Origin of the sequence: Streptomyces sp. NPDC002680, from assembly GCF_042889145.1 — a bacterium.
Classification (GTDB): domain Bacteria; phylum Actinomycetota; class Actinomycetes; order Streptomycetales; family Streptomycetaceae; genus Streptomyces; species Streptomyces adonidis.
In genome coordinates this window covers 1-57,671 of sequence record NZ_JBIAQP010000001.1, presented here as the reverse complement: position 1 = coordinate 57,671, position 57,671 = coordinate 1, and the positions used below count along the sequence as shown (strand labels likewise).

Below are 57,671 nucleotides of genomic sequence, written 5' to 3'. Positions count from 1 at the left end.
CATCCGCGCGGGCCTTCTCGCTCAAGGCGGTGTACCCGGCCTGGGCGATCGCCCCCAGGAGGGCGAGCAGATCGCCCATCAGCGCCGCACCGCCCGCCTGAATGTCGACACCGGCGGCCGCGGCCGCACCCACCACGGACAGCGCGAGCCCTGCCCAGGTCCTGCGGGACGCCCGTACGCCCTGCCCCGCGGCGATGAGAGCCTGCCAGACGGGCTGGGTGGCCACCAGCGCCGTCGACATGGCGACCGAGGTCAGCCGGGTGCTCGTCATGAACGACGCGAAGTGCAGGGCGAGCGAGGTGGCCGCGAGGAAACCGAACACCAGGGGCCGCCACTGCTCCCGGCGCAGGATGCCGCGCTCACCACGTGCGACCCGTACCACCTCGCGGCGGCGCAGCAGGAGCAGGAACGGCCCGAGCACGGCGAAGCCCAGGCAGTTGCGCCAGAAGGCCATGGCTAGTGGTGAGGCGGTGGCGTAGGCGGTGAGCGGGGCCGTGGCCGAGATGGAGACGACGGTGACTGTCATGGCCGCTATGGACAGCGGGTCGAACCTGGGTTTCACGTGCTGATACCGCCGTTGCGCTGTGGGGGATTGGCCCCACTTCACCGGCCCGTACGGGAGCCGGGCAAGGCCTCAGCGGCTGAAGAGCCCCGCAGGACAGTGATCATGCCCGCCGGGACGGTGGCGGTGCCCCCGAGGACGGACCTGGAACAAGGACGAGTCCCCTTGCCGGTCGCCGCAGGGCCGCCCCTCGGTCCATGAAGTTGTCGACGGCGCCGACCACGGAGAGGCCGAGGGGAGCGGCGCCGCTCATCTTGCCGAGCACTCCGAACGCGGGCCGGATCCGGGCCGAGAGGACCCGGGGTGCATCGGGCTCCACGCCCAGCAGGTACCGCACGCTGTCGCTGACGATTGACGGCTGCCGGGGCAGAACGTCCGAGGCCCCAGAGGTGTCGAGGTGAGTGATCCACTGCCGTCCGGCGAGGCGGTCAGGACTTTCGCACGTACTCTCCTGGTTCCGCGTCCGCGTCCATGCTGAACAGCAGTAGATGGCCGTCGCGACCGACAGTGAAGGAGACCGAGTCGGGCTGGCGGCAGCCCTTGCCCGACTCCGTGGTGTACGCCGCCGGGCTGAGCGCCAGCACCGGGGAGACGGCGCCGATGACGAAGGTGCTGTCGCAGTACTGCTCCGTGCCGTCATCCATGGCCGCCGTGACCGACATCCGCACCAGGCGGCCACCGACCGGGCCCTGCGTGATCCGGATCAACTCCTTCTCGCGATAGGTCTCGTCAGCCGGCACCCAGACGCCGACGTACTGGTCCGGCACCGCGTCCCGTCCACCGGCCGACCGGTGGAAATCGGCGGTCAGCCCGCCGGACTTCCACACCAGTACGTCCTGCGACCGCACCTTGAGGATCTGCTGGGAGAGAGGCGTGCACCGTCCCTGCGGCACCTCCGCGGTCACCTGGCCCTTGCCGACGACCAGCGTGTCGGCATCGGCGGAGACCAGCTTGCCGCGTCCTGTGCACTGCAGATCGCCGCCGGTGTCGATGTACGCGGCGACTTTGTCACCCGGCCTGCCCGGTGAGATTTCCAGCCGCAGTACCCGTTTCGGCAGTGCGGGATCGCCGTCGAGTACGCCTTCCCAGGCGCCGACGAACTCGTCCGGAATGCCCGACTCGGCACTCGGCGACGCCGATTGAGAGGCCGAGCCGCCCGTCGAGGGACCTTTCTCACCGTCGTCGAGCAGCGTCAGGGCCGTGCCCGTGGCGACCGCGGCGAGTGCCACCACTCCGGCGAGGACCGGCCGCCACCGCCGCCTGGACCGCGTCGTCGCCGGCGAGCCCTGCGGCGGTGTCTCCGCGGTGAGCATCCGGGCGGCGAGCCTGCCGAGTTCAGCCAGCAGCTCCGCGGGCAGCCACGGGCCGTCCTCGTCGGTGCGGATGAGGACGGCGAGCTGCTCGGCCGTGGGCCGCCGCTGCGGGTCCTTGGCGAGGCAGGCGGTCACCAGACCGGTCAGCGTCTGTGGCACCCCGGTGAGGTCCGGCTCCTCCTCGGCTATACGGAACATCAGCGCGTGCGGCCCCAACTCGGCGGAGCCGAACGGCAGCCGCCCCGTCGCCGCGTACACCAGCACGGAGCCGAGGCTGAACACGTCCGCGGCAGGCGTCACCCGCTGTCCGCGCACCTGCTCCGGGGACATGAAACCGGGGGAGCCGAGCACGACCCCGGTGGAGGTACGCAGACTGCCCGCCACGGTGTCGAGCGCCCGGGCGATGCCGAAGTCGATCACGCGCGGGCCGTCGACGGTCAGCAGGATGTTCGACGGTTTCACGTCACGGTGCACCAGGCCCGCGCCGTGAATGGCGCGCAGCGCACGGGCGAGCCGCCCGGCCAGGGAATGCAGGGTGGCCTCGGGCAGCGGCCCGTAGCCCGACTCGACGACCTGCTGCAGTGAGGGCCCGGCCACGTACTCGGTGGCCACCCAGGGTGCCGCGGCCTCGGGGTCGGCGCCCAGCATCGGCGCCGTCCACTCACCGCCCACCCGGTGCAGCGCGGCGACCTCCTGCCGGAACCTGGCCCGGAACTCGGGGTCTTCGGCCAGCTCCGCCCTGACCACCTTCACCGCCGCGGCCCGCCCGCCCGCGGAACGTCCCAGGAAGACCTGGCCCATACCACCGGCACCCAGCCTGCCGACCAGCGTGAAGTCCCCCATCCGCCGCGGATCCCCCGGCTCCAGGACGTGCATCCGTGCCCCGATCTCCCCGTGTGCGTCAGCTCGCTCTGTGCGGCGGCGACATTACCGGTTCGAACAGAACCCGGCCCGCGGCGGCTGCGCCGCCCAAGGACCGGCGGCGGGAACTCGGGAGCGCCTGGTGCCGGGTCCCGGGACAATGATCGTCATGACGTCTCTGGACTCCAACCCACTTTTCGCTCGGCTTGCCGATGCCGGACGGATCCTCGTGGCGGGCGCGGGGGGCGGCTTCGACATCTACTCCGGCCTGCCGTTGGCTCTTGCGCTCTCGCACCAGGGCAAGCAGGTGTATCTCGCGAACCTCTCCTTCAGCGCCCTCGATGGTCTTCCGATCGATGACTGGGTCGCCCCCGACCTGGCCGCGATCACTCCCGAATCCGCCTTGCACCAGAGCTACTTCCCGGAGCGGACCCTTGCCCAGTGGCTGCGCCGGCATGACTACCCGTCCACTGTGTACGCCTTCCCCCAGACCGGGGTACGTCCGCTGCGCGCCGCCTACCAGGCACTGATCGATCTGCACCGCGTCGACGCCGTGGTGCTGGTCGACGGCGGTACGGACATTCTGATGCGCGGTGACGAAGCCGGGCTCGGCACTCCGGAAGAGGACCTGGCCAGCGTGGCGGCGCTGGCCGCGCTGGACGGCATACCGACCCGACTCGTCGTCTCGGTCGGCTTCGGTGTGGACGCGTACCACGGCGTGAACCATGTGCAGGTACTGGAGAACATCGCCGCGCTGGAGCGCGACGGTGCGTACCTCGGCGCCTTCTCGATACCCCGTGCCACTCGTGAGGGCGCTCTCTACCTCGACGCGGTGACACACGCTCAGCACCACACTCCGGAGCACCCCAGCATCGTGAACGGTTCCATCGCGGCAGCCGTGCGCGGCTCGTTCGGCGACGTCCGGTTCACTGACCGCACCCGGGGCAGCGAGTTGTTCGTGAATCCGCTGATGTCCCTGTACTTCGCCTTCGACCTGCCGGGTCTGGCAGCCCGCTGCCTCTACCTGGACCGGATCGAGGACACCCACCTGATGCGCCAAGTCCATTCGCGCATTGCCGAGTTCCGCGAAGCCATAGTCACTCGCCCACCGCGCCGCTTCCCGCACTAGGGACCAGGTCTGCGCGCTGCGCCATCTCGCCGGCCTCGCCTGTCCGTTGCTTGTTGAGGCCCTTGAAGAAGCGTCGGGTCCTACTCGCGTGGGGGCTCCAGTACGAAGACGGGGATGACGCGGTCGGTCTTCTCCTGGTACTCGGCGTAGGGCGGATACGCGGCGACCGCGCGCTCCCACCACTCGGCTTTCTCGTCCCCGGTGATCTGACGGGCCGTCATGTCCCGGCGTACGGCCCCGTCCTGGAGCTCCACGTGCGGATCGGAGATGACGTTGAAGTACCAGACCGGATGACGCGGGAAGCCGCCCTTCGAGGCCACGGCCGCGTACCGCCCCTCGTGCTCCACCCGCATCAGCGGGATCTTGCGGATCTTTCCGCTCTTCGCGCCGCGCGTCGTGAGAATGACGACGGGCAGGCCCGTGTCCCAGAGCGTCGTTCCCTGCGTGCCGCCCGAACTCTCGTACAACTCGACCTGATCGCGGATCCACTGCGCCGGACTCGGCCCGTACTCGCCCTCAAGAGGCATCGCATCCACCCCATCCGCACGTCATCAACAGTGGTGCCCGACGGGCGACCACCCAAACGAAAAGCGCTCCTCACCAGCAAGAACAAGGACCGTCGAGATCCTTGCTCCCGCTCCGGCCGGAGGCACTTCCCAGGCGAAGAAGCATATTGCGCGCCAGGTTCTGTCCGGCGGATCATGTGACTGGCGGGTCGCCGGCTCGTTGGTCTCGGCGTGGGGCGGGGTGATCCGACGAACGTGGAGTGGGTGCGGCTGGAGCCGTATCTGCGCGGGCCGGGACGGCGTGGCGGTCGGTGGAAGGCCCACCGCACGGTGCTCAACGGGATCCTGTTCCGGGTCCGCACGGGCATACCGTGGCGTGACCGGCCCGAGCGTTTCGACAGCTGGAGGCCGTCTACGAGCGCCACCGGCGGTGGTCGGCGGCCGGCACGTGGGACCGGATCCTCATGGCTGTCCAGACGGACGCCGGCCTGGTCGGCCGGATCGACTGGAGCATGGTCGGTGGACTCGACACAGATGATCGAGGTCCTCAGCCGCATCCGCGTTTCCCGCCCCCACAGCGGACACCCGCGCACCCGGCGCGACGACCTCAGTACAGTCACCACCGCAGCCATCAGGCTGTGGCTCGGTCATGGTCCGCCGGACAGAACCTAGGTGAGGGAGCCGAGGGTGAAGCCTCCGTCGGCGACGAATTCGGCGCCCGTGGCGGGGCCTGCTTTGTCGGAGGCGGTGAAGAGGATGAAGTTGGCGATTTCGTCGGGGGTGGCGTTGCGGGGGATGGCGAAGTCGTCGACGGGGACGATCGGGGTGCCGTCGGGGTGGCGGGCGAGGGGAGTTTCGATGATGCCGGGGTGGACGGCGTTGACACGGTTGTTGTCCCGGGCCAGGCCCTTGGCGGCTGCGCGCATGAGGCCGCGCAGGGCCCATTTGCTACTGCTGTAGGCGACGAGTTCGGGTGCGGCGGCGAGACCGGCGACGGAGTTGATGGTGACGATCGAGCCGCCGCCGGCTTTGCGCATGGAAGGGGCGGCGGCGCGGATGCCTAACAGAGCGCCGGTGACGTTGGTGTCGAACACGCGCTGGAACTCGTCGAGCGGGATGGTCTCCACGTTGCCGACGCGAGCCTGGACCTCGGCGTGTACATCTGCGCCCGCGCCAGCCTGGTGGCCGCGCTCGTCGCCGTACTCGCCCTGCACCACCGCACCGCAGCAGATGCGCCCGCAGGCCTGGACAGCGAGGACGGCATCACCGTCGCGCAGACGGACAACGCGGCCCCGAAGACCAAGGCCCTGCCCAGCCACTGACCGCTCGTCCCCCGATCCCCGGGGAGCGGGCGGAGCCGAGGCCGACTTCCTCTTTCCCGCGGCATGCCTGTTGGTCTTCGCGGCCAGCCCGGGTGTGCTGGCGGCCGACTCCTTGCTCGGACTGGAGAACCGAGCCGGACCCCCCGTGCGATCGGACGTACCCCTGATTGAAGCAGCAGGCCGACCACGACCGCCGGCCCACCGGAACGGGACATGATGACGCTTTTTGAACAACAGCACCTGGGCCGGCCGCATCTTCTCTCCAGGTCACCAGTGGCGGGGCGGAGGAGCGCCACGAGGGCGCAGTCCTCGTCGGGGTGCCCTACGGTGAGTTGCTGCGTTCGGGACAGGAGCGGCTGTCGTTCGCCCGCCGCAAATCCGTCGGAGCTGTCGGTGTCATCGCCCGGTTCGCCGTGTCGGTCACTCTGGCCATGCGGGCGGTCGCCCCGGCGCTCGCCCTCGGCAGCGGGGTCGTCTTCTAGCCCGGCCCCCGCACCGCGATCAGCGGTGTCGTCTTCGCCCGTGTCTTCGAGGAGGCGGGCCTGCCGCCCGGTGTGCTGCATGTCCTGGCCGGCGGCGCGCCTGTCGGTGCCGTGGTCGTCGAGCATCCGCAGGTTCTCGTCATCGTGTTCACCGGCTCCACCCGGGCCGGACGCGCCATCGGTTTCGCTGCCCGCCACCTCAAGCGCGTCCACCTGGAGCTGGGCGGGAACTCCGCGCTGGTCGTGGTGGACGACGTCGACCTGGACAAGGCCGCCTCGGTGGGGGCCTGGGGCTCCTTCGCGCACGCCGGCCGGATCTGCGTGGCCGGCGGCCGCCACCTCGACCGCACCACCGTCGTCGAAGGCCCCGACGGCGTGACCAGTCCCGGCGAACCGGTCTTCGTCACCCGTGAGAACGCCCGTGCCGAGGACGACGGCTGCCTCCTCACTCTGTGGTGGAACCGCGCCACCAACCTCAGCGAACTCCTCATACACGACGCAACCGACCTGCGCCGCGCCCCCTGGGCCGGGTCAAGCTCCCCAACCGCGTGCCCTTCGGTTTCCACGGCAGCTGGGCCGACCATCACACCCTGGACCGGGCCATCGCGACCCACGGGGGAGACGCCTGATAAGGCTGGGTGTCCGCCGGACTCTGCCTGACCGGCGGGACGGGGCTCGGGTGATCCGGCGCCGATGACCTGATCCGCCGGATAGGCGCCGGACTCGACTCGGCCGACGGGCGGGTTCGCCATCCGCACCTGCCCGCGTGCTGCCAGGCGGTGATCGCCGTGGTAGCCGCGCTGGCTCCATCAGTCGTGGATGGTGTTGAGGACGGTGGCGAGTTTTTCGGGCGCGCTGATCATGGCCATGTGGCCGGTGTCGAGGTCGATGATGTCGGGGTGGAGCAGTGCGATGGATCGTTGCTGGAGTTCCTCGACGTAGCACTGGTCCCGGGTGAGGTGCACGTAGGTTCGGGGGATCGGGCGTTGGTAGCCGCTCAGGTCCACGGTCTCGCTGAGGAGGGCGGCCGAGTCGTCGGCCAGTCGGTCCAGGGTGGAGGCGGTGGTCGTCTCGTCCATGTCGTTGCAGAGCATGGCGGCGGCGCCCTCGGGGTTCTGGTGGTAGACGCCGTCGGTGATGGACTGTTCCACCAGACCCCGTACTGCGGGGTCGATCTGGTCGAGTACCCGGGTTCTGTCCGGCGGTACCACGGCCGACACGAGGACGACGTGGCGGATCCGGTCGGGTATGAGGTCCAGGACTCGCGGGATCGTGACGCCCGCGAAGGAGTGGCCGACCAGTACGACGTCGTGCAGATCCTTCGCTTCGATGTCTTCGCGGACCGCGTCGGCGCAGTCCGCGAGGGTGACCGTGCCCAGGTCGGCTCCGGCCCGGCTCCCGCGCCCGGGAAGGTCGACCGCCAACGCTTCCGCACGGAGATGGGGGATCAGCTCGTCCCAGCAGTTCGCGCCGAAGCTTGCCCCATGGATGAGGACGAACGCCATGATTGACCTCCTCGTCAATGATGCCCCCCGAACCATAATTGAATTCAGTTCTGCTGTGGAGGGGCGCGGCAGACCAAGGGGGTATGTGCTGCCGAAGCCGGCCCGGACCTGCTGGCTGTCTTTGGGGTCAGTCCCGAATCCGCGGCCCGGCTCCTCGCCGCAGCCGGCGGCAATCCCGGACGACTGCGCTTCGACGCAGCCTCCGGTGCATACCGCCGCTCGTCTTCTCCGCGGCCTCGCCTTTCACGGCCTCGCCCTCGGCGACGGAGCCGAGGGCGGCGGTCCCGAGCCGGGCGGGGCGGTCCAGGTCATGGCAGTCGATCGGTGGTCACCTTGTAATGCCTCGGGGTCCGCACCTGCGTTTCGTTCGAAGGCGGCTGCGTGCTGTCCGTCGAGCAAGGGGATGCAGTCTGCTGGCTGCCGTCATGCCTCCAGGACCAGTTGGAGGAGTCCGCGCAGGCTCTCGCGCTGCTGCGTGGTGAGTCGGGCCAGGGGTTCGGCGGCGAAGGGCATGCGGGCGCGCAGGTCGTCGGCGACGGTGCGGCCGGCGTCGGTGGCGGCGACGCGTTTGACGCGGCGGTCGCCGGGGTCGGGGCTGCGTTCGACCATGCCCCGGGACTCCAGCCGGTCGATGATCGCGGTGACGTTGGACGGCTCCGCGTGCAGCCGGTCGGCGATGTGGCGTGTGGGGACCGGGTCTTCTGCGGCGAGCAGGGCTTTGGCCTGGAGTGGGGTGAGGTCGTGGGTCGCGGCGGCGGCCTCGGATTCCTGGGTGTAGCGGCGATGGACGGCTGCGAACAGCCCGACGATCTCCCTGGTGAGTTCATCCGACGGGTTGGACATGGCGTCCAGCGTACCGAGGTGCTTGACAGGCTGAAATGTCACGCCACATACTTATGACTCATATTAGTTATCTTGTATAAGCAAGTTGGAGTCACCACAGATGAGTACCAAGACCGTCCTGATCACCGGCACCTCCTCCGGCATCGGCCTGGCCACCGCCGTCGCCGCCGCGCGCGGCGGCTGGCGGGTGATTGCCACCATGCGGGACACGGCCAAGGCGGGCCTGCTCGTGGCGGCGGCGCAGGAAGCAGGAGTCACCGTCGACGTCCGCGCCCTGGACGTGACTGATCCGGCCTCCGTCGAGGCATGCCTGGCAGGCGTCGACCGGCTGGACGCGCTGGTCAACAACGCCGGCGCGGGCCACATCGGCACCCTGGAGCAGGAGAGCGTCGAGGACGTACGCGCCGTCATGGAGACCAACTTCTTCGGCGTGTTGCACGTGACGAAGGCCGCGTTGCCCCTGCTGCGGGCGGGCAGGGGGCGTGTGGTGACGGTGACCAGCGTCGGCGGGGTGATCGGCCAGCCCTTCAACGAGGCGTACTGCGCCGCCAAGTTCGCGGTCGAGGGTTTCATGGAGTCCCTCGCGCCGGTCGCGGCCATGGCGGGTGTGGCAGTGAGTGTGGTCGAGCCGGGCGCGGTGGCCAGCGAGTTCATCAGCAACGTGGGTCTTGCAGACACGGTGCTGGAGCAGGCCGGGCCGTACGCGCCGGCCCTGTCCGCCTATCTGGACCGCACTCGCGGTGCCTTCGCCGGTGCGCAGACGCCGCAGGACGTGGCAGGGCGGATCGTCGATCTGCTCGCGGCCGAGCGGCCCGCCTTCCGCGTGCTCACCTCCGACGCCGCGCGCGCCTTCGCCGCGACGAAGCTCAGGGATCTCGACGGCTCGGCCGTGCAGACGCTGACCACCGCGTGGGTGGGCTGAGCTCGCCCGGCCGGCCCTTTGCCCGCGCCCCGAGGCCGCCCCGGTGACCGTGTGCCGCATGCTGAGGCGACGGCCGGCTCCCGGCTGCTGCGCCTTCTCGGCGGGCAGACGGCAGGCGCGACACCTGTCGTGCGCGCCTGCCGCATTGCGGCCTTTCAGCCCCGTGGTGCGACGCGGATACGGTTCCCGTCGGGATCGGCTGCGAGGAAGGTCAGCCCGAACCCCGCATCCTGAGGCTCGCGCAGCATCGTGACCCCCTTGGACTTCCACTGCTCGAAGGTCGCGTTGACCTCGTCGGGTCCACCGTCGACGGCCAGGCACACCTCACTGGTGCGCGGGACGTCCGGTGACAGATCCTCGAACTGGCCGGACCACACACCGAGGTCGGCGCCCGGCCCGAGGTCGAAGGTGATGTATCCCGGAGTCTCGAACGAGGGGCTCATGCCGAGGAGGTCGCCGTAGAAACGGGCTGCGGCGGGAGCGTCGTTCACGTAGACGATGGACACGACGGATGCGGTCATGTGGGAAGTTCCTTCTCGCAGGTGGTAGGTACGCATCCGCCAGCCTGACCGGGATATGCGCCGCATCGTGTCGCAATTCCTGAAAAAATTGGTGGGTGACCCCAGACCGCTTCTTCACCCTGATGCTGCTCCTCGCATCGAGGGATGCCGTGACCACACAGGAACTTGCCTCGGCGCTCGGGGTGTCCCTTCGCACCATCACCCGGGACCTGAACTGGCTCCGCGACGCCGGTCTGCCGGTGACCGCACACCGGGGCCGCCTCGGAGGCGTGACCATGCTGCCCGGGTCCGGGCCCGACCTCACGCGCCTCACACCGGGCGAGCGTGATCATCTGTCGCTCACCGGGCTGGACGAGAGGCAACGTGCGGAGCTCGACGCATCGGCCGAAAGCCGGCGCGCGCTCTCCAAGTTCGCCGCTGCACGGCCGCGTCGGGTTCATGAGCTCCTGCCGCTGACCGACGTGGTGCACGTGGACAGCCGTCCCTGGGGTCAGGCACGGGCTTCCGGCACGGCTCCGGCTTCGCTGATCGGCGCGGTGCGGCGGGGCCGCAGGCTGCGGATCGAGTACGACAGCCCACGCGAGTCATACCCGCGCGACCTGGTCGTGGATCCCTACGGGCTGTTCGCCAAGGCCGGCATCTGGTACCTCGTCGCCGACTGTGCCCGAGTGCCACGGATGTACCGGCTCGAACGGATCACGACGTGGAAAGAAGTCGACCAGCCACGACGGATCCGCGAGAGCCAGACCCTGGCCACCGTCGCCGCAGCGCTCGTTGATCAGTGGGAGCACAACCACGCGATAGAGGTCAGCGCCACCATCGACCAGACCCAGATCGAACGGGCGCAACGGATCTTCGGCCTACGACTCGTCCCGGACGACCATGAAGAATCCGTCACCGGCCGCAAGGTGACGATCCGCTTCCTGCATCTGGAGGACGTGCGAGCACTACTGCCGTTCGGGAACGCCATCACCGTGCACGGCCCCACCGAAGCCAGGGCTCACCTCCGCGACCTCGCCACTAGTCTTGCCCACCACTATGCGCCGTCACCAACTCCCTGACCCGCAACAACTAGAGGCCGGCCCGGAGACGCCAGTAGTCCGCATCGCGAGGGTCTGCCAGCCAGCCAGCCAGCCCGTCAGCCGGTCGACGCCGGCCCGGAACGCCTGGCTCAGTGATGGCTCGCTGTTGATGATCAGGTGGAGTGCATCGACTTCATGCGTCGCGTGGTCGGTGTCGCACCAGCAGGCCACGCTCACGGCCGCGCCGCACTCGGCGCCCGCACAGCATCCCCCCGGCGATGATGCTCAGGAAGAGCAGCGCGACCCCGCTGCCGCTGGGTGTCGGTGCTGTAGGCCGTGGATGTGCGGGGCGCGGGCCTGTGTGAGTCCGCCGATCCCGGCTCCGATGATCGTGACGTGGTGTGTGACGCCTCTTGCTTCTGCGGCAGGAGCCGGCCGACCAACACGTCGGCGCACTGTTCCCAAAGTGGGGCCGTACGCCACTTTGGTGCGGCGCACCAATTTGGATCGCTGCACCAAATGTGGCAGCATCGAGGCATGATGACGCGAGCACGCCGACCACAGCGGCGCAACCAGGTGCTCTCCCGAGAACAGATCATCGACACGGCGGTCGAGCTGCTCGATACCGGCGGCGAGGGCGCGCTGACCATCCGGGCGCTGACCGAACGGCTGTCGACCGGTTCCGGGGCGATCTACTACCACGTGGGCACTCGTGACGAGCTGCTCGACACGGCGACGGATACCGTGATCGGTGCGGCGCTGGCGACCCGGCCCGCCGGGACCGCGGCCACGCCCGGGGACGAGATCCGTGTCGTCGCGCTGGCCCTGTTCGACGCGATCGCCGCACATCAGTGGCTCGCTACGCGGCTGACGCTCCAGATCGTCCGGAATCCGGTCGGCCCGGTGACGGTGGGGATTTTCGAGCGGATCGGCGGGCAGGTGGGCGCCTTGGGCGTGCCACGGGCCTCCTGGTTCGACGCGGCTTCGACGCTCGTGCACTACATCCTCGGAGCCGTCAGCCAAAACGCCCGCATCGAGGGGGACACCTCAGGGATCGACCCCAGCGGGGACCGTGACGAGTTCGTCGACGCGGCGTCGACGGCATGGCAGGAGCTCGACCCGGAGGCATACCCGTTCATGCACGCCATCGTCGGCCAGATGAGAGAGCACGACGACCGCGAGCAGTTCCTCACCGGCATCGCCGTCATCCTCGACGGCCTCACCCGCCTGTGCTGACCCGGCCGATCCAACAGATCCGGCAGATCCGGCCGGGTGACCCCATCGTTCGTTTCCCGAAAGGACACCTCTCCTCTCATGCATGACGTCGTGATCGCGGGCGGCGGCCCGGTCGGCCTGTTCCTGGCCGGCGAGCTGGCTCTGTCCGGCTGCTCGGTTCTGGTCCTCGAACGCGACCCCGAACCCACCTCGCCCCTGAAAGCGTTACCGCTCGGGCTGCGGGGCCTGAACGCCGCGTCGGCCGAGACGTTCGACCGCCGCGGCCTCCTGGAAGCGACGGCGCGGGCTTCGGGAGTCAACCCGGCGAAGGTGGGCGCGGACCCGGAAGCCGTCGAGGCGCCCGACCCCCGTGAGCTGAGCCATTTCGCGGGCATGACGCTCGACGCGGCCGGCATCGACACAGCCGCCCTCCCGTCCCGGCTGCCCAGCCCGGCGATGGAGGGGTTCATGACGAGCCTGGAAGCGATCGAAGCGGTGCTGTCCCAGCGGGCCACCGCGCTCGGAGCCCAGACCATCCGGAATGCCCCCGTCACGGCCGTGGCGCAGGACACCGAATCCGTCCTCGTCACGGCAGGCGGCCAGGAGTACCAGGGGCGCTGGCTGGTCGGCTGCGACGGCGGGCGCAGCGCCGTACGCCAGCTCGCCGGCATCGAATTCGTCGGCACCGAGCCACTGTTCACCGGCTACAGCGCCAAGGTCGCCTTCGCCGACCCCCACCAGCTGCCGCTCGGGTTCAACCTGACGCCGAACGGCATGTATCTGCGCACGCCCCTCGAAGGGCACCTGGGCATGATGGACTTCGACGGCGGCACCTTCGACCGCTCCCAGCCGCTGTCCCGTGAACACCTCCAGACGGTCCTGCGCCGCATCAGCGGCACCGACGTGACGCTGAGCGCGGTCCATCTCGCCTCCAGCTTCACCGACCGCGCGATGCAGACGACGACGTATCGCGAGGGCCGGGTACTGCTGGCCGGCGACGCAGCACACATCCACTCGCCCCTGGGCGGCCAGGGCCTCAACCTCGGCATCGGCGACGCCGTCAACCTCGGCTGGAAACTCGCCGCCACCGTGCGCGGCACCGCTCCCCAGGGCCTGCTCGACACCTACACCACCGAGCGGCACCCTGTCGGCGCCGCCGTCCTCGACTGGTCCCGCGCCCAGGTCGCGACCATGAAGCCGGGCCCCAACGCCCCCGCGCTGCGTCGACTCGTCCACGATCTGATGAGCACCACCGACGGAACGACCCACGTGTACCGAAAGACGTCGGGGCTGTTCAACCGCTACGACCTGGGCAGCCAACAGCCCCTCACCGGCCGCACCGCCCCGGACTTCCGCTTCGAGGACGGCACCCGCCTCGGTGAACTGCTGTGCCAGGGGCGGGGAGTCGTGCTCGACTTCAGCACCGACCGCGCCCTGCAGGTCACGGCGAAGGGGTGGGAACACCGGATCCACTATGCGGCCGGCCCGGCGCGCAACGACCTCGGGCTGGATGCCGTGCTGATCCGGCCCGACGGCGTCGTGGCCTGGGCGAGCGAGCCCGCCCCGGACCACGACGCGTTCGAGCAGGCGGCTGCCCAGTGGTTCGGCGCGCCGCAGAACTAGAACGAACGGCGGTCCCCGCCCCGTTCCATACACGGCGCCGCTCACCCGCTGCGGATCGACCTCCCTTGCTCCGGAGCATCGGTCCGGGAGCGCAAGACCGCGAACGAGGCCCAGGCCACCTCCACTGCATCAGGCAAGGCCGCCTGACACCGAACCCGTCGAGCACCAACACCCTCGAGCGCACCAACACCCTCAAGCACCGCCGCAATACCCGACAGCCGAAGGGCAGCAACGTGAACAGCGCCATCACCACCCCCTCCAACCGTGAAGGTCCGGCCCCGCACACAGGTGCATGGGTTCGCACATGGGGCGCCTCCCCGCAGGCACCGGACAACTCCGTCAGCTGCATCGAGCCTTTCGAGAACGCGACGCTGCGGCAGATCGTCCGTATCACAGGCGGCGGACACCGCATCCGTATCCGCATCAGCAATGAGTACGGGACCGCACCGCTGACCATCGGCGCTGCCCGTGTAGCCCTCACGGACACCGACGACGCAGTCCAGCACGGAAGCGATCACACGGTGACCTTCAGCGGCCGGCCAACCGCCACCGTGCCGACGGGCGCGCCGATCCTCAGTGACCCCATCGAGCTGCGGACCGCCGCACTGTCCCGGCTGACCATCAGCCTCTACCTGCCTGGCCGAGTCGACACCGCGACCTGCCACGGGACCTTCCACACGCTCGGCTGGCTCATCCCCGGCGACGCGAGCGCCCTCGGGTCACTGCCCGCGGACGCCGCCCCGTTGCCGGCACAAGCCCTGATCACGGCCGTGGAAGTGCAGCCTGAGACACCGACCCGGGCCATCGCCGTCATCGGCGACTCCCGCGTCGACGGCATCGGATCCACCCCCGGCACCGACCGACGCTGGACGGACAGGCTCGCCGAACGTCTGGCAGCCCGCGGCGGACAGGCACTCTGCGTGGTCAGCCAGGGCATCAGCGGCAACCGCATGCTCACCGACGGCATCGGCACCGCCGCCCTCGCCCGCTTCGATCGCGACATCCTCGCCACGCCCGGCCTCAGCCATGTGGTGATCGCCGTGGGCAACGACCTCATCTTCTCCTTCGCCCCACGCACCGAGGAGACCGCCGGATTCCTCTCGATGTTCCCCGGCTCACCCGTCGACGTCGACGACATCATCGCAGCCCACCTCCAGCTGGCGGCCCGAGCCCACGCGCACGGCGTGAAGGTCCATGCCGCGACCATCGCCCCCTACGGCAGCTCGGAAATGTACACAGCCCAGGGCGACAAGGCGCGCGAACAGCTCAACGCATGGATCCGCACGAGCGGCGCCTTCGACGGCGTCCTCGACTTCGACGCCGTCTGGCGCGACCCCGCCGATCCCAGCCGCATCCGCAGCGACCTGCACATGGGTGACCACCTCCACGGCAGTGACGCGGGCTATACGGCCCTCGCGGAGTCTGTCGACCTCTCCCTCTTCGACTGATCACTGACCGAGGCGGCTTCTGAGCGACCTCGCGGCAGAAGGAGCGACCCCCTGGACGCACCCGACAACGCCGCGGCGTTCGGCACACACGGTGACCGCATACGCCGAACGCCGCGGCGGGCCGCCAGGGTGCCGCCCGGCCGACCGCCCTGTATGAACGCCGCCACCGCCGGCCCGGGTCGGCGGAGGGTGTGGTGCTTGAGCATGGCGTGCAGGACGTCGACGCAGCGGCGGGTGAGTGGACGATTTCACCACTTGGCGCGGGTGCTCACCCAGCACCGGTGCGGACCTGCCGGACCGGATCAGCACCCCCGCGACGCACAACTGCCCGGGATCACCGGCTTCGCCTGCGGGTCAGGCCGGAATCGAACTGCTCCACAAGATGATCCTGCTCCAGTAAGCCTCTGTACCTGTGCCCCTCGGCGCGAAGCCGAACGCCTCACTGCGGCGGCGCATCCCCGATGAGGATCTGCACCGTCTGTCCCGCTGAAAACTCATGGTTGTGCAAAACGTTTTGGATATCTAGCTTGTGCGCCATGAGCGACAGAACGCCTCCGCCGACCGGCCGCCTCCTGGTGAGCGGCTGCGATGTGCTGCGTGTCCCGACGCAGGGCCAGTGCGAGATCCTGCGGGCGCAGGACATCGTGGTGGCGGACGGCGTCATCGAGGACGTACGACCGACCGGGGGCCCCTTCGGTCCGGGCCCCGCGGCCGATGTGATCGACGGGCGCGGACTGCTGGCCGTACCCGGCCTGATCAACGCGCACACGCACAGCCCCATGACCCTGATGCGCGGCGCGGCCGAGGACGTGACGGTCGAGGGCTGGTTCAACGACCGGGTCTGGCCGATGGAGTCCAACCTCACCTCCGACGACGTACGGATCGGCGCCAGGCTGGCCTGCGCCGAGATGATCCGCTCCGGCGTCACCACCTTCGCCGACCACTATTTCTTCCCCGAGCAGATCGCCGAGGCGGTCGCCGAGACCGGTCTGCGGGCCGATATCGCGCCCACCTACTTCAGCAGCGGCGGCGCCAAAGCCCTGGAGGCCACCGTCGGGTTCGCGGAAGCGTGGCACGGTCGTGCCGGCGGCCGGGTGACCGTCTCGCTCGGACCGCACGCCCCGTACACGGTCGACGACGGCGACCTGCGGACCCTCGCCGGGCACGCCCGGCGGCTCGGCCTGCGGGTGCACATCCACGCCGCCGAGCACCTGGAGCAGACGTGGTCCAGCCTGGAGCGGCGTGGCATCACCCCGATCCGGGTGCTGCACGAGACCGGGGTACTGGACGCCGGGGCACTGATCGCGCACGGCTGCGGGATCGTCGAGGACGACCTGCCGCTGCTGGCCGAGTACGCGGGCACGACCGCCGTCGCCTGCTGCCCCAAGGTGTATCTCAAACATGCCCTGTCCCCGCTCACGCCGATCCGCGACCTGCTCGGCGCCGGAGTCGCGGTCGCGGTCGGCACGGACGGCGCCGCCGGCCACAACACGCTGGACGTGTGGGAGGCGCTGAGACTTGTCGCCCTCACCCAGAAGCAGGCCGTGCGGGACGCCACCTGGATGACCGTCTCCGACACCCTGCGCCTGGCCCTGCGCGGCGGGGCCCGGGCCCTCGGCCTGCAGAAGGAGATCGGGGCGCTGGAGCCGGGCATGCGCGCCGACCTCGTCCTGACCGACCTGTCGGGGCTGCACTGCCGTCCGCTGCACGATCCGCGCGCCGCACTGGTCTACAGCGCCCGCGCCAGTGACGTACGCACGGTCGTCGTGGACGGCCGGGTCCTGATGCGCGACGGCCGGCTGCTCACCGTGGACGTGCCGGAGCTGCTGGCCGAGGCCGACGCCCGGGTGGCCCGGATCCTCGACACCTCCCACGGCAGGGCGGTGCAGCACTATGACCCCTGAGCCGTACACGCGGGCGGCGGTCCGGCGCCCCGCGTCCATCAAGGACGTGGCCGCCGCGGCCGGCGTGAGCGCCACCACCGTCTCCCACGTCCTCAGCGGCAACCGGCCGGTCAACGAGCACACCGCCGCCCGCGTCCGAAGTGTCGTCAACCGGCTCGGCTACGTCCCGGCGTCGCTGGCCCGCAGCCTGCAGGCCGGTTCCACCTCGGTGATCGGCCTTCTGATCCCGGACATCAGCAACACCTTCTTCGCCGAACTCGCCAAGGGTGCCGAGGACGCCGCCCACGACCTCGGCTACGGCCTGATCCTGTGCAACACCGAGTTCGACGCCGACCGTGAGGACCGCTACCTCGGCATGATCCGCAGCCGGTTCATCGACGGCATGGTGTACGCCTCGGGATCCCCGCCGTCCCGGCGGAGACTGGAGGCCCTGATGGGGAAGTTCCCCATCGCGCTCGCCGACGAGGAGGTCGAGGGCCTCGAAGGCGCTCTCATCGCCACCGCCGACCACGAGGCGGGCGGACGGCTGGTCGGCGAGCACCTCCGGGCGCTCGGTCACCGCCGCGCCCTCATGCTGACCGGGCCGCGTGCCCTGAAGAGCAGCAACGCCCGGGCGAACGGATTCGTACGGGCCTTCCGGGGCGAGGTCGTCGAACGCGTCGGCGACTTCAAGGAGACCTCCGGATACGGCCTCGTCGCCGAACTCCTCCAGGAGGGCGGTCTCCCCGACGACTGCACGGCCGTCTTCGCGGCCAACGACCTCATGGCGTTCGGCGCCCTCACCGCCCTCCGCGAGGCGGGACTGTCGGTGCCGGACGACGTCTCGGTGGTCGTTTCGACGACATCCGGGCGGCCACGCTGGCGCATCCGCCCCTGACCACCGTCCATCAGCCCGCCTACGACGTGGGCCGCACCGCCACCGCCCAACTCCTCCAGTACGTCACCCGGGGCGAGGTCCCGCCCGCCTCCCGGCACACCCTTCCCGTCGAACTGAAGGTCCGCGGCAGCACGGCTCCCGCCGCCCCCTGATCCTCATCTGACCCAACTTCCCACGCGCCGCACGGAGTTGCCGTGCCGCGCGGCAATACCCCCTGCCCCGAAAGGCGGTTCGCCATGCCCAGAGTGCTCGTTGTGGGCGAGTCCTGGTTCACCTACACGGTCCACCAGAAAGGCTTCGACGCCTTCCACACCTCCGAGTACACCGAGGGTGGAGGTGCCTTCCTGGACGCGCTCCGCTCGCGCGGCCACGAGGTGACCTACGTGCCCTCGCACGAGATCCCGAGCCGGGTACCGGCCTCCGCCGACGGTTTCGACGCGTACGACGTCGTCGTCATCAGCGATGTGGGCGCCAACAGCTTCCAGCTCCCGCCCGAGACCTTCAACCACTCCGTCCCCGCGCCCGACCGGTCCGAGCTGGTGCGCGGCTTCGTGGAGCGGGGCGGCGGGGTGCTGATGATCGGCGGCTATCTGACCTTCAGCGGCATCGACGCCCGCGCGCGATGGGGGCGCTCCCCGCTCGCCGCCGCACTGCCGGTGACGATGCTGGACCGCGACGACCGGGTGGAGCTCCCGGCCGGCGCCGTCCCCGAAGTGGTGGGCGAGCACCCGGTCGTACGCGGCCTTGGGCGGTCCTGGCCCGCGCTGCTGGGCCTCAACGAGGTCACGGCCCGGCCGGACGCGTCGCTGCTCGCCGAGTGTGCCGGGCATCCACTGCTCGTCGTCGGCGGCCACGGCGCGGGCAGATCGGCGGCGTTCACGTCCGACGTGGCACCGCACTGGGCCCCGCCACCGTTCCTTGCCTGGGACGGGTACCCCGAGCTGTGGGACCGGCTGGTGCGCTGGCTCGCCGGAACGGAGCTGTGATGGCCCCACACGTGCGTACGTCCGTCACCGGCACACCACACATCGCGGCTCGGCCGGGCGACTTCGCGCCACTCGTGCTGATGCCGGGCGACCCGCGCCGCGCCCGGCGGATCGCCGAGACGTTTCTTCAGGACGCGCGGCAGGTCACCGACGTACGCGGCATCCTCGGCTACACCGGAAGCCACCGGGGCGTGCCGATGTCGGTGCTCGCCTCCGGCATGGGCATCCCGTCCGTGACGATCTACGCGACGGAACTGTTCCGCCACTACGGCGTGCGCAGGATCGTACGGGTCGGCACGGCCGGCGCGATCCCGGCCTCGGTGTCCGTACGGGACGTGGTGATCGCCTCCGCCGCGCACACCGACTCCAGCCTCAGCCGCGTCCTCGTGGACGGCGTGACCCTCTCCCTCGCTCCCTCCTACCGGATGCTGCGTGCCGCCGAGGACGCCGCCGGGCGGGAACTCTGCGGCGGCGAGGCCGTGCACATCGGACCGGTGTTCAGCAGCGACCACTTCTACCTCGACCGCCCCGCCCTCTTCGACGCCCTGGAGCGCCGGGGCACCCTCGCGGTCGAGATGGAGGCGGCCGGACTGTACGCCGTGGCCTGCGCGGAGGGCGGCGAGTCCCTCGCCGTGCTGACCGTGTCCGACCATCTCCGCACCGGTGACGCGCTCACCGCCGAGGAACGCGAGACGGACTTCGACCGGACGCTGCGCATCGCCGCGACCGCGCTGCTGACCGATGTCTGAAATTCCCTCACCGGAAATCAAACCGAAACCGGGCAACGTAGCCAAAACGTTTTGCACTTTCTACTGTCAACGCAGCCGCTCACTCAGCCACCCACTCAGCAACGAAACGATCAGGAGATCGATGATGAGATACGGAAGAAGCGCCGCCATCGTGGTGACGGTGACAGGGATGATCGCGCTGACCGCGTGCGGGGGATCGGGCGGGGACGATTCCGGAGCGTCGTCCTCCGGCAAGCCGCGCATCAAATTGGTGCTCAATGGCGGGCTGGGCGACAAGTCGTTCTTCGACTCCGCCTACGCGGGTCTGCAGAAGGCCGAGAAGGATCTCGGCTACGAACTCAAGGTGGTGGAACTCGGCTCCGACCGGACCAAGTGGGAGCCCGGCTTCGAGGACGCCGCCTCGGCCGACGACTACGACATCCTCGCCGCCGGTACCTTCGACGTCACCGACTACATCGGCAAACTCGCCCCGGAATTCCCGGACAAGAAGTTCTGGGTCTTCGACGCCCCGGTCGACTACAGCGGCAAGAACGGCGCCTGTTCCAACAAGTGCGAGAACGTCTACTCCGTCACGTTCAAACAGAACGAGGGCGGTTATCTCGCGGGATTCCTGGCGGAGAAGCTGGTGGCCGCGAAAGCACTCAAGGGAACCGAATCGCTGAAGAAGGTCGGCGTCATGGGCGGCGTGAAGATCCCGTTGATCGAGGACTTCGTCGTCGGTTTCAAGTCGGGCTTCCAGGCCGCCGGCGGAAAGAACTCCGACGTCCTCGTGCAGTACGTGGGAGGCGACAAGCCGTTCGGCGACCCGGCCAAGGGCAAGGAGATCAGCACCGCCATGTACGGGCAGGGCGCCGCGCTGGTGTGGCCGGTCGCCGGGCTCTCCGGACTCGGCACTTTCGAGTCGGCCGTCAGCGCTCAGCGGTACGCGTTCGGCGTCGACTCCGACCAGTACCAGACCCTCACCGACCAGGCGCAGAAGGACATCGTCGTCACCTCCATCCTCAAGAACGTCGGCAACGCCCTGTACGAGGCCGCGCAGAACGACCAGAAGGGCTCCCTGAAGTACGGGTCGGTCTCCACCGTCGGCCTCACCGAGGACGCCGTCGGCTATGTGAACGACGACCACTTCAAGGAGCTGGTGCCCGAGAAGATCCGTACCGAGCTCCAGGAAGCCGCCGACGAGGTCAAGTCCGGCTCCGTCACGGTGCCCAGCGCCCTCTAGCCGAACGGCCTTGACGATGAACGAGCCATGGGACAAGGACGGACCGGCCGTCGCCGCCCGCCAGGTCACCAAGACCTACGCCAACGGGGTCCGCGCGGTGCGCGCCGTGGACCTGGAGGTCCCGCCGGGCGAGATCCGGGCGGTCGTCGGTGAGAACGGCGCGGGCAAGTCCACGCTGATGAAGATGTTCTACGGCCTCGAACAGCCCAGCGCGGGCGAGATCGTGGTCGGCGGACGGCCCCGGGTGCTGCGGGGCCCGGCCTCGGCGATCGCGCTGGGCGTGGGCATGGTGCACCAGAACCTCATGCTGGTGCCGTCCTTCACCGTCGCCCAGAACGTCGTCCTCGGCGTCGAGCCGGGCCGGCGCGGTCTGGTCGACCCGAAGGCGGCCGTGGAGACGACCGCCCGGCTCGCCGAGGAGTCCGGACTTGTCGTCGACCCCAGGGCGCGCGTCGACGAGGTGTCGGTCGGGATGCGGCAGCGCACCGAGATCCTCAAGGCACTCCACCGCAGGGCCCGCGTGCTGATCCTCGACGAGCCGACCGCCGTGCTCACCCCGCAGGAGACCGAGGACCTGTTCGCCGCCGTGCGCCGGCTGCGCGACAACGGGATGACCGTCCTGTTCATCTCGCACAAGCTGCGCGAGGTACGGGAGATCAGCGACAAGGTGAGCGTGATGCGCGCCGGCTCCCTGGTGGGCACGGTCGCCACCGCCGACGCCACCGAACGCTCGCTCGCCTCCATGATGGTCGGCCGCGACATGTCCCTGGACGTGGACCGCACCCCCGCCCGACCCGGGGAGAGCACCCTGCGGGTACGGCGCCTCGGCTACGAGGCCCCGACCGGCCAGTCCCTGCACGGCCTCGACTTCGACGTCGCCGCCGGGGAGATCGTCGGCGTGGCCGGCATCGAGGGCAACGGCCAGAGTGAACTCGCCGACATCCTGGCCGGGTTGCGCCGCCGCACCGAGGGCACGGTCCACATCGACGGCACCGACACGGCCGGTCTCGACGTGGCAGGACACCGCAGGGCCGGCATCGGCTACGTACCGGAGGACCGGCTGTACAACGGCGCCGCCCTCGACGCGTCGATCGCCGACAACCTCGTCGTCGACCGTCACGACCGACCGCCCCTCGCCCGCCGTGGCGTCCTGCGCCCGGGTGCCGTACGCGCCCATGCCGAGCGGCTGATCGACCAGTACGCGATCCGTACCCCCGACCCGTCGGTCCCGGTGCGCGCACTGTCCGGCGGCAACATGCAGAAGGTGATCGTCGCCCGCGAACTCTCCGCCGGGCCACGCCTGTTGATCGCCTCGCAGGTCACTCGCGGGGTGGACATCGGTGCGATGCGGTTCATGTACGAGCGTCTGGTCGCCGCGCGTGACGCGGGCGCCGCCGTCCTGTTGATCTCCGCCGACCTCACCGAACTCCTCGCGCTGTCCGACCGGTTGCTCGTCCTCAAGGACGGCCGTCTGGTCGCCCGGTTCGACGACACGGCCGGCCTCACCGAGAAGCGGGTCGGTCTCTACATGCTCGGCGTCGAGCTGCACGACCGGGACCGGCTCACGGCTGGTCTGGAAGACCTGGGGGAGGAGGCCCCGTGACCACCACCCCGCTGACAGCGATCGAGACCGAGGACCGGCGCCAGTACCGTACGACCCGGCGCCGCGACTTCGCCGTCGACCTCGGCATGGCCCTGGCCACCATCCTGGCCGCCCTGGCCATCGGCTTCCTCGTCATGCTCGCCACCGGCAACGACCCGATCCGGGCCTACGAGGTGATGCTCACCGGCCCGCTGGAACGCTCCTTCCGCGTCGGCCGCTGGCTGGAGGACGCCACGACGCTCACCCTGCTCGGGCTCTCGGTCGCGATCCCCTTCCGCGCCCGGCAGATCAGCCTCGGCGCCGAAAGCCAGGTCTACGCCGGTGCGTTGGCGGCGGCGACCGTCGCGATCTTCGTGCCGCTGCCGCCCGTCGTCGCCGTGATCGTGCCGATGGCCGCGGCCGCCGCCGCGGGCGCCGGAATGGGCCTGGTGCCCGGCGCGATGAAGGCACGCCTCGGTGCCAACGAGATCGTGGCCACGCTGATGCTCAACGCCATCGTCGTGCGTGTCTACGACTACCTCGTCAACGGCCCGCTGAAGGAGTCGGGCAGCAGCGCCGTGCACTCGAAGTCCATCCAGCAGGACTCCGCGCTCACCCCGCTGAGCGACTGGTTCGGCGTCCCGCTGGGCCGCGCCAACATCGGTTTCGGGGTGATGCTGCTGACCGCCGTCGCGCTGTGGCTGCTCATCACCCGCACCCCGCTCGGCTACCGCATCCGGATGACCGGGGCCAACCCCGACTTCGCGGCGTACGGCGGGATCCGCGTACCCCGCGTCATCGAGTGGAGCTTCGTCATCGGCGGCGCCGTCGCGGGCCTGGCCGGTGCCCATCTCGTCCAGGGCGTGTACGGGCGACTGGAACCGGGGCTCGCCGGCAGCCTCGCCTTCGAAGGGATCGTGGTCGCCCTGCTCGCCAGGAACAACCCGCTGGTCGTCGTGGTCGCCGGACTCTTCTACTCCTACCTGCGCGCCGGGGGCGACATCATGGAACAGCAGACGGACGTCGGCACCGAGATCGTGGTGGTCATCCAGGCGGTCATCGTGCTGCTGGTCACCGCCCAGGCCCTGCCGAACCTGCTCAAGCGGCGCATCGCGCGCAGGCAGGCGGGTGCCCGATGAGTTCCGTGTTCGACGTCGTCCTCAGCAGCGCCTTCCTGGCGGCCGTGCTGCGGATCGCCACGCCGTATCTGCTCGCCGCGTTCGGCGGGCTGGTCGCCGAACGCGCCGGCATCAGCAACATCGCCCTGGAGGGCCAGATGCTCTCCGCCGCCTGCACCGGGGCACTGGTCGCCGGCTACAGCGGCTCCGTCGCGCTGGGCGCGGTCAGCGGCGTCGCGATGGCGACCCTGCTGGGCCTGCTGCTCGCCGCGCTCCGCCTGGAACTGGGCGCCGACGCGATCATCGCGGGCATCGGCCTCAACCTCCTCGCCTCAGGCGGCACCGCCTACGCCGTCTACAGCCTCCTCGACGACAAGGGCGGCACCTCCGGCCTGAAGAGCGGCAGCCTGCCGACGGTCACCCTGCCGGGCATCGAGAACGTGCCGGTGCTCGGTGATGTGCTGAGCGGCCAGAACATGGTCACCTGGCTGGCCTTCCTGGCCGCGCCGTTCGTCGCCTGGCTGTTCTACCGCACCCGCTTCGGCTTCCACCTGCGCGCGGTCGGCGAGATGCCCGACGCCGCTGAGTCCGTCGGGATCGCGGTACGGCGTGTCCAGTACACCGGACTCGCCCTCAGCGGGGCACTCGCCGGACTCGCCGGGGTCTTCCTCAGCATGGGCTACGTCTCCTTCTTCGTACGGGACATGACGGCCGGCCGCGGCTTCATCGCCCTCGCCGCCGTGTTCCTCGGCGGCCTGCGGCCGTGGGGTGTCTTCCTCGCCGCACTCGGTTTCGGAGCGGCGGAGGCACTGGCCGTGCAGCTCGGCACGCTCGACGTACCGCCACAGCTGGTGTCGACGATCCCGTACGTGATGACGCTGGTCGCGCTCGCGCTGTACGCCTGGCGCCGCAAGCGCCGGGGCCGTGCCGTGCCGGCCGCTGCCTCACTCTGACGCCTCGGCGGCAGCCTTCTTCCCCTCAACCGCAGAGCTCTCCCACCACCCGCGATTCGCCGAGCGAACGGGGCGGCGAGCCATGCCCGCACGTTCCGTTCGCTTCCCCTCCCGAAGGACACCCATGCGCCACAAATCTCCGGTGCGCCGCAGACGCGCGCTTCTCAGCTGCCTTGCCACGGCCGGCCTCCTCGGCAGCCTCGGGCTCACGAACGGGTTCGCGGCGCGATCCGGGGCGGACTCCTCCGGAAAGCCGCAGGACGTGCGGCTCCTCGACACCCTCACGGTGCCCGCCGGGACGACCGAACTCGGCATGCCCTTCGGCGGGTTGTCCGGAATCGACTACGACCCGCGGTCCGGCGAGTACGTCGCCCTCAGCGACGACCGCTCGGAGAACGGCAAGGCCCGCTTCTACACCCTCCGACTGCCGCTCGACAGGGCCGCGTTCGCCGGCGACAAGCCCGACCTCGACGGCCTGACCGTGCTCGCCGACACCACCGGTGAACCCTTCGCCCCCAAGGCGGTCGACCCCGAGGCGATCCGCTGGACCCCGGGCGGCAAGAGCCTGCTCTGGACCAGCGAGGGAGCCTCCTCCGCCGGCCGGCCCGCCTTCGTCCGCGAGGCGGACACATCCGGTGGGTACGTCCGCGAACTGCCGCTCCCCACGGCGTACGCCCCCGTCCGATCGGCCTCGGGCACCCTCACCGCCGGGGTGCGCAACAACCAGGCCCTGGAGGGGCTCACCCTCTCCCCGGACGGGCGCACGGTGACCACCATCACCGAGAACGCCCTCGTCCAGGACGGCCCGGCGGCCGGGCTGACGACCAAGAGCCCCTCCCGCCTGCTGCTGATGGACCGTCGTACAGGGAAGCCGGAGGCCGAGCACGTCTACGAGGTCGACCCGATCTCCGACGCGCCCACCGCACCCCTGCCCGCCCCGGTCGGCACGTACTCGGCGGACCGGGGTGTCTCCGAGATCCTCGCGATCAACGAGACCGACTACCTCACCGTCGAACGGTCCTTCGCCTCCGGTGTCGGCTTCGCCATCCGCCTCTACTGGACCAGCACCATCGGTGCGACCGACGTCATCGGCAAGGACGCCCTGTCCGGTACCGAGAAGCCCATGCAGAAGAAGCTGCTGTACGACTTCACCACCTCCGGCACCGACGCCGACAACGTCGAGGGCATCACCTGGGGGCCGCGACTGCCCGACGGCTCCCGCTCGCTCGTCCTCGTCGCCGACGACAACTTCGGCTTCAACGGCAGCGTCACCAAGTTCCATCTGCTGTCGGTGCGTGCGGGGCTGCTGGCGAACCGCACACCGGACGTCAACGGCGACGGAACCGTCAGCGCCAAGGACCTGGCGGCGATCCCGACCGCCGGCCCGGCCGGAGACCTCGACGGCGACGGCCGTACGGACGCCGCCGACGTCCGGCTGTGGATCACGTACACCCGCGCCTTTCCCACCACCCAGAAACCGCCGTCCACCGTCCACGTCCAATTGCCCTCGCGGCACGGCTGGGCCAGCTGAGGCAGGGCACCGACACCTCGCTGACCGTCGCCGCGGGTGACATCATCGGCGCCAGCCCCTTCCTGTCCGGCCTCTTCCACGACGAACCCACCGTCGAATCCATGGAGAAGCTGCACCTGGACGTCACCAGCGTCGGCAACCACGAGTTCGACGAGGGCACCGACGAACTGCTGCGCATGCAGCACGGCGGCTGTCACCCCGAGGACGGCTGCTACATCAAGGACGAGCCGTACGACGGCGCCGAGTTCCCCTGGCTGGCCGCCAACGTCATCGACCGCGCTTCTGGCAAGCCTCTCCTGGCGCCCACCTGGGTCAAGCGGGTGGACGGGGTGAAGGTCGGCTTCATCGGCCTGACCCTGGAGGGCGCCCCCGAGGTCACCGGCCAGTCCGGCATCACGTCCGTACGCTTCCTCGACGAGGTGCAGACCGCCAACGCCTCGGCCAGCGCACTGCGCCGCCAGGGCGTGGAGGCGATCGTCGTGCTCCTCCACGAGGGCGGGGTGCAGGCCGGGTCGTACGGACAGTGCGACGGCATCTCCGGCCCGATCGTCGACATCGCCAAGAACCTCGACCCGGCGATCGACACCGTGGTCACCGGCCACACCCACCAGCCGTACATCTGCTCCCTGCCCGACCCGGCCGGCCACCCCCGCCTGGTCACCTCCGCGTCGTCGTTCGGCCGGGTGGTCACCGAGACACGGCTGCCGGTGGATCGCCGCACCGGAGATGTCGTACGGGACCAGGTCGCCGCGATGAACCACCTCGTCACCCGCACCGGCGCCAAGGACGCCGACCAGACCGCCGTCATCGACAAGTGGAAGGCGCTGGCGGCGCCATTGGCCAACCGGGTCGTCGGCAGCGTCACCGCCGACATCACCCGCTCCGAGACCCGCGACGCCGAGTCCGACCTGGCGAACCTGATCGCCGACGCCCAACTGGCCGCGACCTCGGCACCGGAGCGCGGCGGGGCCCGGATCGCCCTGATGAACCCGGGTGGGGTACGGGCGGACCTGGTGCACGCGGCATCGACGGGCGGTGAGGCGCCCGGCGAGATCACCTACGCGGAGGCCTATGCCGTACAGCCCTTCGCCGGATCCCTGGTCTCCGTGAACCTGACGGGGGCCCAGATCGAGAAGATCCTGGAGGAGCAGTTCAACGACTCCGGTACCCGGGCACCCACCCTCATGCTCGGCGTCTCCAAGGGCCTGACGTACTCCTTCTCGCGTGGCGCCCCGGTCGGCGACCGCATCGACCCGACGTCGATCACGCTCGACGGCGAGCCACTGAAGCCGGACGCCACCTACCGGGTGACCGCGAACACCTTCCTCGCCGCGGGCGGCGACGGATTCACCACCTTCGCCGAGGGCACCGACCCCGTCGGCGGCGGGGACGACATAGCGGCCCTCACCGACCACCTCACCGCCCACAGCCCGGTCACCCCACCCGGCACCGACCGAGTGACCGAGCTGCCCTGACCACGGCCCCGGCCGAATTGACTGCTACGGCGGGCCCGGTTCTGTCCTGGCCACGTAGACCGTGTTGGTCGAGGTTCCGCCTTGCAGGGGATTGTCGAAGTCGACGACATGGGCCGCTGATTGCGGGAAGACCTCTGTGAGTGCGGAGGTGAACTGTTTGTCCGGCGGGTCGTTCGACCACAGGGCGAAGACCCCGCCCGGGCGGAGGTGTTCGGTGAGAGCCCGGAGCCCGGCAGGCTGGTAGAGCGCCGCGTGGCGCGGGTGGAGCACATGGCGCGGTGAATGGTCGACATCCAGCAGAATGGCGTCGAAGCGGCGGCCCGGCTCCCTAGGGTCCAGACCGCCCGAATCGGCCGCCATCGCGAAGAAGTCGCCTTGGACCAGACGGCAGCGGGCGTCCGAAGTCAGCCGGGCGCCGAGAGGGACCAGGCCCCGCTGATGCCAGTCGATGACTTCGGCGAGCGTGTCGATCACGGTCAGCGAGCGCACCCGGGGGTCGTCCAGCACAGCCTCGGCGGTGTACCCGAGTCCGAGTCCGCCGACGGCGACGTCCAGTTCGGTGCCGGGCAGTTTTGCCAGTCCGAGTTCCGCGAGCGCGATCTCGCCGGCTGTGAAGAGGCTGGACATCAGGAACTCGTCGCCGAGCTTCACCTCGTACACATCGGTGTCCGATACCGGGTCGCGTCGGCGCCGCAGGCTGATGTCGCCCATCGCTGTCGGGCGCCAGTCGATCTCCTCGAAACGCGCGCTCATCCGTTTACCTTTCTGAGGCGCCGCCGGTGTCCGGAGCCGGTGCCTGGAACGTCGCTCTGCGCAGGTGTGGACGCAGGCGTGAAACCGTCCCTGCCCTGCCGACAGGGCAGGGCAGGGCAGGGACGGGCAGGGAAAGGGAGGGCCACCGGTCAGGCGTCGATGATGACGGGGATGATGAGGGGCCTGCGGCGGTGGGTACGGAAGGCCCAGTTCGCCACGGCACGGGCGATGAGCTGTTCCAACTGGTGTGCGTCGCCGACGCCTTCCTGGGCTGCGGTCGCCAGAGTCTTCTCGATGACGGGGATGACGGGTTCGAAGGTGGTGTCGTCATGGACGAACCCGCGGGCCAGGAAGTCGGGAGTCTCGGCGAGCGCGCCTGTGTCGGCGTCGACGATCGCCACCACGGTGACCACGCCTTCCTCCGCGAGGGTGACGCGGTCCTTCAGGGACGCCTCGGTGGCTCCGCCGACCTCCATGCCGTCCACGTAGACATTGCCCGCGGGCACCTTGCCGGTGATCGACGCACGCCCGTCCACGAGGTCGACGACGACGCCGTCCTCGGCGATGACCACGTGCTCGGGATCGACCCCCGTACGGATGGCCAGGTCGGCGTTGGCCCGCAGGTGGCGCCATTCGCCGTGCACGGGCATGACGTTGCGGGGCTTGACGATGTTGTAGCAGTACACGAGCTCACCGGCGCTGGCGTGTCCGGAGACGTGCACCTTGGCGTTGCCCTTGTGGACGACGTGGGCGCCCCACCGGGTCAGCCCGTTGATCACCCGGTAGATGGCGTTCTCGTTGCCGGGGATCAGAGAGCTGGCGAGCAGGACGGTGTCGCCCTTGCCGATGCGGATCACATGGTCGCGGTTGGCCATCCGGGACAGAGCCGCCATCGGCTCGCCCTGGGATCCGGTGCACACCAGGGTGATCTTGTGGTCCGCCAGCTTCTCCATTTCCTTGGTGCTCACGACCAGGCCGCTGGGTACCTTCAGGTACCCGAGGTCGCGGGCGATGCCCATGTTGCGGACCATGGAGCGGCCCACGAAGGCGACCTTGCGGCCGTGCTGGTGCGCGGCGTCCAGGACCTGCTGGATGCGGTGCACGTGGCTGGCAAAACTGGAGACGATGACCCGGCGCGGGGCGGTACGCATCACCTGCTCGATCGCCGGGTTCAGGTCGCGCTCGGAGGTGGTGAAGCCAGGGACCTCGGCGTTGGTGGAGTCGGTGAGGAAGAGATCGACGCCTTCCTCGCCGAGGCGGGCGAAGGCGCGCAGGTCGGTGATGCGGTCGTCCAGCGGGAACTGGTCCATCTTGAAGTCGCCGGTGTGCAGCACCAGCCCGGCCGCGGTGCGGATCGCGACCGCGAGACTGTCCGGGATGGAGTGGTTGACCGCCACGAATTCGAGGTCGAAGGGTCCGAAGCCGCGCCGGTCGCCCTCACGTACCCGCACCGCGCGCGGCCGGATTCCGTGCTCTTTGAGCTTGGCCTCAAGGAACGCCAGTGTCAGCTTCGAGCCCACGACAGGGATGTCGGAGCGCTCCCGCAGCAGATACGGCACTCCACCGATGTGGTCCTCGTGGCCGTGGGTGAGCACCACGGCCACGATGTCGTCCAGACGATCACGGATCGAGGTGAAGTCCGGCAGGATCACGTCCACGCCGGGCTGGGTCTCTTCGGGGAACAGCACGCCGCAGTCGACGATGAGCAGTTTGCCGGCATGCTCGAAGACGGTCATGTTGCGGCCGATCTCACCCAGACCGCCCAGGGCTACGACCCTCAGCCCTCCTTGGGGCAGGGGAGGGGCGGCTTTCAGCTCGGGATGCGGATGACTCATATCCTGACGTTACCGGAGAGTCTGCCGAGGTGATCCACTGACTGCCCCACCAGCCGGTTCAGCACGGCGCGGCCGAGGCGCGGTCAGTGGGTGGAGCGGGGCTGCTACGGCAGCGGACGGGACAGCGCGCGCTGGAGGCAGTGGCGGTTGCCGTGGGTGAGCCGTACGCCGGGTGCGCTGGAGAAGACTCCGTTGGGAGCGGAGCACACGCGAAGGGCCGTTCGGTGGCGGTGTAGTTGGCTGCCTGCGCGAGGAAATGCCGGATCTGCCCTGCACAGACAGCGGGCGGCGCGACTGGCTCCCCTCCGGGGTGATCTCGACGCCGGCGGCGGCGCGGCGATCCTGGAGCACCTGAACGCCGGCCTGGTCGATGGAGCCTGGGCGTCCAGGCGGGTGCGGGCTGCGTCGCTCGCCACCGCTTCGGAGGCGACGAGCGCGTTCTGCGCCACTTCGAGGGCGCCCTGCGGGACCTTCACGGCTTTGCGCATCAGGTACGACGGCCAGGCAATCGCGCCGATACCGGCGGTGGTGCCTACGGAGCCAATCACAACCACATGATTTCCGACATGGCCGGTGATTTTCTTATGGCTCATCCAAAACGAGTCAATCGTCTGGTCAGGGGCGGTATTTGGCGCGCCGACCCGGCGCCATCCGCCGGGCGATCTCGTCCAGCAGCACGGGATCGCCCTCGAACCGGTACTTGTCGAAGTACTCCGTGGCGGCACGGCCGGACCGAAGCGTGAAGTGGCCTTCCAGATGAGAGGCCTCATGGATGCGGCGAGCAAGATCAGAATGTGTCACAGGCAGCCGGTCTTCCAGGCATCCCGCTGAGCCATGACACGGGCACGCTACACAGGGCCAGGTCCAGGAGGCCCACCCTCCCTGCCGACGCCATGAGCACGAAGCCGACACCGTGAACACCAGACGCTCCTGCACGTCATCAACGCCAGTGACGCCGTCGTGCTCATGAAGCGGGTCGGACAACAAGCACGGCCTCCCAACGGAACTGCCTGTAGTCAGGCCGACGTGGCCATCCCCTGCGTGGACAAAGGACAGCCCGAAAGCCTGTCCATGACTTCGGCTCGCCCGCCCACCCGGGCAGCAGAGCCGGGTCGGGCACAGGGGCGGCGAGCATCGGTTCCGGCAGTGTCCACGTCACAGCCCATGCCTTCCACCCAGCCGGGTCCGTCCGCGAACCGAGTGGTGCACGCGCACCCGACCACAGGCCCGACCACGGCAGGTCAGCGCGCTACGGCACCTCGCCGGGCTCGCCTGTTCGGTGCTGTGGGTTGAGTTCCTGGCGAACGTCCAGGTAGCAGCGCAGCCGGACGCCGGGCTGCCCCGGATCCCGGGTCGTACGGTCCGCCGTTGCGGTCGCCCACTGCGCGGCGAGCAGCTTCTGGACGGCGAAGGCGGTCTGGTCGTCGCACGCCGCGATCTCCACCACAGCCAGCCCCGGCTGTTCCGCATGGGCTTCGTCGATCGGCCCCATGTACGGCACTACGTTCCGGCGCCCGAAAGGGTTCTGCGATCCGGCCGTCTTCAACCGACCGAGTAGGGTCCCGACACGGCGGCCATGGTCAGGATCATGATCAGCACATTGCAGCCAGTCCGAGAGGTAAGCCATGCACAACAACTACCCGAGATTCCCGGGATTCGAGAACGTCAGTCTGGAGGACAGCTACGTACTGGACATCGCGGTCCACCCGGGTGTCCTGACCCTCAAACTGGATCTGCTGCTCCTGCCGGGACACCCCGGATACTGGGCCCCGCTACCAGGGGAACGTGCCTGCTTCCGACAGGCCAGGGTCGTCTTCCCATCCGTACGTGACCTGCACTGGGCGGGCCAGAGTGTCATCAGGCCTGCGATCGACATGAGCGGCAGTGCCGACTTCGGATCAGTCGACTCTCTGAGCAGTCTCCATGACGGTTACAAGATCCTGGGCGACTGGGGCGAGATCATCCTGCGGTCAGACCCGCCTTCCTTGTCCATCGATCCGGCGCCCACCACTTGATCCAGACGAATCGACCTAGCTGGAGGCGTCGGCCATCTCCGGCTTGTGGTGGTGCTTGAGCGCGGTAGGGGCCGCGAGGACGTCGGCCGCGGCGAACTCGCTCCAGTACGCGTGCGTGACGATCGGCTCGGCGAGTTCGAGCTCCCGCGCCCGTAGCTGGCGGAAAGCTCCGACCCGGGCGACGGCGCGTGATCAGCGGGGCAGGGCGGGCCGATGCATGCCCGGCCCCGGACCGCTCAGACCGCGAGCGGTTCCAGGTCCCGGAAGATCCGCTGATCCGTCTCGGCTGGCCCGGTCGTCCCGTTCTCCTCGCCCAGCAGGCGCCTCAGCTCCGTCAGCGCCTCGTCGCGCAGGCTCCGCGCCTCGTCGGTGCGGCCGAGCGCGTTCAGAGTGAGCCCCGCATTGGCGAAGACGGCCAGGGTGTCCGGGTGGTGGTGTCCGAGAACCCTGGCCAGCGTCGTCATGATCTGCTCCTCCAGCAGCCACGCCTCCTCGAGGCGACCTTGGCTGGCGAGGACGTTGGCATGGTTGGCGCCGCAGAAGAGCGTGTGCGGGTGCTGCTCTCCCAGCATCTCCCCCATACGGTCGCGCACCTGCCGGAACACCGCGTCCGCCTCCTCCTTGTCACCGCAACCCCAGTGGTAGATGGCGAGGTTGTTCAGCGCCGCCTGTGTGTGCGGATGAGCCTCGCCCGGCACCTTCCGGTACTCGGCCAGCGCTTCCTGGGCCACTTCGCGGGCGGCCTCCGGGTCGTCGGCGGCGAACAGGTCGGCGGCCAGGTTGAGGTCACAGGCCAGCGAGTCCGGAGTCGGGCCGGAGTACTGGGCCCGGTGTCTGTCGCGGGTCGCCGTCGTCAGTCTCCGAGCGTCCTCGAACCTGCCCGCCCGGCGCAGCGAGACGGCCAGCGACTTGGCGCACTGGAGGGTCCCGGGGAAGTCGTTGCCGAGGATGCGCTTGTGTGCTTCGTACACCTGGGAGAGCTGCGTGACGGAATCGGTGTAACGGCCGACGTCGCGCAGATCGCGGCCGAGTCGCTCGGCGGACGCGAGGGTGTAGGGGTGATCCGGGCCCAGGACCTCCAAGCGCCGGTCGAGGGTCTCCTGGTCGATGTTCAGGGCCTCGCCGTAACGGCCGACCATGCGCAGGGCGAGTGCCAGGTTGTTGGCGGCGCTCAGGGTCCGGTGGTGTGACTCGTGGAATATCCGGCTGAACCCCTCATGCGCCTCCCGCGCGAGAGGGACCGCGGACCGGTACTCGCCGGTGGCCGTGAGGTCACTGGAGAGGGCCGACGCCGTGACGTACGTGTGGGGATGCTCAGGACCTAGCACTCGGCGCTGGCGCTTCAGGAGGTCGATGTCGATGTCCCGCGCCTGTGTGTAGAGCCCCTGCGAGCGCAGCACGTTGCCGAGCTGGCTGCGCATGTACAGGTACTGCACGTTGTCCTCGCCGAGCAGTGGCTTCCAGTTTTCCAAAACCTCCTCGGCCTCCTGCCGCGCCCCCGCGAAGTCGCCGCGCTTCCACCGGTAGCGGACCCGGTCGATGAACAGTCGGCGGGTCTCGGGGGAGGTGCAGTTCCGGGCGTCGGAGGCGTTGAGATGCGGCCAGATGACGGCGAACCGCGGCCAGGTCTCGGGGTCGTCGATGGGCTCGTCGCCGTCGGGACGCGCGTCGGCCAGCACAGTGTGTGCGACGTGCCGTGCCTCCTGCTGTTCCGCCTCGGTCAACTGGGACCGGATCACCGCCTGCACCAGTCGGTGCACCTGGATGCTGTTGCCGACCCGGTCGACCTTGGCGAGGGCGAACCGGTCGATCTGGCGGATCACCCTCCCGAGCATCAGGCTCTCCGACAGGGAGGCGTCGTACGGCTTGAGGGCGTTGATCATTCCGTTGCTGTAGAGCAGGTCCGACGAGACCGGCCCGGGGGCCAGGAAGGCGCAGAGCTCCAGCAGCCGTACCGAGGCAGGGGAGTCTTCCTTCAGCCGGGCGATGGACACGTTCCAGGTCGCGGCGACGGTCTTCGGGTAGTAGGCGGGCTGGTTGAGGGTCAGGACATCGCTGGTCTGATCCGTCAGCTGCCGCAGGTACTCCTCGATCGGAGTGGCCGTCTCGGCCAGCCAGGCGGCCGCCTGTTCCACGGCCAGCGGCAGGTCGCCCACCGCCGTCGCGACCTGGTCGGCCTGCTCTGCCGTCAGTCCCTGTGCGCGGCGGGTGAGGTGCTCGACGCTCTCCTCGCGCAGGAAGACATCGACGGACTGGGCCGCACCGTGCAGTCCCCAGGCCTGGTTGCGGGAGGTGACGAGGATGTGCCCGCCACCGTCACCGCCGCCGGTCGGGAAGTAGCGGGCCAGTGTGACGGGGTCGTCGGCGTTGTCGAAGATCAGGAGCCAGCGCTTGGCCGGCGTCCCCCGCGAGAGCATCTGCAGGGTTTCCGCGCAGGCCATGGCCATGTCTTCGTTGCTCGGCAGACCGAGACGGGCGCCCAGCTCGGCGAACGAGGCGACAATGTCGTCCCCCTGCTCGGCCCGGATCCACCACACCAGGTCGTAGTCACCCATGAAGCGGTGCACGTACTCCAGCGCGATCTGCGTCTTGCCGACGCCGCCCAGCCCGAACAGCGCCTGCGGTGGCGGCAGGACGGCGAGGACGCCGTGGCTCAATTGCTCCCGGACCTGGTCCAGGACGGCGTTGCGGCCGGTGAAGGCGACATTGCGCTGCGGTGCGTTCCAGACCGCCGGTACCCGGCCGGGGAACCGTGGCCGGGACGGGTCGGCGCCCGGGTCCGGCACCGGCAGTTCCAGAGCCCGGAACAGAGCTTCGACGCATCGTTGTTCGTCGAGTCGGCTCAGGTCGGTCGGATTGTGTTCGCGGTACGACTCCGGCAGCCGGACCTCGTCGATCCTGACCGGGACCGGTGTCCCGTGCAGGATCGCCGCGCCCGTGAGCGCGCGCCAGACGGATCCGCCGTGCCGTGACCTCTGGAAGGCACTGGACAGCAGCACCACGGTGCGCCGGGCGAGGTCCGGCTGCTCGATGGGACGCGCGGAGACGTCATGCAGCGTCACATCGCAACTGACCTGCTTCAGCAGGGCCTCCACCCAGTCGGCCCAGAGCCGGTTCTCCGGTGCGTACGCGACGGTCACCTCGGCCCTGGTCGCCGAGGGCAGACGTCGGCGGAACGCGTCGCGGCAGCGCAGTCGTACCGGCTCGGGCACCGGCGGCAGCCCGGTCACCGCGCCGTCGGAGAGGACGGAGGTGAGCCGTTCGAACGAGGCCAGGAGCGAGTTCGCGCTGCCCGGCTCGTCACCGACGGTGGCGAGCATCTCCCCGTAGGCGTAGTACGGGCGGTACGGGATCTCGACGTTGGCCCAGTAGGCGGCCCGCTCCTCGCCGCCCAGTCCCCTGGGCAGGCCCTCGAACTTGAGCCGAGCCAACGCCCGTTGGGTACTCACCTGCTCCTGCTCACTCTCGTCGATGCGCATCGGCACGGGGAACACCCGGATCAGGCGCCGTACGTGTCCGGCCTCGACGTTTCTGGCCACCTTCAACGCGCCGTCCATCGACTGGTTGTTGAGGACGAAGCAGTTGACAAGAATGTCGGGTATCTGGAGGGTGCAGATTCCGGCATTGTCGGAAAGACCTGGCCGGCTGTCGATTAGGACGTAGTCGTACGACTCCTTCATGCTGTCGCGCAGGGCTTCCAGGAAGAGGCCGCCGCCCAGGCGCTCGTAGAAGTTGTCCCATTCGAAGAAGGGGGCGGTCTCCGAGTACGCGAGGTCCTGGCGGCCCGCGGAGAGGAAGTCGAGGGAGCCGCCCTCCTGGAAACGCAGGCCGTACCGCTCGGGTGTGAGGGAGACGGAGTGCTGCTCGACGTTCGCGTATTCCTTGTGCCAGGCGCCGACGCGCCGGGTTCCAGCGGTCGTGGCCCCGACGTACTCGTTGATGAGGTCGATGACGCCCGGGGCCGTCGCTGGCGTGTTCGGGTCGAGGAAGGGGAGGAAGTACCTGTCCAGGCCGGGTGCTTCCAGGTCCCAGTCGACGGCCAGGACTTTCTTGCCGTTCGCGGCCAGGATCCACGCCACGTTGGCCAGGGCCATCGTGCGGCCCGTACCGCCCTTAAATGAGTAGAAGGTGACGATCCGTCCGTCACGCGTGGCCGTCATGAGTCTCCTTTCTGGTCGGATCCCTCCAGCACCCCGACGTGTAACAGCCTCACCCCTACAAGTGCTTGGCGTCGTCCCCACTCAGCCGCTGCCACAGGTTCTCCAGCTCCCGCAGTAGAGCGTCCAGGTCGCTGGACTGAGCGGAGGTCCCCACGACCGGAGCTGTTTGGCGGACCTGCCCGTCGAAGAACTGATGCGTCCAGGTCCAGCCGCGTTCCTCCGTGATGCGCCTGGCCACGTCGTACGCCGTCATCGGTTCCATACCCGGCACTGTACGGCGACGACGGAATCGCCGGACCGGCCTCCTGATTACTGCGCGACGGCCAACCCGACCCCGGACAGCAGTACTTCACAACAGCGTGGCCGTACCTCGTCCTGGCCAGGCCGGACGACGGCCGAGGCCTGCATTGCTGCGTGGCGATGTTCAGTGATGTACGTCCAGGTAGGCGTCGTGCTCGGCGTAGTGGATGACTGCCTTGCATCTCGCCGAGGCGTCGGGGCCGGGCTCCGTCCCGCCAGGACGACCACACTTCGAGGACGTCCTGGGCCAGTACTGCTTCGAGTAGACAGGGAAGGTTGGGCGGCGGCGCGTCGAATGCTGCGACGGCCGCGTCTGAGGCGGCCGTTCAGGGCTTGGCTGCGTAGACCACCGCTTCGGCAGGGTGTTCGTCGAGAGACTGCAGAAGGTCCAGGAGAGTGGGCACGGTGAGAGATTATGGCGCTCACCTCGAACGACAACTCCTGGACCGGTTCTTGATCTCCCGCTGGGTAGCCGGCACGAAGCTCGAGGAGCCGCTGCGCCGGTTCTACGCCGCCACGCCTCCTGCGGATCTGCCCGCCGACGTGTGCTGAGGTGAGCTGCGCGGGTCGGATGGGCTCCAGGGAAAGTACTGGGCTGGGTCGCAGTGATCGGGTCACGCCCGTGAGGTCTGTCGGCTGCAGTCGTTTCCAGACTGGTGCACCTGAGCGGTGAAGCCGACCTCGCCCCTGGACCCGGACTCCGCCGCCCGCCCTGCTGCGCCGCCACGCTCACGTTGAAGGCCCGCCGGGCCTGTGCGGCCGGGCCGTCGGTCCGGTGGTGTCCTGGCCTGGGTGTCACCGTCGTGGAGCGGGCAGCCGAGAGATCTGGGAGTGGTGCCGGTGCCGGGTGCTGGCAGGCTGCCCCGTTCTTCGAGTACCTGGTGTGCGGGGTGGTGGCCGGGCAGGCTAGTTTGCTCGGGTGAGTCTCCTTGATGATGTGGCCGAGCGTGACGGTTGGCGCTGCTGGGTGTGTGACGAACCGGTCAACCCCGACGAGTCGGTGAACGACCCGCGGGGGCCCAGCGTCGACAGCCGGACCGCCGACCGCAAGGCCAAGGTCGCCGAGCGGCTCGCGCACCGTGGGTGCAATACCCGTAAGGGCGCGGTCAAGGTGGTCATCGCCTGGCCGGACCGCCTGTACGTGGTCGAACCCGCGCCGCTCATCACCGTTGCCGGGAGGCTGGAACGCAAGGGGGGCCGCGAGATGGTGGGCCGATGTCTGACCAAGCGGGACGCCCAGGAGGCGGCAGATTGGCTGGTGGACCGGTTCTCCCGACTGATACCGGGGCTGCCGGTGACCGCCGACATCGAGGCGGGCGGCGGCCAGTTCCTCGTCATCCTGGCCACCGGCCGTCGCTGACCGCGGCGGCGGGCCCGGAGCTCCGCTGGCTGATGGCTAGCCGATCTTCTTCCAGGGCTTGCAGTCGGTGGTCTGGAACGCCTTGTCACCTGCGGCGACCTTGACGATGGCCGGGCCCTGGGCGTTGCCGTTGGCGATGATGGCGCTGCCCTCGCCGGTCGTGTCGTTCAAGCGTGCCCAGTAGCAGCCACCGCGGCAGCTGCGACGGGAGTGGCTGACCGGGCTGATCCGGGAGGTGCACGTCGCCTCACGCGGCACCTACGGCTACCGCCGCGTCCACGCCGAGCTCACCTTGGGCATGCCACTTTGAGTATGTCCGCGGTTGTCTAGTTGTCGTCATCGCCGGGGAGCCTGCGGGGCTTCCCGTGTCAGCGGCTGTGGTGGACATGGACTTCCTTCTGCTCGGTCGGAGGGGGCTGGGAGCGAGCGACTGACGGTCCCGCCGTGAAGCAGTCGTCGGCCGCCCAGGGGCGCAGCGCGGAGAGGAACGTCTGGACGTTCCTCTCCGGCCGGTGCTCCACGAAGATGCGCAGTGCCCTGCGCCGGGGCTCCAGGTGCTGGTCGATCACCTTGAGTCCCGTCGGCGTGATCGAGACGAGCTTGACCCGCCGGTCCGCCGGGCTCTCGCGTCGCTCGACACTTCCGAGCCGGACCAGGCGGTCGATGTCTCTTCTGGCGGCGGTGAGGGACAGCCCCGACCGGTGGGCGATCTGGTGGATCGGCTGCGGTTCCTCGGCGGCGGCCAGCAGCATCAGGGCGCGGATTTCGCGGTGTCCGGTGGCGGAGATGCCGGTCGCGATGACTGCGGCCTGCGACCCGAGCCTGTACCGGCCGGGCGCATCCGTGGGACCCGGCCGCCTTGCGGAACACGGCGGCCGACGGCTCGCAGGACCGGGAGCTCATCCAACAGCCCCTGGCGTGGGGAGCTGCGGTAGCGGTGCGAAGCCGACAGGGCGAGGGCCCGGTCGTTGCGGTGTCGCTCGGCCGGAAGGTATGCGCGCATGCCCGGGACTGGAGCGATCGCTCGGCTCGGTCAGCCTGGCCGCCGTCGCTGTCCCTGTTGTACGACTCCCGGACGTTACCCATCCAGACTTTGTCCTGAGCGTGGAAAAAGAGGTGCTGTACTTCGGCCTAAGTACTTCCCAGTCCGGAAAATCGTTGTTACGTTCCTCTTCGACAACCTGACGGTGCAGTCGGTGGGGACAGGCACCCGTATCCCCGGCCGTGGGCGAGGGAAGAGGAGGGATCGTGAGACGGATGACTGCTCGGCCTGAGAACGCGCATCAGGCGCGGCTGCTTCGTCTACTGCGTGACAACGGGGCCAACTCCCGGGCCCAACTGGGCGACCTGGTGGACCTGTCCCGATCGAAGCTGGCCGTAGAAGTGGACCGGCTGCTGGAGACGGGACTGGTCGTCGCGGACGGGCTGGCCCCGTCCCGGGGCGGCCGACGGTCGCACAACATCCGGCTCGCGCCGACGCTGCGTTTCCTCGGCGTCGACATCGGCGCGACCTCGATCGACGTCGCGGTCACCAACGCCGAACTGGAAGTGCTGGGGCACGTCAACCAGCCCATGGACGTACGCGAGGGCCCGGTCGCGGTCTTCGAGCAAGTCCTGTCCATGGCGGCCAAGTTGAGGGCCTCCGGGCTCGCGGAGGGCTTCGACGGCGCCGGTATCGGCGTCCCGGGCCCGGTCCGCTTCCCCGAGGGCGTACCGGTCGCCCCGCCGATCATGCCCGGCTGGGACGGCTTCCCCGTACGGGAGGCGCTCAGTCAGGAACTGGGCTGCCCGGTGATGGTCGACAACGATGTGAACCTGATGGCGATGGGGGAGCAGCACGCGGGCGTCGCGCGCTCCGTGGGCGACTTCCTCTGCGTCAAGATCGGCACCGGTATCGGCTGCGGCATCGTCGTCGGCGGTGAGGTCTACCGTGGTACTACGGGCAGCGCGGGCGACATCGGGCACATCCAGGCGGTGCCCGACGGCCGCCCGTGCGCCTGCGGCAACCGGGGTTGCCTGGAAGCCCACTTCAGCGGGGCAGCGTTGGCCGGTGACGCCGAGCAGGCCGCGCGTGAGGGCCGGTCGGCACAGCTTGCCGCCCGGCTGGAGACGGCCGGGCGCCTGACGGCCGAGGACGTGTCGGCTGCCGCGGCAGCGGGGGACGCGGTGGCTCTGGAGCTGATTCGGGAGGGCGGGAAGCGTCTGGGCCAGGTCATCGCCGGCCTGGTCAGTTTCTTCAATCCGGGGCTGGTGGTGATCGGCGGCGGTGTGACCGGGCTCGGGCACACGTTGCTGGCCAGCGTTCGGACCCAGGTGTATCGGCAGTCGTTGCCGCTCGCCACCGGCAATCTGCCGATTGTGCTGGGCGAGTTGGGACCGGCAGCCGGAGCGATCGGCGCGGCCCGGCTCATCAGCGACCACGTCTTCTCGCCCGCCTGACCGCTGCCCGACCGCACCGGCAAAACGGACCACCAGTCGCGCCACGACACCCCCGTGGCGTAGCTACGACGTCACTTGAACCCCACTGGCGTCAACCCCACGACCAATGCTCCTCGGCAACCCCATGGCGCCGTCGCGACACCCGTAGAACCCCCGCAACGCCACAGCCCCGTCGGTATCCACTGCATGCAGCGCCGACGGCTGACTCCCCCCACTGCATGGCTCCCAGGCCGTTGGGCCTGCCCTGCCCCTACGCCCCGGCGGCACCTGCCGCCCCGGGCTTCCCAGAGCTGTCCACGTACCTGCTCCATCCTGCCCAGCTCCGCTCGCTCACGGCCCGCACCTGCCGAGGGGATTTCTCATGGCACCACCATCACCCCTGCTCACCATGTCCGCTATCACCAAGTCGTTCCCGGGCGTTCGCGCCCTGGACGGTGTGGATCTCGAGGTCCAGGCCGGCGAAGTCCATTGCCTCCTCGGTCAGAACGGAGCCGGAAAGTCCACGTTGATCAAAGTGCTCGCCGGCGCTCACCAGCCCGACAGCGGTGAGATCACCTGGCAGGGCGAGGAAGTGACCCTGGGGTCGCCGATCGCCGCCATGCGCCTCGGCATCGCCACCATCTACCAGGAACTCGACCTGATCGAGGGGCTGTCCGTCGCGGAGAACGTCTTCCTGGGGCACGAGCCGACCTCGGCCGGGTTCGTCGTGCGCGGCTCCGTCGCCCGTACGGCGACCGCTGAGTTGCTGGAACGGCTGGGGCACTCGGAGATCGACCCCTCGCGACTCGTCGGTGATCTGTCCGCGGCGCAGCAGCAGATCGTCTCCATGGCCCGCGCACTGTCCCACGAGGTTCGGCTGATCGTGATGGACGAGCCGTCCGCGGCACTCGACCCCGAAGAGGTGGACAACCTCTTTCGGATCGTGGGTGATCTGACGGCCGACGGGGTCGCCGTCATCTACATCTCCCACCGCCTTGAGGAGATCCGGCGTATCGGCGACAGGGTCACGGTCCTGAAAGAGGGCCGGTCGGTCGCGGGCGGTCTGCCCGCCGAGTCGACGCCGACCCATGAGGTCGTGGCCCTGATGACCGGGCAGAACGTGGAGTACGTCTTCCCCGAGCGCCCAGAGACAGGGTTCGCCACGGGGAAGGAACCGGTGCTGACGGTCGAGGGGCTCACCCGGCGAGGGGAGTTCGCACCCGTCGATCTGGAGCTGCGGCCCGGTGAGATCGTCGGTTTGGCCGGACTCGTCGGGTCCGGGCGCAGCGAGATCCTGGAGACGATCTACGGGGCACGCAGGCCCGACGGCGGTCGGGTCCTCGTCGACGGCACCCCGCTGCGCCCGGGAAGTGTCCGGGCCGCCGTCCGCGCCGGCATCGGCCTCGCGCCCGAGGAACGCAAGGCGCAGGGCCTGCTGATGCTGGAGTCCGTCAGCAGCAACGTCTCGGTCTCCACCCTGTCCAGGTTCGCCCGCGCGGGCTGGATCGATCGGCGCACCGAGCGGGCGGCGACGCACCAGGCGGTGCGGGAACTGTCCCTGCGCCCGGACAATCCCGATGCCGCGATCAGGACCCTGTCCGGCGGCAACCAGCAGAAGGCGGTCCTGGCGCGTTGGCTGCTGCGGGGCTGCAAGGTGCTGCTGCTGGACGAGCCGACCAGGGGTGTCGACATCGGCGCCCGGGCGGAGCTCTACGCCGTGATTCGCCGGCTGGCCGACGAGGGCCTGGCCGTACTTCTCGTGTCCAGTGAGGTGCCCGAGGTCCTGGGGCTCGCCGACCGGGTGCTGGTGTTGCGTGAAGGCAGCGTCGTGCACACCGCGGACGCCCGGGAGCTCGACGAGCACCGTGTACTCGATCTTGTGATGGAAGGGAGCCCGACGCCATGACGCAGCCGGCCACCGCGCCCCAGAAGGAAGCGCCGACGTCCGCCGCCAAGTCCGCGGGGGGCCAGGACAGTTCACGCCGACCCGCTCTGCGGTGGGACGTGCGTACGCTGTCCCTGCTCGGAGTCCTCGCCGCCCTGGTCGCGGTCGGCGGGATCACCGCACCGGACGAGTTCCTGGCGACGAGCAATCTGCAGCTCGTCCTCACCCAGGCGTCCGTGATCGGTGTCGTCACCGTCGGCATGACCTTCGTCATCACCAGTGGCGGGATCGATCTGTCGGTCGGCGCGATGGTGGCGCTCGCCTCGGTGTGGGCGACGACCGTGGCGACCCAGGAGTTCGGCTTCGCCGGCATCCTCTTCACCGCTGTGATCGTCGGTGTGGGCTGCGGCCTCGTGAACGGTCTGCTGATCGCCTACGGCAGGATGGTGCCGTTCATCGCGACGCTGGCCATGCTCGCCTCCGCCCGCGGCCTGGCGTTGCAGATCACGGGCGGCAGCACCCAGGTCGTGAGCGTCGAATCGGTGCTCGATCTCGGAGCCAGGGACTCCTACGTCCTCGGCATCCCGCCGCTTGTCCTGATCTTCGGCGCGGTCACCGTCATCGGCTGGCTGCTGCTCAACCGCACCACCTTCGGCCGCCGCACCGTCGCGGTCGGCGGCAACGCGGAGGCGGCACGCCTCGCCGGCATCGACGTCCGCCGCCAGCGCCTCTACCTGTACCTGCTGTCCGGACTGTGCTGCGGCATCGCCGCGTTCATGCTGATCGTGCTCGCCGGCTCGGGCCAGAACACCAACGGCAACCTCTACGAGCTGGACGCCATCGCCGCCGCGATCATCGGCGGCACCCTGCTCAGCGGCGGCCGCGGCACCATCATCGGCTCCGTCCTCGGTGTCCTGATCTTCACCACGATCACCAACATCTTCGCCCTGAACAACCTCGAGACCGCTGTCCAGCAGATCGCGAAGGGCGCCATCATCGTCGCCGCCGTCCTGGTCCAGCGCCGCTCGTTGTACGGCGACACCTGACGCCGTACCCCACACCGCCGGACGGCGGCCCCTGACACCGCCGTCCGGCACCCCACAGCCTCCATCTGACGCACACCCGCCCAGCCGAAGGGTCGATCCGCCATGGCAAGAACCCCCGCCACCAGCCGCAGAGCACTGCTGTTCGGCACCGCAGCCGTCTCTGCCGGCGCGCTACTGACGGCCTGCACCAGCAACGAGCCCAAGAACCAGGAACCGGCCGCGGACAACGCCGCCCCGGTCGCCGACGACAAGCCCGGCAAGCAGGTCACCATCGGCTTCGCCGGACCGCAGGCCGACCACGGCTGGCTCAACGCCATCAACGACAACGCCAAGTCACGTGCGAAGAAGTACTCCGACGTCACCCTGGAGATCACCGAGGGGTCCAACGACACCGCCCAGCAGATCGGCCAGATCCAGACCCTGATCAACAAGAAGGTCGACGTCCTGGTGATCCTGCCGGCCGACGGCAAGGCCCTCACCCAGGTCGGACTGCAGGCCATGCGGGCGGGCATACCCGTCATCAACCTGGACCGCGTCTTCGCCTCCCCGCAGGCCTACCGCTGCTGGATCGGCGGCGACAACTACGGCATGGGCCTCAACGCCGGCCACTACATCGGCGAACAGCTCAAGGACACAAAGAACGCCAAGGTCGTCGAACTCGCCGGCCTCGACAACCTCGAACTGACCCAGCAGCGCACCAAGGGCTTCGACGACGCCCTGAAGAACTACCCGAACATCCGCAAGGTGGCCCGCCAGGCGGCCGACTTCACGGTGGAGTCCGGGCAGGCGAAGATGGCCCAACTGCTCCAGGCCCAGTCGAAGTTCGACGCGCTGTGGAACCACGACGACGACCAGGGTGTGGGCGCGCTGCGCGCCATCGATCAGGCCGGTCGCGACGACTTCCTGATGGTCGGCGGCGCAGGTGCCAAGTCCGCGATGGACGCCATCAAGGCCGGCGACAGCGTGCTCAAGGCGACCGTCCTGTACCCGCCTACGATGGCCGCCTCCGCCATCGATCTTGCCCGGGCGCTCGGCCAGGGCAAGGGCGTCGGTGGCCTCGCCGAGTTCGAGATTCCGTCCACGCTGACCCTCTACTCGGCCGTGGTCACCAAGGACAACGTCGACCAGTACCTGCCGACCGGCTTCAGCTGACCGGTCCGGGCCGTGCGCCCCGCGAACACAGTGATGAGTCAGTGACACTCCGATCAGGAGGAATCCGTATGGAACAGAGGGACAGTCGGACCGCACCGCCGGCACTCGGCGTGGGCATGGTCGGCTACGCGTTCATGGGCGCCGCGCACTCACAAGGGTGGCGCACCGTCGGGCGCGTGTTCGACCTGCCACTGCGGCCGGTCCTGGCCGCGATCGCCGGCCGCGACGCGCACGCCGTGCGGGCGGCGGCCGACAAGCATGGCTGGGCCGCGGCGGAGACCGACTGGCGTGCCCTCATCATCCGCGACGACGTACAGCTCGTCGACATCTGCACTCCGGGCGACAGCCATGCGGAGATCGCGATCGCCGCGCTGGAGGCGGGCAAGCACGTGCTGTGCGAGAAGCCGCTGGCCAACTCGGTCGCCGAGGCGGAGGCCATGACCGCGGCCGCTGAAGCGGCCCGCTCGCGCGGGCAGCTGGCCATGGTGGGCTTCAACTACCGGCGGGTGCCCGCCCTCGCCTTCGCCCGCCGGCTCATCGCCGACGGCAGGCTCGGCACGATGCGCCATGTGCGGGTCAGCTACCTCCAGGACTGGCTGGTCGACCCTGACTTTCCGCTGACCTGGCGGCTGCAGCGGGAGCACGCGGGGTCGGGGGCGCTCGGTGACCTCGGCGCGCACATCGTCGACCTCGCGCAGTACCTGGCGGGTGAGGTGCTGGTCGGTGTCTCCGCCCAGACGGAGACGTTCGTCAAGCACCGCCCCCGCCTCGACGGTGCCTCCTCGGGCCTGTCCGCTGCCGGCGGCACCCAGCGCGATGCGGTGACGGTCGACGACGCGGCTGTCTTCACCGGCCGGCTCGCCTCGGGGGCGCTGGCCGTGTTCGAGGCGACCCGGATGGCCTCGGGGCGCAAGAACGCCCTGCGGCTGGAGATCAACGGCGAGTCCGGTTCGCTCGCCTTCGACCTCGAACGCCTCAACGAACTGTCCTTCCACGACCACCGGGAGCCCGCCGCCACGGCGGGGTTCCGCAGGATCGTCGTCACCGAGGCCGAGCACCCCTACCTGGAGGGCTGGTGGCCGCCGGGCCATGTGCTCGGCTATGAGCACACCTTCGCCCACCAGGCCCGCGACCTGGTCGAGGCCATCGCATCGGGCACCGACCCGGTGCCGTCGTTCGCCGACGGTCTGCAGGTGCAGCGGGTGCTCGCCGCGGTGGAGGAGAGCGCGCAGAAGAACTCCGTCTACACCCCTGTCCAGGCCGTCGAGGCCGAAGTCCGCTAGAGAGCCGTCAGGAACCCCGCTCGGAGGCACCATGCCACGCCCGTTCACCCTGTTCACCGGTCAGTGGGCCGATCTGCCGTTGGAGGAGGTCTGCCGGCTGGCCGCCGAGTTCGGCTACGACGGCCTCGAACTCGCCTGCTGGGGCGACCACTTCGAGGTCGACAAGGCGCTTGCCGATCCGTCCTACCTACCCGGCCGCCATGCCCTGCTGGAGAAGTACGGCCTGAAGTGCTGGGCGATCTCCAACCATCTCGTCGGCCAGGCCGTGTGCGACCACCCCATCGACGAACGGCACCAGGGGATCCTGCCCGCCAGGATCTGGGGCGACGGGGAGCCGGAGGGGGTACGCCGGCGCGCCGCGGCCGAGATCAAGGACACGGTGCGGGCCGCGGCCGCCTTCGGAGTCGACACGGTCGTCGGGTTCACCGGATCGTCGATCTGGCATCTGGTGGCGATGTTCCCGCCGGTACCGGAGCGGATGATCGAGCGCGGCTACGAGGACTTCGCCGAGCGCTGGAATCCGATCCTGGACGTGTGCGACAGCGAGGGCGTCCGCTTCGCCCACGAGGTCCATCCGAGCGAGATCGCCTACGACTACTGGACCACGAAACGTGCCTTGGAGGCGGTGGACCACCGGCCTGCCTTCGGGCTCAACTTCGACCCCAGCCACTTCGTCTGGCAGGACCTGGACCCGGTCGGCTTCCTCTACGACTTCCGGGACCGGATCTATCACGTCGACTGCAAGGAGGCCCGCAAGCGTCTGGACGGGCGCAACGGGCGGCTCGGCTCCCATCTGCCCTGGGGTGACCCGCGGCGCGGCTGGGACTTCGTGTCCGCCGGGCACGGTGACGTCCCCTGGGAGGACGTGTTCCGGATGCTGCGTTCGATCGGTTACGGCGGTCCGGTCTCGGTGGAGTGGGAGGACGCCGGCATGGACCGTCTCGTCGGCGCTCCGCGTGCGCTCGCCCATCTGAAGAAGTTCGACTTCGACCCGCCTTCGGCGTCCTTCGACGCCGCCTTCTCAGGGGGCGAGAACTAGCGCTCCGCGGCCAGGGCGTGATGCGCCGTCGGTCTTCAGCGGCGCCGTCGTGGCGGGGCGCGTCCTGGCGGGGCAGGCCCACATCGGCTCAGTCCACACATAGTTGGAGCACCGGGGAACCGTAGCTGTCCTCCTGCCCTGGTGAGAGCCGACCGGGTCCGTGTCCGGTGGCGGAAGAGCCACCGGGCCGGTCCGGGCTGCCCTGACACCACTTTGTCCTGATCAAGGAAAAAGTTCGTCGTTCTCGGTGCGCGAAGGGTTCCGGTCAAGGACGAACGGGGCTACGGTCCCTTCGTGCAACGGCACCACACAGTGGTCCGAGACTGACGGCGTATTCAGGTCGCACGGCGCACGGTTCGTGCGACCGGTCATGGAGGACGTCCCTGCAAGGCGCAGGGTGACGAGCCCTCAGGTATCCCGCATTTCCCACCGGCGGCCCTCTGCCGCCCACCCGTACCCCGTAACCGCGCCGAACACGGAGGAATCCTCCTCGGCCGCGGCCGAAGCTGCCCCGACACCGGAGGTGGGCGGGAGGCCCCCGAGCCCCCTCCCGCAGTCCTCCACACCACATCGGCACCTCGACATGGCAGGGAGGCAGCCCATGAAGAACGACCGGAAAGGTTCGACCCCACCCGCCTGCCGCCCCTGCCCTCACTCGTCTTCGGCGGCCACTGCACCGCCTCCCGTCCCTTGCCCCAGCGAGCCGAACATCCCACCGACGCGGGCCTCCTGCCGTACGGCAGCGCCTTTGCCGTGCGCGCCGAACTCCAGGCCACCGACGAGGAGATACGGCTGGGCGGCCCCCGAACGCCCCGCGTAGCGGCGAGGCACTCATCGCGGACCGCGTCGCCGACCTCACCTCCTTCCGCCTGTACAACGCGCCGGCACGGGCGGTCGCCGTCAACGTCTCCTCCACAGAGCCGCTGCCCGCACCCGACGCCGTACGACGGCCGCCCGGCTCCCCCTACGCGGCCGCCGCCCTGCGAGCGACGACGAAGGTCCGCTCGCCCTGGTCCCCACCCCCCCCGCGCAGTGCCCGGCCGCGTTGCGGCCACCGAAGTGAAGTCCCTTCTCCTGCGGCTCGTCGGCCTCGCTCGAGACGGCCGGCCGTCAGGCATCCGCAGCACCGCGACAACGAAAGAGAGAACCCCTGTGACCGCGTTCAACGACGAAGCCGTCACCAGCGACTCCCTGCGCCGCACACTCGGTGTCAGCCGCCGCCGTTTCCTCACCACTTGCACGGCCGTCACCGGTGCGGCGATCGCCGCACCGGTCTTCGGCGCCACACCCGCCCTGGCGCAGGACAGATCCTCGGCCGCCGGCGATGACCGGGGCCGTTCCGCTCTGGTCCCGCCGCACAAGCGCGGCATCATCCTCTACACCGTCCGGGACGCGGTCGGTCGCGACCCGCTGGCCTCCGACCTGCCCTCCGGTTTCCGGGAGGTCTTCAAGCAGCTGTCGCGCTTCGGCTACCGCCAGGTGGAGTTCGCCGGCTACGGCCAGCACGCCAACGCGCCCGGTGGCGCCGATCTGGGCACCGTCCAGGGCGCGAAGCTGCTGCGCTCCTGGCTCGACGAGTACGGGCTGCGGGCGCAGGGCAGCCACGGCTTCATCCCGTCGTCCTGGCCCCTGACGCCGTCCGACCTGGACACCTTCAAGCGCTGGCTGGAGATATCCAACATCCTCGGCATGGAGCACATGGGCACCGGCGCCGACCCCACCAACACCCCCTACCGGGCCGACTGGGACGTCGCCGCGCAGAAGTGGAACACCCTGGGCTCCATCGCCCGCCGCGAGGGCATCAAGCTCTACACCCACAACCACGACGCGGCCTACGACTTCCTGCTCGACGGCGGCCCGCTCGACGCCCAGGGCCGGCCGACCCGCAGCTCCGGCATCCGCAAGCTGGAGTACTTCCTGAAGTCGACGGACCGCAAGAGCGTCTACCTGGAGCTGGACGTCTTCTGGGCGCACGTGGCCCAGTACAAGTTCCACACGTACACCGCCCACGACGGCTCACAGCGCAAGGACGTCTTCGACCCGGCCGCACTCGTGGTCCGCAACACCAACCGTTTCCCGCTCTTCCACGCCAAGGACGGTGTCGTCAACCTCCAGAGCGGCCTGGGCTACGACATGGTGCCGTTCGGCACGGGCGACATCGACTACCGGAAGTTCTTCACCCTGGTGGGGGCGAAGAACTACCACAACCCGATGGTCGAGCAGGACAACGCACCGAGCGCGAGCGTGCCCGGTCAGTCCCTGGACTTCGCCCGCATCGGCTACGGCAACCTCGCGGCCCTGCGCGCCTGCAACTGACGAAGCGTCACCCGCAATGCCCGCCCGGCGCCTTGGTGTCGGGCGGGCCCCCGGGCGTGCCCGAAAAACCCGGAAACTCCAGGACAGACTTTCATCGAAAAAGTTGAAACTTTGTCCTTGACGTGTTGAAAGTGAGCGCCCTAGCGTCCAACTCACGCATTTCGTCCGGCACTTCACCCGCTGGCCAGACCAAAGGAGTTCTGAGTGCGCAACAGACGGATCGTCACCCTCGTGGGCGCGGCTGCGTTGGCCGGAGCCGTCGGGCTCCTGCCGCTCTCCCCAGCCCAAGCCGCCAGACCAGACCCGGCACCGTCGGCTTCGTCCGACTTCCAGAAGGTCACCCTCAACGACCGTCCGGGCGAGCCCATGGCCCTGGCCGTCCTGCCCGACCGGAGGGTGCTGCACACCGCGCGCACCGGAGAGGTCCGCATCCACGAGCCCAAGAGCGGCGTGAACTTCCTCGCCGCCGACCTCAAGAAGAGCCCCGCCGGCCTGTATCAGCACGACGAGGAAGGCGTACAGGGCATCGCCATCGACCCCGCCTTCGCCAAGAACCACTGGGTCTACCTCTACTACTCGCCCCGCCTGAACACTCCCATGGACGACCCGGCCACCCCGGGCGTCAACGAGGGCGACGCCCCGCAATTCGGCACCGACGCCGACTTCGCCAAGTACAAGGGCGTCACCCGGCTGTCACGGTTCAAGCTCGTGGGCAACAAGCTCGACTACGCCACCGAACAGAAGATCCTCGACGTCCCGGCCGACCGCGGCATCTGCTGCCACGTCGGCGGCAAGATCGACTTCGATGGCAAGGGCAACCTGTTCCTGTCCACCGGAGACGACTCCAACCCGTTCTCCTCCGACGGCTACGCCCCCGTCGACGACCGCCCCGACCGCAACCCTGCCTACGACGCGCGGCGCACCGCGGGCAACACCAACGACCTGCGCGGCAAGGTCCTGCGCATCAAGGCCAAGCCCAACGGCGGCTATTCCATACCGAAGGGCAACCTCTTCGCGCCGGGCACCGCGAAGACCCGCCCCGAGGTCTACGCCATGGGCCTGCGCAACCCCTTCCGCTTCGCCGTGGACGACAAGACCGGCGAGCTCTACGTCGGCGACTACTCGCCCGACGCCAACACCGCCAACCCGGGCCGCGGCCCCGCCGGCCAGGGGCGCTGGATGGTCATCGACCGCCCCGCCAACTACGGCTGGCCGTTCTGTGTGACCCCGGACATGCCGTACCAGGACTACGACTTCGCCACGCAGACCTCCAGCGGCGCCTTCAACTGCGCCAAGCCCGTCAACGACTCGCGCCACAACACCGGCCGCAGCGAGCTGCCCCCGGTCGAGGACTCCGAGATCGTCTACGGCTACGGGGCCTCCGCGGAGTTCCCCGAACTCGGCACCGGCGGCATCGGCCCCATGGGCGGCCCGGTGTACAGCTACGACAAGCACAACAAGGCCCAGAACCGCTGGCCCCAGTACTTCGACGGCAAGCCGCTCTTCTACGAGTGGACCCGCGATCAGATGAAGGCCATCACCCTCGGCAAGAAGAACGAGGTGCTGAAGATCGAGGACGCGATCCCCTCGATCACCACGGACGGCCCGATCGACGCCGAGTTCGGCCCCGACGGCGCGCTGTACGTCCTGGAGTACGGCACCGGCTACTTCGCGGAACTGCCCGAGGCCCAGCTCTCCCGCATCGACTTCACGCGGGGCAACCGCACCCCGGAGCCCAAGGTCGCCGCGGACGTGGTCAACGGCACCAGCCCGCTGACGGTCCAGTTCTCCAGCGCCGGCACCAAGGACGCCGACGGTGACGCCCTCCGCTACGCCTGGGACTTCGACGCCAACGGCACCGTGGACTCCAGGGAGGCGAACCCGAAGCACACCTTCACCGACAACGCCGTCTACGACGCCACACTGAAGGTCACCGACAGCACCGGGCGTTCGGCCTCCGCCTCCGTTCTCGTCGTGGTCGGCAACAAGGCGCCCACCGTCTCGCTCACCACCGACCCGGCCCCGCACGGCGGCACACCGTTCCACTGGGGCGACACGGTCACCTGGCAGGTCACCGTCACCGACGACCAGCCGGTGGACTGCTCCAAGGTCAGCGTCTCGTTCATCCTCGGCCACGACTCGCACGGCCACCCGCTCTCCACGAGCAACGGCTGCTCCGGATCGTTCGTGACCTTCGTGGACGGCGGTCACTCCGGTTCGGACAACCTCAAGGCAGTCTTCAACGCCACCTACACGGACACGCCCCCGGACGGCCTGCCCTCCCTCTCGGGCAGCGCCGAGGTCGCGCTGACACCGGCCGACTGATCCGACCCGACGACAGCACAGCGGGGCGCCACGTGTGGGCGCCCCGCTGCCGCGGTAGCCAACCGCTCGCGCAGCGCGGCGCAACCGGTCAGGCAGCCCGGAGACGGGTCACGCCGTCGGCGACCCGGAAGAACTGGTAGTGCGTGGGGGAGAGGTCGGGAACGGTGCCCAGAAGACAAGGAGAGGAACACCGTCGGACGCCTGAGCAACAGGCTGAAGGCCTGGCGGGGCATCGCGAGCCGCTACGCCAAGACACCCGAGAGCTACCTCTCCGGCCTCCACCTCCGCACCTCGATGATCTGGATCAACGCCCTCCTGCAGGCAACTGGTTGTGACTGACCCTGGTTGGCCGGGCTGAGCATGGCAGTTGGCCGCTGGATGGCCGCTCAAGGGGTGGCTCCGCGCCTACCGAAAGCCGAGGTGTGGATCGGTGGCGACCAGCTCACCGCTTGCGGCCCACAGGCGGGCGGCAACGGCCGGGTCGGCCATGTGGGAGGGGACGGGTTCACGCCGGGGTATGCCACGCAGGCCGAAGACCCTCGGCCCCCACAGCTGCCCTCCTTGCACGTCAGAGTCGAGGACGGCACGGACGACGGGCCAGGCTCCGGCGTCCTTGCCCTGCACCAGGAAGGCGGACGGCAAGGCGCGCAGCCGCTCGCCGGGGGTTGTCACGCTCAGCGGCGGGCGGGACGGGGTGAGGGAGTCCAGTGCGCCGCCGGGGTGGGCCACCACGCTGAGCACCGTGCTGCCGACGGCACGCAGGCGGCGATCGAGTTCGAAGCCAAAGCACATCTGCGCCAGCTTCGATCGGCCGTAGGTGCGCTTGGGCCGGTAGTCCTGGGTCGACTGCAGATCGTTGAGGTCCAGTCGCTCGGACCGCGCCGCGAAGCTTCCCACCGTCACGATGCGGCCTGCCGGAGCTGTGGACAGCAGGGGGGCCAGCCACTGGGTCAGCGCGAAGTGGCCGAGGTGGTTGGTGCCGAACATCAGCTCGTGGCCGTCCTTGGTCTCTCGACGCGGCGGGTCGTCGAGCGCGACCCCCGCGTTGTAGACCACCGCGTCGAGACGATCGAGGTCCAGCCTGTCCACGGAGGTCTTCAGGGACGACAGGTCGGCGAGGTCCAGTTGAAGGTGGCGCACCTGCGCGCCGGGGACGCGCGAGCGGATCGAGGCCATGGCGGCGTCGGCCTTCGCACGGTCCCGGCTGCCGAGTATGACGACGCCGCCAGTGGCGGCGAGCTGCTCCGCGGCAAAGTAGCCGATCCCGGCGTTACCCCCGGTGACCAGGAAGATCCTGCCCTCGGCAGTCGGTAGCCGGTGAACGTCCCACGGTCGGCTCTGGGATGCGGAAGACACGATGACAGGCTCCTTGCGCTCTGGGGCAGCGTGCTCATGGAGAGCACCGACCCGCACAAGGTCGCAACCTCCACCGACATATCGCCGACAGATCACCCGCACCGCCGACAGATTTCCGACACCCCTCCGGAGAACTGCTGAGAGCAGGAATGCCGCTACGCCACGACCGGGGCGGAAACTGAGAGCGAGTGTGGCCAGGTGAAGCACGAACGGGGCCATCCCGCTCGGTCAAATGGGGCCGCTACACACAGTCGAAGCCAGCCGGAGTCGCGTGACACCGGTGCCTAGTCCCGCGTGGGCGGCCAGGTGGCCGGCGTCTGCGTAGCTGGACAGGTCTCCGCCGATGGCGAGGAACTCGGCGTGTGGCGAGGGGAATTGAACGTGTCGGGGTGGTCCGTGCCGACGGCTTCGCGCATGTGCCCTGGACTCCGCCGGCTGTGGGACCTTGCACTTCCGGTCTGGTCGAAGCGATCAACGAGGTCCGCCGGGCCCAGCATCGAGATTTCACGTGTGCTGAACGGGATGCTGTTACCGCATTTGGCCAGCCGACTGGCTCTGTGCGCTGAGGTGACACCTGAGGCCGCGGACACCGTGAGTTCAAGTGCCCGGCGGGAGCGGAGTACCCGTTTGTTGTCCGCGCGGAGACCTGTTGGGTGAAGGCATCCGAGGCGAGGGGAACCAGTTCATGGTCATGGCCGTTCGGTATCCGTCTGCTGCCTGGCATGACGGCACGCTCCCTACGGGCGGGGAGACATTACCCGCAGGCTGGGGTTGGGGGCTTCGGGGTATCCCGTGGTGACGGCGGACCCGAGGCAGGCCATCTACCGAGCCCAGCATCCTCGGCTGGCCGGGTACGTTAGCCGCCGAGTGGGGGACGAGGCGGCTGTGGCGGACATTTGCCAGCAGGTGTGGGTGGCGTACTTCCGGCGGTCCTGGCAGGGGTATGAGGACGAGGTAGCGCCGTTGTTCGTGATCGCCCGCAGACGCGTGGCCGACTGGTACGCGCAGGCAGGGCGGGCGGCGGAACTCCCGGGCGACGCGTTCGTGTACGAGGCGCTGGACCAGCGGCCCGGCCAGCAGCATCAGGAGAGTGAGCGTGCCGATGTCCGGGTCGATGTTCAGCAGGCTCTGGCACGCCTGTCCGAGCGGCAACGGCAGGCGGTGACCCTGCGTTACATCGACGGCCTGGACCGGGGCAGTGCGGCCGCGTTGATGGGCATCGGCGTCGAAGGGCTGAAGAAACTCACCACTGCGGCGATGCGCGAGCTTCGGGCCATGCCCGAACTCCAGGGCTATCTCCTCCCTCTCGACCAAGGGGCACACAAAGGGGCACACCGATGACGCACCACCAGCACCGGTCCGGTGACGAAAGGCTCGAGGGGCTGCTTGCCGAACTGGGCGCACCACGTCCTGCCTTCGCCGAAGGTGAACTGCTGTCCGGGTTCCGCGCGGTGGGGGAGCAGCTGCGCAGGCTCGGTGCCGCGGAGGCGGCGCTCGTCGACGCGGCCACGGACCGGGCCGAAATCGGCAGCGACGCCTACGCCCTGGGGATCGAATTCTCGCGTCGGGAGGACTGGGAACAGGCGGCCCGCTGGCTGGAACTGGCGGCCCGGTCCGGTGTCGCCGACGCCGCCTACGAACTGCAGACCCTCGATCGCCGTCGGGCACTGAACAATCTCGCCGGCGTGTCAGCCGCCGGAAGCGACACCTGGCAGGCCCCCGCTACCCGGCTGGCCCGGCTACGCCGGAGCTTCAGCCGCCTGCACGAGGCCGAGAGCCTGGCCCATACCCTCAAAGCCGTCGCCGAGGGCGCGGTGAATGATCTCGACTACGGAGCTTGCTGTCTCAATCTGGTCCGCCCCGACGGCGATCTCGTCGTCGCTTCGGTGTCCGGCAGCGAGACCGCCGAATCCTTCCTGGCCGGGCGGGTCGGCCCGCGCGCGGCATGGGATGCCCGCCTGTCGATGGGCGAGCGCTGGGGCGAAGTCGCTTATATCTCCCACGAAATCGGCTGGACCACCGACGGCGACGGTGTCCCGTCGTGGCGGTCGGAAGGAGGGCCGGATCCGGCACCGGGCAGGTGGCACAACGAGGACCGGCTCTTCGCCGAGATGCGCACATCCGACGGCGCCCTGCTGGGGGTGCTGTCCGTGGATCTTCCGCAGGACGGGCTGCTGCCGGGGCCGTGGGAGCGCGAAGCGCTTCAGCTCTACGCCCGCGAGGCCGCGCTCGCGATCACCACAGCGCGCCTGCGGGCCGACGCGCAGCGCGCGCTGGTACGGCTGGAACGCGAGCACACGCTGCTGCAGGTGGGCGAGGACCGGCTGCGTCAGACCATGGCGATTGCCCAGCGGCCCATGGCCTTGGCTGAGCTGCCTGCGGGCCGGCCGAGCAGACTGCTCAAAGTCAACGATGCCCTGTGCCGGCTGCTGGACCGAAGTCCCAACGCGCTGCTCGAGTTCTCCCTGGAGGACCTGGTCCACCCGGACGATCTCGCTGCCTGGCTGCGGATCTCACAGGCCAGGGGCAGCTGCACAGCCCGCCTGACCCGCCGTGACGGCTCCTACTTGCCGACCACCATCAGTGCCGTTCCCGTCACCGGCGACTCATCCAGGGGCTCGGACGGCCCGCGCTGCCTCATCACACTAGACGAGGACGGCCGTGCCGGCCGGAGCTCCGGCGCACCGGTTCTGACCTGTGATCCGCTCACCGGTGCGGTGACCGGCGCGGCACTCCGCGCCGAACTGCAGCGCCTGTGCGACACGCCCGCGACCGACGGACGCGCCACCAGTGTGGCCGTGCTGTCGGTGGGGCTCGACGACTTCACTCTGATCAACACCAACCACGGACAAGAGGTAGGGGACGCGGTCCTGGTAGAGGTGGCCCGGCGCCTGACCGACCTGGCACGTCGCGGTGACGTGGTGGCCCGGCTGGGCGGCGACGAGTTCGCCCTTCTCGCCATCGGGCGGACCTTCCAGCAGATCGAAGAACTGGAACCGCGCATCCGGGCCTCTCTCACCCACCCGATCCGCATCAGCGGCACCACGCTCCACCTGTCGGCCAGCGTGGGGATCATGTGGGCCAGGAACGGGATGACGGCGGAGCAGATCATCAACACGGCCGACCAGGACATGTACTTCGCCAAAACGCTCCGCAAGACCGCGCAGCTGTCGCACACCACGTAGCGGTCGACGGCGTACAAACTGCGTCCTCGCTGGTGGAAGCACCCGGAGAATGCCCGGCATCTCTCCGGCGCTGGCCAGGACGCCCCGCGCGAGGAGAACGCCGGAGGGGGAGCCGGTTCTCCTCGTACCGGCTGTCACCGCCGCTTACAACGGCGGTGACAGCCGCTCCCCGATCTCACTGGGAGGAGCAGGAGCGAAGTGCGTGTAGGCACTGGGGTGCAACGCTGTTGGCTCGGAGCAGCGAAAGGCCCCGGCTGCGCCGCGTGCCTGGGGCCTGCCCGCCAGCATTACACCGCCTCCAACCGCAGAACGGCCGTGCCTGCCTGGGCAGATCCGAATGAGTCCGGCCGTGTCGCCATCGCGCACTGCATGGTTGTAGCGGTCCTGGACGGGGCCGATGGCCAGCCTTGGAAGGCATGGCGATCGGCTTCACACGGGGGCGAAACCACGAAGAGTCGGCCCGCTGAGCGGTACCGACTCTCTGGGGCAGTCTCACGGGCCAACGTGATCGTGCCAGTTCTCCCTGGTCAGCCTGTTGAGCCAGGAGCAGTGACGGGGAGCACGCCAACGTGGCGCGTGTGCATCGTGGCACGTAGATAGCCCTGGAACAAGATTTGGTGAGACAAAGTGAGATGCGCTTGCCTCCTGTGAGGGGGCGCGCTTTTGGCATCGCGCGCCTGCGCCGGGCAAGTGCCTGGTCAGCGGTTGATGCATTTCGCCCCATCCCAAAAATGCGAGGCATGGGGCTGTTGTGGCATCTATCAGGCACAGGTACAGACGCGCATCAATTCCCTTGATCGACGCGAGAAAGTGGGGTGTTCACGAGCGGGGTCTACCTGGGGTGATGCCACCAGCCGCGCAGCGCCTTCCCACGAGCACGAAGATCACTTCCCGTTTTGTCATGCTCACCCCACTAGCTCGCTCGCGGGATCGGTGACAATCGATGCTGCATCCGTCACCGATCTCTCCTCCGGCCCGGCACCACACCGCTTGAAATATGCGCACCGACTGCCCTCCAGCCTCGATGAGTTGGCCGGCCCCAAGCGCGGCATGGTCAAGCTGCCACTGCACGCAGCGTGGTCCGGGCTGCGCGTGCTCGATCCGGACCCGGCCACGCCAGCGCATGAGCCTGTACCGGACCGCGCTCATGGAAGGCACACGACAGGATCTGTGCCGTTTCCTCAACGGCTGCGTGCTCCTTGATCTGCGGCCGGTCCTGCGCAGCCTCACAGGTCGGGATGTACGGGACGTCTGGGAGGATGCTTTCCCTCAGCTGCGAGAGGCCGGGGAGCCGGTGACGACTCCACCAGGTGGAAGCCGTAGGGGACTCCCGAGGTCCGGCCGCCACCAGGCCTGAGCCGGAAACCCCTCGGCGAGTGCCCTGAAGTTCGGCTGGTCGCGCCAGACCTCGCGGATGCCGATCACGAACTCTCGCGTCGCAGCGGATCCGCATCCTGACGGCCGAGAAGAGCGTCTTACAACGGCTAACACAAAGAGGTGGATCGGCGCTGACGGCCGCGTCCAGGGCGGGAGTTGAGCGTTCCGTCTGGTGTGGGGATGTCGCCGTGGATC

General features: G+C 69.3%; 48 protein-coding genes and 4 pseudogenes (1 of these 52 running past the window's edge). 34 read left to right on the top strand and 18 right to left on the bottom strand.

All coding sequences use genetic code 11. The features are described from left to right. The 3 genes from ACFYXF_RS00260 to ACFYXF_RS00250 all read right to left on the bottom strand — a co-directional run. Positions 1–526 carry the beginning of a DMT family transporter gene (locus ACFYXF_RS00260; protein ID WP_389346428.1) on the bottom strand. 611 nt of this gene lie to the left of the window's left edge, so 526 of the gene's 1,137 nt are visible here — the first part of the coding sequence; its start codon is at positions 524–526; its stop codon lies off the left edge, out of view. Between the two features lie 139 nt (positions 527–665). Then, positions 666–881 (bottom strand): hypothetical protein, encoded by a 216-nt coding sequence (locus tag ACFYXF_RS00255; protein ID WP_389346426.1) that lies wholly within the window; start codon positions 879–881, stop codon positions 666–668. A 109-nt stretch (positions 882–990) separates the two neighbouring features. After that, positions 991–2,751 carry a serine/threonine-protein kinase gene (locus tag ACFYXF_RS00250; RefSeq protein WP_389346424.1) on the bottom strand — a complete coding sequence of 587 codons (1,761 nt, stop codon included), beginning with the start codon at positions 2,749–2,751 and terminating at the stop codon, positions 991–993. Positions 2,752–2,905: 154 nt separating this feature from the next. On the opposite strand from ACFYXF_RS00250, the gene ACFYXF_RS00245 reads away from it, so the two are divergent. After that, positions 2,906–3,865, top strand: coding sequence for a DUF1152 domain-containing protein (locus ACFYXF_RS00245; protein ID WP_389346422.1), 960 nt, complete (start codon positions 2,906–2,908; stop codon positions 3,863–3,865). Positions 3,866–3,945: 80 nt separating this feature from the next. Here the strand turns inward: ACFYXF_RS00245 and ACFYXF_RS00240 are convergent, their stop codons facing one another. Next, complete coding sequence (locus ACFYXF_RS00240; RefSeq protein ID WP_389346420.1) at positions 3,946–4,392, bottom strand: nitroreductase family deazaflavin-dependent oxidoreductase; 447 nt, start codon at positions 4,390–4,392, stop codon at positions 3,946–3,948. A 210-nt stretch (positions 4,393–4,602) separates the two neighbouring features. On the opposite strand from ACFYXF_RS00240, the pseudogene ACFYXF_RS00235 reads away from it, so the two are divergent. Beyond that, a pseudogene (locus ACFYXF_RS00235) lies at positions 4,603–4,892 on the top strand (transposase); the annotation flags it as partial. A gap of 147 nt (positions 4,893–5,039) precedes the next feature. Here ACFYXF_RS00235 and ACFYXF_RS00230 read toward each other — a convergent pair. After that, positions 5,040–5,585 carry an SDR family NAD(P)-dependent oxidoreductase gene (locus tag ACFYXF_RS00230; RefSeq protein WP_389346418.1) on the bottom strand — a complete coding sequence of 182 codons (546 nt, stop codon included), beginning with the start codon at positions 5,583–5,585 and terminating at the stop codon, positions 5,040–5,042. Between ACFYXF_RS00230 and ACFYXF_RS00225 the strand changes: the two genes are divergently transcribed. The 3 genes and pseudogenes from ACFYXF_RS00225 to ACFYXF_RS00215 all read left to right on the top strand — a co-directional run bounded on the left by ACFYXF_RS00225 (position 5,526) and on the right by ACFYXF_RS00215 (position 6,835). Then, positions 5,526–5,693: a hypothetical protein gene (locus ACFYXF_RS00225; protein WP_389348480.1), complete on the top strand. Its 168-nt coding sequence runs from the start codon at positions 5,526–5,528 to the stop codon at positions 5,691–5,693. The genes ACFYXF_RS00230 and ACFYXF_RS00225 overlap by 60 nt on opposite strands. A gap of 317 nt (positions 5,694–6,010) precedes the next feature. Beyond that, positions 6,011–6,457, top strand: a pseudogene (locus ACFYXF_RS00220) (aldehyde dehydrogenase family protein); the annotation flags it as partial. After that, complete coding sequence (locus ACFYXF_RS00215; protein ID WP_389348432.1) at positions 6,455–6,835, top strand: carotenoid oxygenase family protein; 381 nt, start codon at positions 6,455–6,457, stop codon at positions 6,833–6,835. The pseudogene ACFYXF_RS00220 and the gene ACFYXF_RS00215, both read left to right, overlap by 3 nt. A gap of 149 nt (positions 6,836–6,984) precedes the next feature. Here the strand turns inward: ACFYXF_RS00215 and ACFYXF_RS00210 are convergent, their stop codons facing one another. Both ACFYXF_RS00210 and ACFYXF_RS00205 read right to left on the bottom strand, forming a co-directional pair. Beyond that, positions 6,985–7,680 carry an alpha/beta fold hydrolase gene (locus tag ACFYXF_RS00210; RefSeq protein WP_389346416.1) on the bottom strand — a complete coding sequence of 232 codons (696 nt, stop codon included), beginning with the start codon at positions 7,678–7,680 and terminating at the stop codon, positions 6,985–6,987. A gap of 423 nt (positions 7,681–8,103) precedes the next feature. Beyond that, positions 8,104–8,523: a MarR family winged helix-turn-helix transcriptional regulator gene (locus ACFYXF_RS00205; protein ID WP_389346414.1), complete on the bottom strand. Its 420-nt coding sequence runs from the start codon at positions 8,521–8,523 to the stop codon at positions 8,104–8,106. A 100-nt stretch (positions 8,524–8,623) separates the two neighbouring features. Between ACFYXF_RS00205 and ACFYXF_RS00200 the strand changes: the two genes are divergently transcribed. After that, a complete protein-coding gene (locus ACFYXF_RS00200; protein WP_389346412.1) occupies positions 8,624–9,445 on the top strand; it encodes an SDR family NAD(P)-dependent oxidoreductase in 822 nt (273 codons plus the stop codon). A gap of 155 nt (positions 9,446–9,600) precedes the next feature. On the opposite strand, the gene ACFYXF_RS00195 is transcribed toward ACFYXF_RS00200, so the two are convergent. Then, entirely contained in the window at positions 9,601–9,966 is a 366-nt protein-coding gene (locus ACFYXF_RS00195; RefSeq protein WP_389346410.1) for a VOC family protein, read from the bottom strand. Positions 9,967–10,061: 95 nt separating this feature from the next. Between ACFYXF_RS00195 and ACFYXF_RS00190 the strand changes: the two genes are divergently transcribed. From ACFYXF_RS00190 to ACFYXF_RS00125, 14 genes and pseudogenes are all read left to right on the top strand, one after another. Continuing rightward, entirely contained in the window at positions 10,062–11,027 is a 966-nt protein-coding gene (locus ACFYXF_RS00190) for a helix-turn-helix transcriptional regulator (RefSeq protein ID WP_389346408.1), read from the top strand. Positions 11,028–11,525: 498 nt separating this feature from the next. Then, the gene (locus ACFYXF_RS00185) at positions 11,526–12,224 is read left to right on the top strand and encodes a TetR/AcrR family transcriptional regulator (protein ID WP_389346406.1); all 699 of its coding nucleotides are present in this window, start codon (positions 11,526–11,528) and stop codon (positions 12,222–12,224) included. 78 nt (positions 12,225–12,302) lie between these two features. Beyond that, on the top strand, positions 12,303–13,826 hold the full coding sequence (locus ACFYXF_RS00180) for an FAD-dependent monooxygenase (protein WP_389346404.1): 1,524 nt from the start codon (positions 12,303–12,305) through the stop codon (positions 13,824–13,826). Between the two features lie 233 nt (positions 13,827–14,059). After that, a complete protein-coding gene (locus ACFYXF_RS00175) occupies positions 14,060–15,274 on the top strand; it encodes an SGNH/GDSL hydrolase family protein (protein ID WP_389346402.1) in 1,215 nt (404 codons plus the stop codon). Positions 15,275–15,810: 536 nt separating this feature from the next. After that, entirely contained in the window at positions 15,811–17,178 is a 1,368-nt protein-coding gene (locus ACFYXF_RS00170; protein ID WP_389346400.1) for an amidohydrolase, read from the top strand. Further along, a pseudogene (locus ACFYXF_RS00165) lies at positions 17,168–18,207 on the top strand (LacI family DNA-binding transcriptional regulator). Before ACFYXF_RS00170 ends, ACFYXF_RS00165 begins: the two are co-directional and overlap by 11 nt. An 84-nt stretch (positions 18,208–18,291) precedes the next feature. Then, positions 18,292–19,041: a glutamine amidotransferase gene (locus ACFYXF_RS00160; RefSeq protein WP_389346398.1), complete on the top strand. Its 750-nt coding sequence runs from the start codon at positions 18,292–18,294 to the stop codon at positions 19,039–19,041. After that, a complete protein-coding gene (deoD, locus tag ACFYXF_RS00155) occupies positions 19,041–19,790 on the top strand; it encodes a purine-nucleoside phosphorylase (protein WP_389346396.1) in 750 nt (249 codons plus the stop codon). Before ACFYXF_RS00160 ends, deoD begins: the two co-directional genes overlap by 1 nt. Before the next feature lie 124 nt (positions 19,791–19,914). Continuing rightward, on the top strand, positions 19,915–21,012 hold the full coding sequence (locus tag ACFYXF_RS00150) for a BMP family protein (protein WP_389346394.1): 1,098 nt from the start codon (positions 19,915–19,917) through the stop codon (positions 21,010–21,012). A gap of 16 nt (positions 21,013–21,028) precedes the next feature. Further along, the gene (locus tag ACFYXF_RS00145; protein WP_389348431.1) at positions 21,029–22,615 is read left to right on the top strand and encodes an ABC transporter ATP-binding protein; all 1,587 of its coding nucleotides are present in this window, start codon (positions 21,029–21,031) and stop codon (positions 22,613–22,615) included. Next, on the top strand, positions 22,612–23,733 hold the full coding sequence (locus ACFYXF_RS00140) for an ABC transporter permease (protein WP_389346392.1): 1,122 nt from the start codon (positions 22,612–22,614) through the stop codon (positions 23,731–23,733). Before ACFYXF_RS00145 ends, ACFYXF_RS00140 begins: the two co-directional genes overlap by 4 nt. Beyond that, positions 23,730–24,665, top strand: a complete 936-nt coding sequence (locus ACFYXF_RS00135; RefSeq protein WP_389346390.1) for an ABC transporter permease — start codon at positions 23,730–23,732, stop codon at positions 24,663–24,665. Before ACFYXF_RS00140 ends, ACFYXF_RS00135 begins: the two co-directional genes overlap by 4 nt. Positions 24,666–24,789: 124 nt before the next feature. Next, a complete protein-coding gene (locus ACFYXF_RS00130; RefSeq protein WP_389346388.1) occupies positions 24,790–26,196 on the top strand; it encodes an esterase-like activity of phytase family protein in 1,407 nt (468 codons plus the stop codon). Beyond that, positions 26,103–27,671 (top strand): bifunctional metallophosphatase/5'-nucleotidase, encoded by a 1,569-nt coding sequence (locus ACFYXF_RS00125; RefSeq protein WP_389346386.1) that lies wholly within the window; start codon positions 26,103–26,105, stop codon positions 27,669–27,671. The genes ACFYXF_RS00130 and ACFYXF_RS00125 overlap by 94 nt, the downstream gene beginning before the upstream one ends. 24 nt (positions 27,672–27,695) lie before the next feature. Here ACFYXF_RS00125 and ACFYXF_RS00120 read toward each other — a convergent pair whose 3' ends face one another. The 4 genes from ACFYXF_RS00120 to ACFYXF_RS00105 all read right to left on the bottom strand — a co-directional run bounded on the left by ACFYXF_RS00120 (position 27,696) and on the right by ACFYXF_RS00105 (position 31,751). Beyond that, positions 27,696–28,424 (bottom strand): spermidine synthase, encoded by a 729-nt coding sequence (locus ACFYXF_RS00120; protein ID WP_389346384.1) that lies wholly within the window; start codon positions 28,422–28,424, stop codon positions 27,696–27,698. Positions 28,425–28,573: 149 nt separating this feature from the next. Further along, positions 28,574–30,259: a ribonuclease J gene (locus ACFYXF_RS00115; RefSeq protein ID WP_389346382.1), complete on the bottom strand. Its 1,686-nt coding sequence runs from the start codon at positions 30,257–30,259 to the stop codon at positions 28,574–28,576. Positions 30,260–30,874: 615 nt separating this feature from the next. Then, complete coding sequence (locus tag ACFYXF_RS00110; protein ID WP_389346380.1) at positions 30,875–31,060, bottom strand: hypothetical protein; 186 nt, start codon at positions 31,058–31,060, stop codon at positions 30,875–30,877. A gap of 448 nt (positions 31,061–31,508) precedes the next feature. Further along, a complete protein-coding gene (locus ACFYXF_RS00105; protein ID WP_389346378.1) occupies positions 31,509–31,751 on the bottom strand; it encodes a DUF6207 family protein in 243 nt (80 codons plus the stop codon). A gap of 133 nt (positions 31,752–31,884) precedes the next feature. Between ACFYXF_RS00105 and ACFYXF_RS00100 the strand changes: the two genes are divergently transcribed. Further along, entirely contained in the window at positions 31,885–32,274 is a 390-nt protein-coding gene (locus ACFYXF_RS00100; protein ID WP_389346376.1) for a hypothetical protein, read from the top strand. 236 nt (positions 32,275–32,510) lie between these two features. On the opposite strand, the gene fxsT is transcribed toward ACFYXF_RS00100, so the two are convergent. Both fxsT and ACFYXF_RS00090 read right to left on the bottom strand, forming a co-directional pair. Further along, positions 32,511–36,434: an FxSxx-COOH system tetratricopeptide repeat protein gene (gene fxsT / locus ACFYXF_RS00095; protein ID WP_389346374.1), complete on the bottom strand. Its 3,924-nt coding sequence runs from the start codon at positions 36,432–36,434 to the stop codon at positions 32,511–32,513. Between the two features lie 55 nt (positions 36,435–36,489). Further along, positions 36,490–36,696 (bottom strand): hypothetical protein, encoded by a 207-nt coding sequence (locus ACFYXF_RS00090; protein ID WP_389346372.1) that lies wholly within the window; start codon positions 36,694–36,696, stop codon positions 36,490–36,492. A 443-nt stretch (positions 36,697–37,139) separates the two neighbouring features. On the opposite strand from ACFYXF_RS00090, the gene ACFYXF_RS00085 reads away from it, so the two are divergent. Both ACFYXF_RS00085 and ACFYXF_RS00080 read left to right on the top strand, forming a co-directional pair. Then, positions 37,140–37,286, top strand: coding sequence for a hypothetical protein (locus tag ACFYXF_RS00085; protein WP_389346370.1), 147 nt, complete (start codon positions 37,140–37,142; stop codon positions 37,284–37,286). 367 nt (positions 37,287–37,653) lie between these two features. Beyond that, positions 37,654–38,094: a hypothetical protein gene (locus ACFYXF_RS00080; RefSeq protein ID WP_389346368.1), complete on the top strand. Its 441-nt coding sequence runs from the start codon at positions 37,654–37,656 to the stop codon at positions 38,092–38,094. Between the two features lie 36 nt (positions 38,095–38,130). Here the strand turns inward: ACFYXF_RS00080 and ACFYXF_RS00075 are convergent, their stop codons facing one another. Further along, positions 38,131–38,265, bottom strand: a complete 135-nt coding sequence (locus ACFYXF_RS00075; RefSeq protein WP_389346366.1) for a hypothetical protein — start codon at positions 38,263–38,265, stop codon at positions 38,131–38,133. A gap of 25 nt (positions 38,266–38,290) precedes the next feature. Between ACFYXF_RS00075 and ACFYXF_RS00070 the strand changes: the two are divergent. After that, positions 38,291–38,395, top strand: a pseudogene (locus tag ACFYXF_RS00070) (IS3 family transposase); the annotation flags it as partial. Between the two features lie 67 nt (positions 38,396–38,462). Here the strand turns inward: ACFYXF_RS00070 and ACFYXF_RS00065 are convergent. Then, positions 38,463–38,849 (bottom strand): MarR family winged helix-turn-helix transcriptional regulator, encoded by a 387-nt coding sequence (locus tag ACFYXF_RS00065; protein WP_389348430.1) that lies wholly within the window; start codon positions 38,847–38,849, stop codon positions 38,463–38,465. A 502-nt stretch (positions 38,850–39,351) separates the two neighbouring features. On the opposite strand from ACFYXF_RS00065, the gene ACFYXF_RS00060 reads away from it, so the two are divergent. The 6 genes from ACFYXF_RS00060 (at position 39,352) to ACFYXF_RS00035 (ending at position 46,917) form a co-directional block, all read left to right on the top strand. Beyond that, positions 39,352–40,533: an ROK family transcriptional regulator gene (locus ACFYXF_RS00060; protein WP_389346364.1), complete on the top strand. Its 1,182-nt coding sequence runs from the start codon at positions 39,352–39,354 to the stop codon at positions 40,531–40,533. 361 nt (positions 40,534–40,894) lie between these two features. Continuing rightward, positions 40,895–42,418, top strand: a complete 1,524-nt coding sequence (locus tag ACFYXF_RS00055; RefSeq protein WP_389346362.1) for a sugar ABC transporter ATP-binding protein — start codon at positions 40,895–40,897, stop codon at positions 42,416–42,418. Continuing rightward, entirely contained in the window at positions 42,415–43,443 is a 1,029-nt protein-coding gene (locus ACFYXF_RS00050) for an ABC transporter permease (RefSeq protein ID WP_389346360.1), read from the top strand. Before ACFYXF_RS00055 ends, ACFYXF_RS00050 begins: the two co-directional genes overlap by 4 nt. A 102-nt stretch (positions 43,444–43,545) precedes the next feature. Continuing rightward, positions 43,546–44,595, top strand: a complete 1,050-nt coding sequence (locus ACFYXF_RS00045) for a substrate-binding domain-containing protein (protein ID WP_389346358.1) — start codon at positions 43,546–43,548, stop codon at positions 44,593–44,595. Positions 44,596–44,663: 68 nt separating this feature from the next. Next, positions 44,664–45,878 (top strand): Gfo/Idh/MocA family protein, encoded by a 1,215-nt coding sequence (locus tag ACFYXF_RS00040; protein WP_389346356.1) that lies wholly within the window; start codon positions 44,664–44,666, stop codon positions 45,876–45,878. A 31-nt stretch (positions 45,879–45,909) separates the two neighbouring features. Beyond that, a complete protein-coding gene (locus tag ACFYXF_RS00035; protein WP_389346354.1) occupies positions 45,910–46,917 on the top strand; it encodes a sugar phosphate isomerase/epimerase family protein in 1,008 nt (335 codons plus the stop codon). Between the two features lie 651 nt (positions 46,918–47,568). Here the strand turns inward: ACFYXF_RS00035 and ACFYXF_RS00030 are convergent. After that, complete coding sequence (locus tag ACFYXF_RS00030; RefSeq protein ID WP_389346352.1) at positions 47,569–47,748, bottom strand: hypothetical protein; 180 nt, start codon at positions 47,746–47,748, stop codon at positions 47,569–47,571. A 321-nt stretch (positions 47,749–48,069) separates the two neighbouring features. On the opposite strand from ACFYXF_RS00030, the gene ACFYXF_RS00025 reads away from it, so the two are divergent. Together ACFYXF_RS00025 and ACFYXF_RS00020 are read left to right on the top strand one after the other, a co-directional pair. Further along, positions 48,070–49,233 (top strand): sugar phosphate isomerase/epimerase family protein, encoded by a 1,164-nt coding sequence (locus ACFYXF_RS00025; RefSeq protein ID WP_389346350.1) that lies wholly within the window; start codon positions 48,070–48,072, stop codon positions 49,231–49,233. Between the two features lie 204 nt (positions 49,234–49,437). Continuing rightward, a complete protein-coding gene (locus ACFYXF_RS00020) occupies positions 49,438–51,558 on the top strand; it encodes a PQQ-dependent sugar dehydrogenase (protein ID WP_389346347.1) in 2,121 nt (706 codons plus the stop codon). Between the two features lie 405 nt (positions 51,559–51,963). Here ACFYXF_RS00020 and ACFYXF_RS00015 read toward each other — a convergent pair whose 3' ends face one another. Continuing rightward, positions 51,964–52,914 carry an SDR family NAD(P)-dependent oxidoreductase gene (locus ACFYXF_RS00015; protein ID WP_389346345.1) on the bottom strand — a complete coding sequence of 317 codons (951 nt, stop codon included), beginning with the start codon at positions 52,912–52,914 and terminating at the stop codon, positions 51,964–51,966. A gap of 792 nt (positions 52,915–53,706) precedes the next feature. Between ACFYXF_RS00015 and ACFYXF_RS00010 the strand changes: the two genes are divergently transcribed. Then, positions 53,707–54,255 (top strand): RNA polymerase sigma factor, encoded by a 549-nt coding sequence (locus ACFYXF_RS00010; RefSeq protein WP_389346343.1) that lies wholly within the window; start codon positions 53,707–53,709, stop codon positions 54,253–54,255. Further along, the gene (locus tag ACFYXF_RS00005) at positions 54,252–56,099 is read left to right on the top strand and encodes a diguanylate cyclase domain-containing protein (protein ID WP_389346340.1); all 1,848 of its coding nucleotides are present in this window, start codon (positions 54,252–54,254) and stop codon (positions 56,097–56,099) included. The genes ACFYXF_RS00010 and ACFYXF_RS00005 overlap by 4 nt, the downstream gene beginning before the upstream one ends. Positions 56,100–57,671: the final 1,572 nt, after the last annotated feature.

What these genes read in the sequence shown, in the direction of transcription:
- ACFYXF_RS00150 (WP_389346394.1), top strand. Translation starts at nt 19,915, where the DNA reads ATGAGATACGGAAGAAGCGCCGCCATCGTGGTGACGGTGACAGGGATG.
- ACFYXF_RS00145 (WP_389348431.1), top strand. Translation starts at nt 21,029, where the DNA reads ATGAACGAGCCATGGGACAAGGACGGACCGGCCGTCGCCGCCCGCCAG.
- ACFYXF_RS00120 (WP_389346384.1), bottom strand. Translation starts at nt 28,424, where the DNA reads ATGAGCGCGCGTTTCGAGGAGATCGACTGGCGCCCGACAGCGATGGGC.
- ACFYXF_RS00035 (WP_389346354.1), top strand. Translation starts at nt 45,910, where the DNA reads ATGCCACGCCCGTTCACCCTGTTCACCGGTCAGTGGGCCGATCTGCCG.
- ACFYXF_RS00180 (WP_389346404.1), top strand. Translation starts at nt 12,303, where the DNA reads ATGCATGACGTCGTGATCGCGGGCGGCGGCCCGGTCGGCCTGTTCCTG.
- deoD (WP_389346396.1), top strand. Translation starts at nt 19,041, where the DNA reads ATGGCCCCACACGTGCGTACGTCCGTCACCGGCACACCACACATCGCG.
- ACFYXF_RS00160 (WP_389346398.1), top strand. Translation starts at nt 18,292, where the DNA reads ATGCCCAGAGTGCTCGTTGTGGGCGAGTCCTGGTTCACCTACACGGTC.
- ACFYXF_RS00005 (WP_389346340.1), top strand. Translation starts at nt 54,252, where the DNA reads ATGACGCACCACCAGCACCGGTCCGGTGACGAAAGGCTCGAGGGGCTG.
- ACFYXF_RS00250 (WP_389346424.1), bottom strand. Translation starts at nt 2,751, where the DNA reads ATGCACGTCCTGGAGCCGGGGGATCCGCGGCGGATGGGGGACTTCACG.
- ACFYXF_RS00105 (WP_389346378.1), bottom strand. Translation starts at nt 31,751, where the DNA reads ATGGGGCCGATCGACGAAGCCCATGCGGAACAGCCGGGGCTGGCTGTG.
- ACFYXF_RS00245 (WP_389346422.1), top strand. Translation starts at nt 2,906, where the DNA reads ATGACGTCTCTGGACTCCAACCCACTTTTCGCTCGGCTTGCCGATGCC.
- ACFYXF_RS00240 (WP_389346420.1), bottom strand. Translation starts at nt 4,392, where the DNA reads ATGCCTCTTGAGGGCGAGTACGGGCCGAGTCCGGCGCAGTGGATCCGC.
- ACFYXF_RS00115 (WP_389346382.1), bottom strand. Translation starts at nt 30,259, where the DNA reads ATGAGTCATCCGCATCCCGAGCTGAAAGCCGCCCCTCCCCTGCCCCAA.
- ACFYXF_RS00045 (WP_389346358.1), top strand. Translation starts at nt 43,546, where the DNA reads ATGGCAAGAACCCCCGCCACCAGCCGCAGAGCACTGCTGTTCGGCACC.
- ACFYXF_RS00130 (WP_389346388.1), top strand. Translation starts at nt 24,790, where the DNA reads ATGCGCCACAAATCTCCGGTGCGCCGCAGACGCGCGCTTCTCAGCTGC.
- fxsT (WP_389346374.1), bottom strand. Translation starts at nt 36,434, where the DNA reads ATGACGGCCACGCGTGACGGACGGATCGTCACCTTCTACTCATTTAAG.
- ACFYXF_RS00170 (WP_389346400.1), top strand. Translation starts at nt 15,811, where the DNA reads ATGAGCGACAGAACGCCTCCGCCGACCGGCCGCCTCCTGGTGAGCGGC.
- ACFYXF_RS00090 (WP_389346372.1), bottom strand. Translation starts at nt 36,696, where the DNA reads ATGGAACCGATGACGGCGTACGACGTGGCCAGGCGCATCACGGAGGAA.
- ACFYXF_RS00210 (WP_389346416.1), bottom strand. Translation starts at nt 7,680, where the DNA reads ATGGCGTTCGTCCTCATCCATGGGGCAAGCTTCGGCGCGAACTGCTGG.
- ACFYXF_RS00040 (WP_389346356.1), top strand. Translation starts at nt 44,664, where the DNA reads ATGGAACAGAGGGACAGTCGGACCGCACCGCCGGCACTCGGCGTGGGC.
- ACFYXF_RS00205 (WP_389346414.1), bottom strand. Translation starts at nt 8,523, where the DNA reads ATGTCCAACCCGTCGGATGAACTCACCAGGGAGATCGTCGGGCTGTTC.
- ACFYXF_RS00060 (WP_389346364.1), top strand. Translation starts at nt 39,352, where the DNA reads ATGACTGCTCGGCCTGAGAACGCGCATCAGGCGCGGCTGCTTCGTCTA.
- ACFYXF_RS00195 (WP_389346410.1), bottom strand. Translation starts at nt 9,966, where the DNA reads ATGACCGCATCCGTCGTGTCCATCGTCTACGTGAACGACGCTCCCGCC.
- ACFYXF_RS00055 (WP_389346362.1), top strand. Translation starts at nt 40,895, where the DNA reads ATGGCACCACCATCACCCCTGCTCACCATGTCCGCTATCACCAAGTCG.
- ACFYXF_RS00100 (WP_389346376.1), top strand. Translation starts at nt 31,885, where the DNA reads ATGCACAACAACTACCCGAGATTCCCGGGATTCGAGAACGTCAGTCTG.
- ACFYXF_RS00200 (WP_389346412.1), top strand. Translation starts at nt 8,624, where the DNA reads ATGAGTACCAAGACCGTCCTGATCACCGGCACCTCCTCCGGCATCGGC.
- ACFYXF_RS00135 (WP_389346390.1), top strand. Translation starts at nt 23,730, where the DNA reads ATGAGTTCCGTGTTCGACGTCGTCCTCAGCAGCGCCTTCCTGGCGGCC.
- ACFYXF_RS00185 (WP_389346406.1), top strand. Translation starts at nt 11,526, where the DNA reads ATGATGACGCGAGCACGCCGACCACAGCGGCGCAACCAGGTGCTCTCC.
- ACFYXF_RS00050 (WP_389346360.1), top strand. Translation starts at nt 42,415, where the DNA reads ATGACGCAGCCGGCCACCGCGCCCCAGAAGGAAGCGCCGACGTCCGCC.